The organism is Thermobacillus sp. (assembly GCF_003390775.1).
In the GTDB taxonomy this organism is placed as follows: Bacteria; Bacillota; Bacilli; order Paenibacillales; family Paenibacillaceae; genus Thermobacillus; species Thermobacillus xylanilyticus.
Window position 1 is genome coordinate 1 of record NZ_QEWA01000022.1, and the last position, 55,870, is coordinate 55,870.

At 61.3% G+C, this 55,870-nt stretch carries 65 protein-coding genes, 1 tRNA gene and 1 riboswitch (1 of these 67 cut by a window edge); of the genes, 62 read left to right on the forward strand and 4 right to left on the reverse strand.

The window, feature by feature from the left end; all coding sequences use genetic code 11:
- On the forward strand, positions 1–693 hold a 693-nt coding region (gene istB, locus C6W55_RS01660), incomplete at its 5' end, for an IS21-like element helper ATPase IstB (protein WP_286891121.1).
- Positions 694–889: 196 nt separating this feature from the next.
- On the opposite strand, the gene C6W55_RS01665 is transcribed toward istB, so the two are convergent.
- On the reverse strand, positions 890–1,645 hold the full coding sequence (locus C6W55_RS01665) for a transposase (RefSeq protein ID WP_052835873.1): 756 nt from the start codon (positions 1,643–1,645) through the stop codon (positions 890–892).
- A gap of 590 nt (positions 1,646–2,235) precedes the next feature.
- Between C6W55_RS01665 and C6W55_RS01670 the strand changes: the two genes are divergently transcribed.
- The 26 genes from C6W55_RS01670 to C6W55_RS01795 all read left to right on the forward strand — a co-directional run bounded on the left by C6W55_RS01670 (position 2,236) and on the right by C6W55_RS01795 (position 27,043).
- A complete protein-coding gene (locus C6W55_RS01670) occupies positions 2,236–3,429 on the forward strand; it encodes a D-alanyl-D-alanine carboxypeptidase family protein (protein ID WP_015254796.1) in 1,194 nt (397 codons plus the stop codon).
- 137 nt (positions 3,430–3,566) lie between these two features.
- Complete coding sequence (spoIIAA, locus tag C6W55_RS01675) at positions 3,567–3,920, forward strand: anti-sigma F factor antagonist (protein WP_015254795.1); 354 nt, start codon at positions 3,567–3,569, stop codon at positions 3,918–3,920.
- A complete protein-coding gene (gene spoIIAB / locus C6W55_RS01680) occupies positions 3,917–4,363 on the forward strand; it encodes an anti-sigma F factor (protein WP_015254794.1) in 447 nt (148 codons plus the stop codon). The genes spoIIAA and spoIIAB overlap by 4 nt, the downstream gene beginning before the upstream one ends.
- A 22-nt stretch (positions 4,364–4,385) precedes the next feature.
- Positions 4,386–5,141: an RNA polymerase sporulation sigma factor SigF gene (sigF, locus tag C6W55_RS01685; RefSeq protein WP_015254793.1), complete on the forward strand. Its 756-nt coding sequence runs from the start codon at positions 4,386–4,388 to the stop codon at positions 5,139–5,141.
- Positions 5,142–5,269: 128 nt separating this feature from the next.
- On the forward strand, positions 5,270–5,926 hold the full coding sequence (locus tag C6W55_RS01690; RefSeq protein ID WP_286891127.1) for a stage V sporulation protein AA: 657 nt from the start codon (positions 5,270–5,272) through the stop codon (positions 5,924–5,926).
- On the forward strand, positions 5,919–6,353 hold the full coding sequence (locus C6W55_RS01695; RefSeq protein WP_015254790.1) for a stage V sporulation protein AB: 435 nt from the start codon (positions 5,919–5,921) through the stop codon (positions 6,351–6,353). Before C6W55_RS01690 ends, C6W55_RS01695 begins: the two co-directional genes overlap by 8 nt.
- Before the next feature lie 45 nt (positions 6,354–6,398).
- Positions 6,399–8,279 carry a spore germination protein gene (locus C6W55_RS01700; RefSeq protein WP_015254789.1) on the forward strand — a complete coding sequence of 627 codons (1,881 nt, stop codon included), beginning with the start codon at positions 6,399–6,401 and terminating at the stop codon, positions 8,277–8,279.
- 129 nt (positions 8,280–8,408) lie between these two features.
- Positions 8,409–9,740 carry a diaminopimelate decarboxylase gene (gene lysA / locus C6W55_RS01705; protein WP_015254788.1) on the forward strand — a complete coding sequence of 444 codons (1,332 nt, stop codon included), beginning with the start codon at positions 8,409–8,411 and terminating at the stop codon, positions 9,738–9,740.
- Positions 9,741–9,908: 168 nt separating this feature from the next.
- Positions 9,909–10,340: a peptidylprolyl isomerase gene (locus C6W55_RS01710; protein ID WP_015254787.1), complete on the forward strand. Its 432-nt coding sequence runs from the start codon at positions 9,909–9,911 to the stop codon at positions 10,338–10,340.
- Between the two features lie 500 nt (positions 10,341–10,840).
- Positions 10,841–11,031, forward strand: a riboswitch (FMN riboswitch).
- 436 nt (positions 11,032–11,467) lie between these two features.
- On the forward strand, positions 11,468–12,586 hold the full coding sequence (gene ribD / locus C6W55_RS01715) for a bifunctional diaminohydroxyphosphoribosylaminopyrimidine deaminase/5-amino-6-(5-phosphoribosylamino)uracil reductase RibD (protein ID WP_286891129.1): 1,119 nt from the start codon (positions 11,468–11,470) through the stop codon (positions 12,584–12,586).
- 2 nt (positions 12,587–12,588) lie between these two features.
- Positions 12,589–13,257, forward strand: coding sequence for a riboflavin synthase (gene ribE, locus C6W55_RS01720; protein WP_015254784.1), 669 nt, complete (start codon positions 12,589–12,591; stop codon positions 13,255–13,257).
- Positions 13,258–13,294: 37 nt separating this feature from the next.
- Positions 13,295–14,521, forward strand: coding sequence for a bifunctional 3,4-dihydroxy-2-butanone-4-phosphate synthase/GTP cyclohydrolase II (locus C6W55_RS01725; protein WP_213485083.1), 1,227 nt, complete (start codon positions 13,295–13,297; stop codon positions 14,519–14,521).
- A gap of 8 nt (positions 14,522–14,529) precedes the next feature.
- Positions 14,530–15,000, forward strand: coding sequence for a 6,7-dimethyl-8-ribityllumazine synthase (ribH, locus tag C6W55_RS01730; protein ID WP_041854346.1), 471 nt, complete (start codon positions 14,530–14,532; stop codon positions 14,998–15,000).
- A gap of 35 nt (positions 15,001–15,035) precedes the next feature.
- Entirely contained in the window at positions 15,036–15,818 is a 783-nt protein-coding gene (locus tag C6W55_RS01735; RefSeq protein WP_286891131.1) for a segregation and condensation protein A, read from the forward strand.
- Positions 15,787–16,392, forward strand: coding sequence for an SMC-Scp complex subunit ScpB (gene scpB, locus C6W55_RS01740; RefSeq protein ID WP_286891132.1), 606 nt, complete (start codon positions 15,787–15,789; stop codon positions 16,390–16,392). The genes C6W55_RS01735 and scpB overlap by 32 nt, the downstream gene beginning before the upstream one ends.
- A 238-nt stretch (positions 16,393–16,630) precedes the next feature.
- Positions 16,631–17,230, forward strand: a complete 600-nt coding sequence (locus tag C6W55_RS01745) for a DUF2953 domain-containing protein (protein ID WP_286891133.1) — start codon at positions 16,631–16,633, stop codon at positions 17,228–17,230.
- Between the two features lie 136 nt (positions 17,231–17,366).
- Entirely contained in the window at positions 17,367–17,843 is a 477-nt protein-coding gene (ytfJ, locus tag C6W55_RS01750; protein WP_015254778.1) for a GerW family sporulation protein, read from the forward strand.
- Between the two features lie 153 nt (positions 17,844–17,996).
- Positions 17,997–19,175 (forward strand): D-alanyl-D-alanine carboxypeptidase family protein, encoded by a 1,179-nt coding sequence (locus tag C6W55_RS01755; RefSeq protein ID WP_286891135.1) that lies wholly within the window; start codon positions 17,997–17,999, stop codon positions 19,173–19,175.
- A gap of 3 nt (positions 19,176–19,178) precedes the next feature.
- Positions 19,179–19,892 (forward strand): nucleoside recognition domain-containing protein, encoded by a 714-nt coding sequence (locus C6W55_RS01760; RefSeq protein WP_286891136.1) that lies wholly within the window; start codon positions 19,179–19,181, stop codon positions 19,890–19,892.
- Between the two features lie 39 nt (positions 19,893–19,931).
- Positions 19,932–20,432 carry a spore maturation protein gene (locus C6W55_RS01765; protein WP_483316341.1) on the forward strand — a complete coding sequence of 167 codons (501 nt, stop codon included), beginning with the start codon at positions 19,932–19,934 and terminating at the stop codon, positions 20,430–20,432.
- Positions 20,433–20,560: 128 nt separating this feature from the next.
- Entirely contained in the window at positions 20,561–21,301 is a 741-nt protein-coding gene (locus C6W55_RS01770; RefSeq protein WP_286891139.1) for a pseudouridine synthase, read from the forward strand.
- Between the two features lie 84 nt (positions 21,302–21,385).
- Positions 21,386–21,919 carry a redoxin family protein gene (locus C6W55_RS01775; protein WP_213485092.1) on the forward strand — a complete coding sequence of 178 codons (534 nt, stop codon included), beginning with the start codon at positions 21,386–21,388 and terminating at the stop codon, positions 21,917–21,919.
- Positions 21,920–21,951: 32 nt separating this feature from the next.
- Positions 21,952–23,604, forward strand: coding sequence for a cytochrome c biogenesis protein ResB (gene resB / locus C6W55_RS01780; protein WP_286891202.1), 1,653 nt, complete (start codon positions 21,952–21,954; stop codon positions 23,602–23,604).
- Positions 23,601–24,860 (forward strand): cytochrome c biogenesis protein CcsA, encoded by a 1,260-nt coding sequence (gene ccsA, locus C6W55_RS01785; protein ID WP_286891141.1) that lies wholly within the window; start codon positions 23,601–23,603, stop codon positions 24,858–24,860. Before resB ends, ccsA begins: the two co-directional genes overlap by 4 nt.
- A 25-nt stretch (positions 24,861–24,885) precedes the next feature.
- Entirely contained in the window at positions 24,886–25,602 is a 717-nt protein-coding gene (locus tag C6W55_RS01790) for a response regulator transcription factor (RefSeq protein ID WP_015254770.1), read from the forward strand.
- 1 nt (position 25,603) lies between these two features.
- Positions 25,604–27,043, forward strand: a complete 1,440-nt coding sequence (locus C6W55_RS01795) for a HAMP domain-containing sensor histidine kinase (protein ID WP_015254769.1) — start codon at positions 25,604–25,606, stop codon at positions 27,041–27,043.
- Positions 27,044–27,179: 136 nt separating this feature from the next.
- Here the strand turns inward: C6W55_RS01795 and serA are convergent, their stop codons facing one another.
- Together serA and C6W55_RS01805 are read right to left on the reverse strand one after the other, a co-directional pair.
- The gene (gene serA / locus C6W55_RS01800; RefSeq protein WP_286891142.1) at positions 27,180–28,769 is read right to left on the reverse strand and encodes a phosphoglycerate dehydrogenase; all 1,590 of its coding nucleotides are present in this window, start codon (positions 28,767–28,769) and stop codon (positions 27,180–27,182) included.
- A gap of 211 nt (positions 28,770–28,980) precedes the next feature.
- Complete coding sequence (locus tag C6W55_RS01805; RefSeq protein WP_286891143.1) at positions 28,981–29,886, reverse strand: hypothetical protein; 906 nt, start codon at positions 29,884–29,886, stop codon at positions 28,981–28,983.
- 87 nt (positions 29,887–29,973) lie between these two features.
- On the opposite strand from C6W55_RS01805, the gene C6W55_RS01810 reads away from it, so the two are divergent.
- From C6W55_RS01810 to C6W55_RS01820, 3 genes are read left to right on the forward strand one after another with little or no spacing between them, the layout of a single operon-like run.
- Entirely contained in the window at positions 29,974–30,567 is a 594-nt protein-coding gene (locus tag C6W55_RS01810; protein WP_015254766.1) for a CPBP family intramembrane glutamic endopeptidase, read from the forward strand.
- Positions 30,564–30,815 (forward strand): hypothetical protein, encoded by a 252-nt coding sequence (locus C6W55_RS01815; protein WP_015254765.1) that lies wholly within the window; start codon positions 30,564–30,566, stop codon positions 30,813–30,815. The genes C6W55_RS01810 and C6W55_RS01815 overlap by 4 nt, the downstream gene beginning before the upstream one ends.
- Before the next feature lie 44 nt (positions 30,816–30,859).
- Complete coding sequence (locus tag C6W55_RS01820; protein WP_015254764.1) at positions 30,860–31,729, forward strand: metallophosphoesterase; 870 nt, start codon at positions 30,860–30,862, stop codon at positions 31,727–31,729.
- On the opposite strand, the gene C6W55_RS01825 is transcribed toward C6W55_RS01820, so the two are convergent.
- Positions 31,677–32,609 (reverse strand): polysaccharide deacetylase family protein, encoded by a 933-nt coding sequence (locus tag C6W55_RS01825; protein ID WP_286891145.1) that lies wholly within the window; start codon positions 32,607–32,609, stop codon positions 31,677–31,679. The two genes, C6W55_RS01820 and C6W55_RS01825, sit on opposite strands and share 53 nt — an antisense overlap.
- 154 nt (positions 32,610–32,763) lie before the next feature.
- On the opposite strand from C6W55_RS01825, the gene C6W55_RS01830 reads away from it, so the two are divergent.
- The 32 genes from C6W55_RS01830 to C6W55_RS01985 all read left to right on the forward strand — a co-directional run.
- Entirely contained in the window at positions 32,764–33,093 is a 330-nt protein-coding gene (locus C6W55_RS01830; RefSeq protein ID WP_286891146.1) for a hypothetical protein, read from the forward strand.
- 359 nt (positions 33,094–33,452) lie between these two features.
- Positions 33,453–34,064, forward strand: a complete 612-nt coding sequence (locus tag C6W55_RS01835) for a genetic competence negative regulator (protein WP_015254761.1) — start codon at positions 33,453–33,455, stop codon at positions 34,062–34,064.
- A 125-nt stretch (positions 34,065–34,189) separates the two neighbouring features.
- Complete coding sequence (prsW, locus tag C6W55_RS01840) at positions 34,190–34,897, forward strand: glutamic-type intramembrane protease PrsW (protein ID WP_015254760.1); 708 nt, start codon at positions 34,190–34,192, stop codon at positions 34,895–34,897.
- Positions 34,898–34,911: 14 nt separating this feature from the next.
- On the forward strand, positions 34,912–35,100 hold the full coding sequence (locus tag C6W55_RS01845; RefSeq protein ID WP_353682005.1) for a hypothetical protein: 189 nt from the start codon (positions 34,912–34,914) through the stop codon (positions 35,098–35,100).
- A gap of 75 nt (positions 35,101–35,175) precedes the next feature.
- Positions 35,176–36,552 (forward strand): germination protein YpeB, encoded by a 1,377-nt coding sequence (gene ypeB, locus C6W55_RS01850; protein WP_286891150.1) that lies wholly within the window; start codon positions 35,176–35,178, stop codon positions 36,550–36,552.
- An 81-nt stretch (positions 36,553–36,633) separates the two neighbouring features.
- On the forward strand, positions 36,634–37,287 hold the full coding sequence (locus C6W55_RS01855) for a flagellar brake protein (RefSeq protein ID WP_286891152.1): 654 nt from the start codon (positions 36,634–36,636) through the stop codon (positions 37,285–37,287).
- 75 nt (positions 37,288–37,362) lie between these two features.
- Positions 37,363–37,563, forward strand: a complete 201-nt coding sequence (locus C6W55_RS01860; RefSeq protein ID WP_015254756.1) for a hypothetical protein — start codon at positions 37,363–37,365, stop codon at positions 37,561–37,563.
- Between the two features lie 89 nt (positions 37,564–37,652).
- The gene (gene cmk, locus C6W55_RS01865; protein WP_015254755.1) at positions 37,653–38,363 is read left to right on the forward strand and encodes a (d)CMP kinase; all 711 of its coding nucleotides are present in this window, start codon (positions 37,653–37,655) and stop codon (positions 38,361–38,363) included.
- A complete protein-coding gene (locus C6W55_RS01870; RefSeq protein WP_286891155.1) occupies positions 38,360–38,935 on the forward strand; it encodes a lysophospholipid acyltransferase family protein in 576 nt (191 codons plus the stop codon). Before cmk ends, C6W55_RS01870 begins: the two co-directional genes overlap by 4 nt.
- Before the next feature lie 98 nt (positions 38,936–39,033).
- The gene (rpsA, locus tag C6W55_RS01875; RefSeq protein WP_286891157.1) at positions 39,034–40,269 is read left to right on the forward strand and encodes a 30S ribosomal protein S1; all 1,236 of its coding nucleotides are present in this window, start codon (positions 39,034–39,036) and stop codon (positions 40,267–40,269) included.
- A 131-nt stretch (positions 40,270–40,400) separates the two neighbouring features.
- Positions 40,401–40,991 (forward strand): hypothetical protein, encoded by a 591-nt coding sequence (locus C6W55_RS01880; protein ID WP_286891159.1) that lies wholly within the window; start codon positions 40,401–40,403, stop codon positions 40,989–40,991.
- Positions 40,992–41,088: 97 nt separating this feature from the next.
- The gene (gene der, locus C6W55_RS01885) at positions 41,089–42,411 is read left to right on the forward strand and encodes a ribosome biogenesis GTPase Der (RefSeq protein ID WP_286891160.1); all 1,323 of its coding nucleotides are present in this window, start codon (positions 41,089–41,091) and stop codon (positions 42,409–42,411) included.
- 12 nt (positions 42,412–42,423) lie between these two features.
- Complete coding sequence (plsY, locus tag C6W55_RS01890; protein WP_286891161.1) at positions 42,424–43,038, forward strand: glycerol-3-phosphate 1-O-acyltransferase PlsY; 615 nt, start codon at positions 42,424–42,426, stop codon at positions 43,036–43,038.
- On the forward strand, positions 43,028–44,065 hold the full coding sequence (locus tag C6W55_RS01895; RefSeq protein ID WP_286891162.1) for an NAD(P)H-dependent glycerol-3-phosphate dehydrogenase: 1,038 nt from the start codon (positions 43,028–43,030) through the stop codon (positions 44,063–44,065). The genes plsY and C6W55_RS01895 overlap by 11 nt, the downstream gene beginning before the upstream one ends.
- A 110-nt stretch (positions 44,066–44,175) precedes the next feature.
- Complete coding sequence (locus C6W55_RS01900) at positions 44,176–44,454, forward strand: stage VI sporulation protein F (protein ID WP_015254748.1); 279 nt, start codon at positions 44,176–44,178, stop codon at positions 44,452–44,454.
- Positions 44,455–44,574: 120 nt separating this feature from the next.
- Complete coding sequence (locus tag C6W55_RS01905; protein ID WP_015254747.1) at positions 44,575–44,754, forward strand: DUF2768 family protein; 180 nt, start codon at positions 44,575–44,577, stop codon at positions 44,752–44,754.
- A gap of 22 nt (positions 44,755–44,776) precedes the next feature.
- Entirely contained in the window at positions 44,777–45,073 is a 297-nt protein-coding gene (locus tag C6W55_RS01910; RefSeq protein ID WP_015254746.1) for a 2Fe-2S iron-sulfur cluster-binding protein, read from the forward strand.
- Positions 45,074–45,089: 16 nt separating this feature from the next.
- Entirely contained in the window at positions 45,090–45,713 is a 624-nt protein-coding gene (locus C6W55_RS01915; protein ID WP_286891164.1) for a nucleotidyltransferase domain-containing protein, read from the forward strand.
- Positions 45,710–46,456 (forward strand): hypothetical protein, encoded by a 747-nt coding sequence (locus C6W55_RS01920; protein ID WP_286891166.1) that lies wholly within the window; start codon positions 45,710–45,712, stop codon positions 46,454–46,456. Before C6W55_RS01915 ends, C6W55_RS01920 begins: the two co-directional genes overlap by 4 nt.
- A gap of 386 nt (positions 46,457–46,842) precedes the next feature.
- The gene (gene spoIVA, locus C6W55_RS01925; protein WP_286891167.1) at positions 46,843–48,321 is read left to right on the forward strand and encodes a stage IV sporulation protein A; all 1,479 of its coding nucleotides are present in this window, start codon (positions 46,843–46,845) and stop codon (positions 48,319–48,321) included.
- Between the two features lie 237 nt (positions 48,322–48,558).
- Positions 48,559–48,834 carry an HU family DNA-binding protein gene (locus tag C6W55_RS01930; protein ID WP_286891168.1) on the forward strand — a complete coding sequence of 92 codons (276 nt, stop codon included), beginning with the start codon at positions 48,559–48,561 and terminating at the stop codon, positions 48,832–48,834.
- A 117-nt stretch (positions 48,835–48,951) separates the two neighbouring features.
- A tRNA-Pro gene (locus C6W55_RS01935) sits at positions 48,952–49,028 on the forward strand.
- 170 nt (positions 49,029–49,198) lie between these two features.
- The gene (gene mtrB / locus C6W55_RS01940) at positions 49,199–49,420 is read left to right on the forward strand and encodes a trp RNA-binding attenuation protein MtrB (protein ID WP_015254741.1); all 222 of its coding nucleotides are present in this window, start codon (positions 49,199–49,201) and stop codon (positions 49,418–49,420) included.
- Positions 49,421–49,541: 121 nt separating this feature from the next.
- Positions 49,542–50,102, forward strand: coding sequence for a hypothetical protein (locus tag C6W55_RS01945; RefSeq protein ID WP_286891171.1), 561 nt, complete (start codon positions 49,542–49,544; stop codon positions 50,100–50,102).
- 112 nt (positions 50,103–50,214) lie between these two features.
- On the forward strand, positions 50,215–51,084 hold the full coding sequence (locus C6W55_RS01950; protein WP_286891172.1) for a heptaprenyl diphosphate synthase component 1: 870 nt from the start codon (positions 50,215–50,217) through the stop codon (positions 51,082–51,084).
- Positions 51,085–51,089: 5 nt separating this feature from the next.
- Positions 51,090–51,806 (forward strand): demethylmenaquinone methyltransferase, encoded by a 717-nt coding sequence (locus tag C6W55_RS01955; RefSeq protein WP_286891174.1) that lies wholly within the window; start codon positions 51,090–51,092, stop codon positions 51,804–51,806.
- Positions 51,803–52,678, forward strand: a complete 876-nt coding sequence (locus C6W55_RS01960; RefSeq protein WP_286891175.1) for a UbiA-like polyprenyltransferase — start codon at positions 51,803–51,805, stop codon at positions 52,676–52,678. Before C6W55_RS01955 ends, C6W55_RS01960 begins: the two co-directional genes overlap by 4 nt.
- 44 nt (positions 52,679–52,722) lie before the next feature.
- The gene (locus tag C6W55_RS01965; RefSeq protein ID WP_483316342.1) at positions 52,723–53,337 is read left to right on the forward strand and encodes a UbiX family flavin prenyltransferase; all 615 of its coding nucleotides are present in this window, start codon (positions 52,723–52,725) and stop codon (positions 53,335–53,337) included.
- Entirely contained in the window at positions 53,300–54,172 is an 873-nt protein-coding gene (locus C6W55_RS01970; RefSeq protein WP_286891178.1) for a menaquinone biosynthetic enzyme MqnA/MqnD family protein, read from the forward strand. The genes C6W55_RS01965 and C6W55_RS01970 overlap by 38 nt, the downstream gene beginning before the upstream one ends.
- Entirely contained in the window at positions 54,169–55,143 is a 975-nt protein-coding gene (locus C6W55_RS01975; RefSeq protein ID WP_286891179.1) for a polyprenyl synthetase family protein, read from the forward strand. Before C6W55_RS01970 ends, C6W55_RS01975 begins: the two co-directional genes overlap by 4 nt.
- Positions 55,144–55,183: 40 nt before the next feature.
- A complete protein-coding gene (gene ndk / locus C6W55_RS01980) occupies positions 55,184–55,627 on the forward strand; it encodes a nucleoside-diphosphate kinase (protein ID WP_015254733.1) in 444 nt (147 codons plus the stop codon).
- Between the two features lie 25 nt (positions 55,628–55,652).
- On the forward strand, positions 55,653–55,870 hold the beginning of the coding sequence (locus tag C6W55_RS01985) for a CheR family methyltransferase (RefSeq protein WP_286891181.1). The gene runs 571 nt beyond the window's last position; 218 of the gene's 789 nt are visible here — the first part of the coding sequence; its start codon is at positions 55,653–55,655; the stop codon falls past the right edge of the window.

Sequence of the window (55,870 nt, forward strand, 5' to 3'; positions counted from 1 at the left end):
GGGGCGCTGGACGAACTCCTGATGGAAGCCGAAACCAGGCAGTGGAGTTACCGCCAGTGTTTGCAGCGCGTGCTTTCGTACGAGTTGAAAAAACGGGAAGAAAAGCAGTTTGCCCGTCGGTACAAACGCGCCGCGTTCCCGGAACTGAAAACGTTGGACGAATTTCGGGTCGACGAACAACCGTCCCTGGGACAACGTCAGTTGCAGCAACTTCGGGAACTGATGTGGCTGGAGCAGCATTATAACTTGCTCTTTCTGGGCCCGCCAGGCGTCGGGAAGACGCATCTGGCGATTGGACTGGGCGTCGAGGCATTGAATCAAGGATATAGCGTCAGTTTCGTCACGATGGATCAGTTGTTGCATCTCTTGAAGACGCAAGAGATTTCCCGAAACGCCCAGCTGCGGGTGAATCGGATCATCCGTTCCGATCTGGTGATTCTGGACGATCTGATGTTCATGGCGCTGGATCGGCAGGAGGCTCACTTGTTCTTTCAGTTGATCAACAAACTGTATGGGCAGGCCTCCATCATCCTGACGTCCAACAAAGGACCGGAAGATTGGGGAGAACTGCTCGGGGATCCGGCCGTCACAACCGCCATTCTGGACCGGATCCTGCATCGAAGCGAGGTGATTCACCTGACAGGAGACAGCTACCGGCTCAAGCACCGCCAAACCATATTTGGAAATTTCTAGTTGTTGAAAATAAATTCGCAAAATTTGTTCAAAGGTACTTGACGGTTACAGTACTGGAGAAGCATGATCTCCATACGCTGGTCGTTGACATGGGCGGAGCAGGTCTCACTGGCGATAATATACTGGCTCTTGCAGTTTCACCAGGAGGTTCAACGTGTAGCCGTACCAAAACCTCACCTGCCCCGTTCCGCGCGGATCACCCTTGACCCCCATACTTGCATGTTGCGACAGGTCCGCTCGAAGCTCCTTGTACGTGGCGGGGAGCATGAAGCATGTCGGCAACCTCTCGTTCAAACAGGCTGAGGGAAGCCTTGTACGCTTCAAGCCGGGCTTCCCATTCCGCTTTTTCCGCTTTCGGAATGCGGCCGCGTTTATTCCGTTTCGGTTTTTCCGGCTTGCGTTCTTCCGGTTTCATCACGACGGATTCGTCAAACAAGACGGGGGTATCGGTTTCTTGTGCAGGCTTTGGTGTCGATTTGCCCTTCTTGTCCAATCGAGGATTGCGGTCAAAGGCCTCAATATGGGAAGAATCGACGGCCAGTACATCCCCCGCAACAAACCCTTCCTCCATCGCCTGGTTCACCAGGTCCTCCTGAATCTTTTGCAAAATATCCGCTTGCTGAAGCTTGGTGATCAATCGGGAATAGGAGGCCTCGCTCGGAATCCGGTCGGATCCAGTAAAGCGGCACCGGGTGCGAAACTCAAGGCTTTCTTTCAATCGGCGAACCAAATCCTTGATGAAACGGATATGTTCCAGCTTGGCGATGATCAAAGAGTAGATCATCGCTCTTGTGTTCAAGGTTTCGGGACGACCGCGGGTCTTGTGGCTACCAATGGCATGAAGGATTTTTCCAATCGGCAACTGTTCCAACACCGTATCCGCTTTGGGGGTAATCTCCATTTCCATCAGTTGCTCGAAGGAAAACAGTTCTTCTTGTCGAATATGATACATGGAGGAGTACTCCTTTCTCGGTTTTGGTTTGGTCACCTAAAACTTCGAGAATTTGGGGAGGTACTCCTCTTTTTTATGTCCCAATATCCAATTGCCACAAGGGGTTTCAATTATGAAATTGACTTAATCGTCAGTCATTTTCCAGTTATTCAGCACTCGCTGGAAAAACGACAACAGGCTTGACAGGGAGCCTCTGCAGGCGTGATTCTCGCGAAGGGGCGGTGGGAGAGGAATCATCGCGGGCTTGCAAGCCTATCACGCCTGCCTCTCCCTGTAAAGCCTGTCTTCAAATCTGGAAATTCCCAATTACCAGTAGCACGATTTTTTGGGGTAATCCGTCACGATTTTTTACATCGATTATCTGGAAGAACAGATTCGACGATTCTGAAGTGAATGCGATTCTGGTACAATCAACGTCCGTTCGGACTGCATTTTGAAACCAGAGTGTTTATAAATGCTGACCTTCGTGGATTGTGGCGTGAGAGCGGAGAGTTGCTTGAAAAGGAATAATCCACCTTATCCTAGGTAATAACTAACAAGAAGAAGCCTGCCCCTTTTTCGGGCGGCGGAGAGACTTAGGAGGGACCATGATGGTGAGGAGATTACGCCCCGTACTGCTGCTGGTTTTATCCATGATCATGGCGCTGCCCGCAGCGGCGGCCGCGGAGGAGAAGACGAAAGGCGCGCCCGCGTCATCGCAGGACGGAGCGGTCAAGCTGGCGCCTTCCGCGCGCTCGGCCATTCTGATGGATGCCGACAGCGGCACGATCATTTTCGAGAAGAACAGCCATGATCGGCTGCCGCCGGCCAGCATCACGAAGATCATGACGATGCTGCTCGTCATGGAGGCGCTGGATGAAGGCCGGATCAAGCTGACGGACAAGGTGACGACGAGCGAATATGCGGCTTCGATGGGCGGGTCGCAAATTTTCCTCGAAGCAGGCGAAGAAATGACGGTCGAGGATCTGCTGAAAGGCGTAGCCATCGCGTCCGGCAACGACGCGTCCGTCGCGCTCGCCGAGAAGATCGCGGGAACCGAGCAGGAATTTGTGCGCCTCATGAACGAGAAGGCGCAGCAGCTCGGCCTGAAGAACACCCATTTCGTCAACGTGAACGGGCTGCCCGCCGAGAACCACTACACCTCGGCTTACGACATCGCCGTCATGTCGCGGGAACTGCTGAAGCATACCGAGATTACGAAATATACCGGACTGTACCAGGACTATCTGCGGAAGGACACCGATCGTCCGTTCTGGCTCGTCAACACGAACAAGCTCGTCCGGTTCTACGCCGGCGCGGACGGACTGAAGACGGGGTACACGAGCGAGGCGAAGTTCTGTCTGAGCGCGACCGCAAAGCGCGACAACTTCCGCGTCATCGCCGTCGTCATGGGCGAGCCGGACACGAAAACGCGCAACGCCGAAGTGGCCCAGATGTTCGATTACGCGTTCGCCATGTACACGAACGTTCCGATCTACAAGGAAGGCGACACGATCGGCACGGTGCGGATCGCCAAAGGGGAAGTGCCGCGGCTTGAGCTGAAGGCAAGGCATCCGTACAGCGTGCTGATGAAGAAGGGCGCGAACATGAAGGACATCCGCCATGAGCTGCGTCTCGACGAACCGGTCAAGGCGCCGGTGAAAGCCGGCCAGAAGATCGGCAAGGTCATCGTCTATCAGGGCGCGAACGTGCTCGCCGAATTCGACGTCGAAGCGCCGGAGAACGTGGGACGGGCGAACTGGTGGACGCTCTTCAAGCGGACATGCGCGGAATTGATCGCATAACCGCGAATCCGGACGCGTCCGGCGGCGGAATTTGTCCGGCAGGTTCTAGTTTTGTCGCAGGGCAGGAACGTCGGCCGGACGCGTAGAAATGACTGCGTAGAAATGACTGTCTGAAGCAGGGAGAGGAGTGAACGGCAATGCGGCTTCGTGAGGAAATGGAGCATTACCGCAATGTGCTGATCGTCAGGCTGAAAGGCGAACTGGATCATCATACGGCTGACGGATTGAAGCAGCGGCTCGAGGATGCGCTGCTCAGGGGCAGGGCAACGCACGTCGTGCTCAACCTGAGTGAGCTCGCGTTCATGGACAGCTCGGGCCTCGGCGTCATCCTCGGGCGCTACAAGACGGTGACCGCCCGCGGCGGAAAACTGATCATCTGCGGCGTCAATCCGGCCGTCCGGCGGCTGTTCGAATTGTCTGGTCTGCTCAAGATTGTCGCGCTGTACGAGAATGAGCGCGAAGCGCTCGGCAGTCTGGAGGTAGTATCATGAACGGATCGAACCGCATGACCCTGACGTTTTCCAGCCGTTCGGAGAACGAAGCGTTCGCGCGCATCGCCGTCGCCGCTTTCGTCTCGCAGCTCGACCCGACGGTCGATGAACTGAACGATCTGAAGACGGCCGTGTCCGAAGCGGTGACGAACGCCATCATCCACGGATACGACGGCAATCCCGACGGCATGGTGACGATCGAGGCGCACATCGAGGGCGACACCGTCTCGATCATTGTCCGCGACGAAGGGAAGGGCATCGAAGATCTGGAACTGGCGCGGCAGCCGCTGTTCACCTCCAGACCGGAGCTGGAACGTTCCGGCATGGGCTTCACGATCATGGAAAACTTCATGGACGAATTCGAAGCGGCGAGCGAACCTGGCAAAGGAACGGAGATCCGGATGATGAAGCGGATCGAATCGAAAAAGGCGCTGTACAACTAAGCGCGCACAGGGGTTGGACCGCATGGAAGTCGATTGGAGACAGCAGTCGCAGCCGTACCTGGAGGACGCCGAGGTAAAACGGCTCATCGCACTTAGCCAATCCGGGGACGCGGATGCCCGCGACAAGCTGGTCCAGGCCAACATCCGGCTCGTATGGTCGGTCGTGCAGCGGTTCCTGAATCGCGGGTATGAACCGGAGGATCTGTTCCAGATCGGATGCATCGGCCTGCTCAAGTCGGTCGACAAATTCGATCTGTCCTACGACGTGAAATTCTCCACCTACGCCGTGCCGATGATCATTGGCGAGATCCAGCGGTTCCTCAGGGACGACGGCACGCTGAAAGTGAGCCGCTCGCTGAAAGAGCTTGCGAACAAGGTGCGGAAGACGAAGGACGAGCTGTCCAAGGGGCTCGGCCGGCAGCCGACCATCGGCGAAGTGGCCGAGAGGCTCGGCATATCGCCCGAAGAAGTCGTATTCGCGCAGGAAGCGAACAAGCCGCCGGCGTCGATCCATGAGACCGTGTTCGAGAACGACGGCGACCCGATCACGCTGATGGACCAGATCGCCGACGAATCAGGAGAACGGTGGTTTGACCGGCTGGCGCTCAGCGAAGCGATCGAGACGTTGTCCGAGCGGGAGCGGCTGATCGTCTATCTCCGCTATTACCGCGACCAGACGCAATCGGAAGTGGCCAGCCGGCTCGGCATCTCGCAGGTGCAAGTGTCCCGGCTCGAGAAGAAAATCTTGCAGACGATCAAGGACCAGATCGCGCTTTAGGCGGTCTGGTCTTTTGGTTTCCGCCGCAGCGTCCTCATTTCCCGCATTTGTCAGGGAGGCTCCCGGTTAGGCCGGCCGTTTCCCACTCATACTAGAACTTGACAGGAACGCCGCGAAAGGGTGAGTCCATGACGACCGTGCGAACGAACACGCTGTACGTCCGGCTGCACAAGCGGCTGGTCATCCGGCCCGGCGATGACGTGCGGCTCGGCGACGCCGCCCGGCTGCTCGCCGACGAAGCGCGGGAGCGGCGGCTGAAGGAGCTGGTCCTATACCGGCACAAGCCGGAAGACGGCGACCGCGTCGTCATCGACATGCTGCACGTCATTCGCGCCGTGTCCGAAGCGGAGCCGGGGCTTGATGTCGAGTTCGTCGGCGAGCCGCAGACGCTCGTCACGGTCGCCGCCCGGCCGCAGAAGCCGCTGCCCGGCATGCTGATTGTGGCGTGGCTCCTCCTGTTCTTCGGCTCGGGGCTCGCCATCATGAACTTCCACGCCGACGTCGGCATGCTGGAAGTGCATCGGCGCATGACGGAGCTGATTACGGGCACGAGGCCGGAACGCCCGCTCTGGTTCCAGATTCCGTATTCGATCGGCGTCGGTCTGGGCATGGTGCTGTTCTTCAACCGCGTGATCCGGCGCAAGCTCAGCGAAGAGCCCAGTCCGCTCGAGGTCGAACTGTATCTGTACCAGGAAAACGTCGACGCCTACGTCGTCGCCGACGAGATGCGGAAACTGCACCGGAATCAGGGAGGCGGCGGACAAGGGAGCGGCGGCCGTGGCTGAATGGCTCGCGAACGGCGCAGCCGCTCTGCTCGGCCTGTCCGGGGGACTCGCGGTCGGAAGCGGCCTGATCGCGCTGCTGGTCATTCTGGATCTGATTCCGCGGCTCGCGCAGCTGTCCCGGGGATACCGGCTGGCGGCATGGTACGAGACGGCCATCATCGCCGGCACGGTGTACTGGATGTCGGCTGATTTCGGCGACTGGCGGAGCCCGCATACGGGCGCAGCCGAGATCCTTGCCGCGCTGGCCGGCCTGTTCACCGGGCTGTTCGTCGGCATGCTGGCGGCCGCGCTGACGGAAGTGGTCAACGTCCTGCCCATCATGGCGAAGCGGCTCAGGCTGGAGTCGAAACTGCCGGCGCTCGTCTGGGCGCTGGTGCTCGGCAAGCTGGCCGGTTCGCTGTTCGATTGGCTCGTCTATCATCGCTGAGGCCGGGCTTCCGGCACATTCCGGCAGGAGGTGCGCAACAGCCCCATGGACGAACGAAACGATATGCAGCAGGATGGCGGATGGCAGCCTCCCGTCGTTCCGCCCGAACCGCCGAAGGAACCGGGAGCGAGCACCGATCGTCCCGTCCGGCGGAAGCTGATTCGTCCGGAGCGGGAAGAACCGGAGGACGATCGTTCCGGCAAGCATGCCGCGGAAGATGAGCGTTCCAGGCGGGGACGCGGGCGGCAATCGGGCCGCAGATCCCGCCTGGCGGCGCGGAGCCTGGATGGTCAAGCCCGCGGGCAGAACGGAGAGCGGCAGGGGCAGACCCGTGCGCAAAGCCTGGGGCAGCCGGGGCAAGGCGGTGCCCGCAACCGGGAGGAGCAAAGTCAAGCCCGGCATGGACAAGCCGGCTCGCAGAACCGGGAACAGCACGGGCAATCGCAGCCGGCGGAAAAGCAGCTGATTCCGGCAAGCATCGATGAGCTGAAGCCGCTGTTGGAACGCGAGGCGGGGCTGAACACCAGTTTCGACGTCGTGCTGCGCGAGATGACGTTCGGCGGCCGGCGGACGGCGCTTTTTTACATGAACGGGCTGGTCAATTCGGCGGCGCTGACGGAAGTGCTCAAACGGCTGTCGTACCTGACGGCGGAAGATCTCGATACGGACGCGCTGAAACTTTTCTTCGAGACGTATGTGCCCGCGGTCCAGGTGACGAAGACGGATGTGTTCGACGACATGCTGGACAGCGTGTTCGCGGGCTGCGCCGCCCTGTTCGTCGACCGCGAGCGCGCGGCGCTGATCATCGACGCGAAGATGTTCCCGGACCGAACGCCGGAAGAACCTTCGCTCGAACGGGTCGTGCGCGGTTCCCGCGACGGTTTTATCGAGACGCTGATGACGAACGTGTCGTTGATCCGCCGCCGGCTGCGCGACAAGGACCTGCGGTATGAACTGATCCGCGTCGGCGCGCGGACGAAGACGGACGTCTGCATCGCCTACATCCGCGACATCGCCGATCCCGAACTGGTCGAAGAAGTGAAGAGGAAAATCGGGCATGTGAACGTGTACGGGCTGCCGCTCGCGGACAAGCAGCTCGAAGAGACGACCGTCAACCGCGGCTGGCATCCGTACCCGCTCGTCCGCTATTCGGAGCGGCCGGACGTCGTCGCGGCGCAGCTGCTCGAAGGCAGCGTCGCGGTGCTGACCGACACGACGCCGAGCGTCATGATGCTGCCGACGACGTTCTTCGACTTGACCCAGCACGCGGAAGAGAACCGGCAGACGCCGTTTATCGGCACGTACCTGCGCTGGGTGCGGTATATCGGCATCTTTTTCTCGCTCTTCCTGCTGCCGCTCTGGTTTCTGCTCGTACTGAAGCCGGAGCTGAAGCCGCCGCAGCTGGACTTCCTCGGCCCGCAGCAGATGGGGCGAATCCCGCTGTTTCTGCAGTTCGTGCTCGCCGAGATCGGGGTCGACCTGATGCGGATGGCCGCCGTTCATACGCCGTCGCCGCTGTCGACCGCCATGTCCCTGATCGCGGCGATTCTGATCGGCGACATCGCCGTGAAGACCGGGCTGTTCAACAACGAGGTCATTCTGTACATGGCAATCGCCGCGATCGGCATGTTCGCCACGCCGAACTATGAGCTTGGGCTGGCGAACCGGATCGTCCGGCTGGCGCTCATCATCGCCGTGGCGATTTTCGGCATTCCGGGATTCGTCGTCGGCACCGCGCTGTTCGTCGTGCTGCTCGCCTGCACCCGGTCGTTCAACCGGCCCTATCTGTGGCCGTTCATCCCGTTCGACGGCAGGTCGCTGGCCGCCCTGCTCATTCGTCCGCCGGAGCTGCAGAACAAGAAGCGCAATCCGCTGCTGAAGCCGCAACAACTGGACCGGCTCCCGGATTCGCAGGAGAATAGGTAAAAAAGTGCAAAGAACCGGCAGAAAAGTGCAAAGGTTGTTGCAAAAAATCCATTTCTCACTGGTTCCGAATGCGATATACTAGTGCATATGCTGCAAATCAGATGAACCAGCGCAAGGGGAGAATCTTTGATGCACTTGCACGGAACCAGCAAGATCAATGCCGAAGGACGGCTTGAAATCGGCGGCTGCGACGTTCAGCTTCTGGCGGCTGAATTCGGCACGCCGCTCTATATTGTCGATGAAGCGCTCGTCCGGCAGCGCATGCGCGAGTACATGGACGCGTTCCGCGCCACCGGCATTCCGTTCCAGGTCGCTTACGCCAGCAAGGCGTTCTGCACGATGGCGATCTGCGCCGTCGCCGAGCAGGAGGGGCTGTCGCTGGACGTCGTCTCCGGCGGCGAACTGCACACGGCGCTCAAGGCCGGCTTCCCGGCGAAGCGGATCCATTTCCACGGCAACAACAAGACGCCGGACGAGATCGCGTTGGCGCTTGACGCGAACATCGGCTGCTTCGTCGTCGACAACTTCGTCGAGCTGGATCTGCTCGACGCGCTGGCCGGCGAACGGGGCAAGCGCGTGAACATTCTGCTGCGCATCACGCCCGGTGTCGAAGCGCATACACATGAATACATTTCGACCGGTCAGCAGGATTCGAAGTTCGGCTTCAACCTGGCCGGCGGCGCCGCGTTCGAAGCGGTGAAGCGCACCGCGGCGAAGCCGCATCTCGAACTGCTCGGCATCCATTCGCATATCGGCTCGCAAATTTTCGAAGTGGAAGGCTTCCGTCTGGCGGCGGCCAAAGCGGCAGAGTTTGCGATCCAGGTGCGGGACGAGCTCGGCATCCTGTTCCGCGTCATCAATCTGGGCGGAGGTTTCGGCATCCGCTACACGGCCGAGGACAAGCCGCTTCCAGCGGCAACGTATGTCCAGGCGATCGCGGATGCGGTCCGGACGAACTTCACCGCGGCACAGTATCCGCTGCCCGAGATCTGGATCGAACCGGGCCGCAGCATCATCGGCGACGCCGGGACGACGCTTTACACTGTCGGCACGACGAAGGACATTCCGGGCGTGCGCAAGTACGTCGCCGTCGACGGCGGCATGACGGACAATCCGCGTCCGGCGCTGTACGGCTCGAAGTACGAAGCGGTGCTGGCGAACCGGATGAACGATCCGGCGACCGAGAAGGTATCCATCGCGGGCAAATGCTGCGAGAGCGGCGACATGCTGATCTGGGACATCGAGCTTCCGGCCGTGAAGCCGGGGGATCTGCTCGCCGTGTTCTGCACCGGCGCCTACAACTACGCGATGTCCAGCAACTACAACCGGATTCCGCGTCCGGCGGTCGTCTTCGTTAAGGACGGCCAGGCGTCGCTCGTCGTACGGCGCGAAACGTACGAAGACATCGTCGGCAACGATCTGCTGCCCGAGCGGCTGAAAGCCGCGCCGGCGGCGAACTGACAGGCCGCACCTGAGCTTCCTCGGCCGCAAGCCGGCTGTCGACCATTCGGCGGTCTGGCGGCGGTTCGGGGAAGTTTTTTTCTGAGCGGCGGGCGGCTTTTTTGCGCCGTTGGGCGGTTTGTAGTATGATGGGTGCATACGTTGGACAGAGGAGTTGAACGCCGGAACATGGCCAAGCAGGCACGGATCAAAATGCAGAACGGCGCGGAGATCATCATCGAACTGTTCGAGAAAGACGCGCCGAACACGGTGAAAAATTTCGAGACGCTCGCGAACAAAGGATTCTACAACGGGCTGACTTTCCACAGAGTCATTCCGGGATTCGTCGCGCAGGGCGGCTGCCCGAACGGCAATGGCACCGGCGGCCCGGGCTATACGATCAATTGCGAGATCAATCCGAACAAACATGAGCGCGGATCGGTCGCCATGGCGCATGCCGGGCGGAACACGGGCGGCAGCCAGTTCTACATCTGCTACCAGCCGCAGCCGCATCTGGACGGCGAGCACACGGTGTTCGGCAAAGTGATCAAAGGAATGGAGCATGTCGACGCGTTCAAAGGGCGCGACGTCATGGAGAAAGTCGAAATTTACGAGGTGTGATTCGATTACCGCGGGCTGCGGGGCCGCTGGTCCGCGGGCGGGACGTGCCGGCTAACGGAACGTGGTAACGTTAGCGTATCCGTCATCTGGTTGCGAGGCGTTCTAACGGAACGTGGTTCCGTTAGAGCCGGCTGTCGGGCGCACTTGGCAGCTTCAGTCGGCCTATAACGGCACGGATTGCCGTTAGCGGGCCTTGCATCATGCCCGAGCGGCGGATTAACGGCACGAAATGCCGTTAGAACCCGCTGTCGGGCGTCCCTGGCAGCTTCAGTCGGCTATTAACGGCACAGATTGCCGTTATTGAGCCCGGAAACATGCCCGGGCGACACATTAACGGCACGAAATGCCGTTAGAGTCGGCCGTTGGGCGAACTTCGCGGCACCTGGCGAACCGACAGCCATCGTGAGACCGCCGAGAGGCAGCCACAGCCGGGCGCTCTTTCGGCGTTTCTTGCAAATCCTCGGCAACGGTGCTACTATTCATCTGTACGCATTTATGAACGTTTCCTTCGGGGCAGGGTGGAAGTCCCTACCGGCGGTGATCGCGGTTCCATGTGCGGCGGAATGCCGCGGAACCGGCGTCAGCCCGTGACCCGGGCCGAAAACGGATGGCACATTGGCCGGACGGCGGCACGGTGGATCCGGTGCAATTCCGGAGCCGACAGTAACAGTCTGGATGGGAGAAGGAAGCGGGCAGAAGCGCAACTGCATTGAGACAGCAAGGATTGTACTTTTTTTCACATGGAGAGTTCGGCGAACGGCGCCGGCCGATGGTCAGGCGGTTCGGGCATGTCCGAATGGCGGGTTTGCACCTGTTCGGCCATGACCGGGCACACACCGTCCTGACCGTGAATGACCGGTATATCCGTGCATGTCTGGGCATATGCGGCCGCGAATCCGGAACCCGCAGCATCCGGTTCGTCATGCGCACCGCCGGACAAGGCATGCGCTGCTTCCGGCAGCCGACGCCTTGGCACGTCCGTGAACAACGTGCCATTCCGTCCTCTCCGTGTCGAAAATAGTATCCGACCGAACCCAAGTCTCGCGGTAACGGACGCTCCTTGCGTGCGCACAATTGTCCGCATTCTCCAAGCCTCCGAAGGAACGAACTTCGGAGGTTTTCTTGTTGTGATTGACCGATTGGATGACGAATACTACATGCGGCTGGCGCTTGAGCTTGCCGCGAAGGCGCGCGGTCAGACCGGCGTCAACCCGGTCGTCGGCTGCGTCATCGTGAAGGACGGCCGGATCGTCGGCCTCGGCAGCCACCTGAGGCGCGGCGAAGCGCACGCCGAGATCCACGCGCTGAAGATGGCCGGAGAAGAGGCGCGCGGCGCGACCGTCTACGTGACGCTCGAACCGTGTTCCCACTACGGCCGCACGCCGCCCTGCGCCGACCGGCTGATCGAAGCGGGAGTCGGCCGCGTGGTCGCCGCGGCGACGGATCCGAACCCGAAGGTGTCGGGGACCGGCCTCGCGAAGCTGCGGGCCGCCGGCATCGAGACCGTCAGCGGCGTCCTCGAAGCCGAGTCGCGGAAGCTGAACGAAGCGTTCGAGAAATATATCCGCACCGGACTGCCGTTCGTGACGCTGAAGGCGGGCGCGACGCTGGACGGAAGGCTGGCCGCGGGTTCGGGTGACAGCAGGTGGGTGACCGGTGAGGAGTCGAGGGCGGCTGTGCATACGCTGCGGCATTGGCATGACGCGATCATGATCGGCGCCGGCACGGCGCTCAAGGACGATCCGTCGCTCACGACGCGGACGCCGGTTCCGGGCCTCCATCCGGTGCGCATTGTCGTCGACTCGCAGCTTCGGCTGCCGCTGCACCTGAAACTGTTCACCGACGGTCAGGCGCCGACGATCGTGCTCGCCGCGGTGGACGCGGACAGCGGCAGGCGGCGCGCACTAGAGGCGGCGGGCGCAGAGGTGATCAGCTGCGCCGCGCAAGGCGGACGCGTCGATCTGCGCGACGCGATGCGAAAGCTGGGTGAGCGCGAAATCGGCTCCGTCCTGCTCGAGGGCGGCGGGAGACTCAACGGCGCGATGCTTCAGGGCGGGCTGGTCGACAAGATCGCCGTCTTCTTCGCGCCGAAAATCGTCGGCAGCGGCGGAATTCCGCTGTTCGACTGGCCGATTGCCGAGCGGATGGCGGAAGCGGTCGAACTGACCCGGATTGTGATCGAACAGTACGGAGACGATTGGTGTGTCACCGGTTATCCGGAGCAGTCCGCGCAGGGAGGGGATTGATCATGTTCACCGGTCTGGTGGAAGAAGTCGGACGGCTCGTGAGGGCTGTGAAGAAGGGCGAGTCGATGGAGCTGACAATCGAGGCGGACCGGGTGCTCGAAGGCACGAAGATCGGCGACAGCATCGCGGTCAGCGGCGTCTGCCTGACCGTGACGTCGATGGGCGGCGGCGTGTTCACCGCGGACGTGACGCCGCAGACTTACCGGCACACAACGCTGGGCAGTCTAAAACCGGGCAGCCCGGTCAATCTGGAGCGGGCGATGCCGGCGGACGGCCGGTTCGGCGGCCATATCGTGCAGGGCCATGCCGACGGCACGGGCGTCATCGTGTCTCGTGAAGACGAAGGCAACGCGGTCTGGTTCGGCTTCCGGCCGGACGATCCCGGATTGATGCGCTACATCGTGCCGCGCGGTTCGGTCGCGGTGGACGGCATCAGCCTGACGGTCGCGAGGGTCGACGGCGGAAGCTTCAACGTCTCCATCATCCCGCACACGCTGGCGATGACGGCGCTCCGGTACAAGCGGCCCGGAGACCGCGTCAATCTGGAGTGCGACATATTGGGCAAATATGTGGAACATCTGCTCGGATTCGCACGCAAGCCGGGAGAGAGACCGGAAGGCGGCGGAAGCGGCCTGACGGAGGCGCTGCTCAGAGAGAACGGTTTTATCTGATAGACAAACGGATACGCGAAGAAACGGAGGGAGTGCGATGAAACCGGAATTCGATGCGATCGAAGATGCGATATACGATCTCATCCTGGGCAAGCCGGTTATCGTCGTGGACGACGAAGACCGGGAAAATGAAGGCGATCTGATCGCGCTGGCGGACAAGGCGACGCCGGAGGTGATCAATTTCATGATCACGGAGGCCCGCGGCCTCGTCTGCGTGCCGCTTACGCCGGAACGCGCGGAGGAGCTTGACCTGCCGCCGATGGTCAGCCACAATACCGATTATCACGGCACGGCGTTCACCGTCTCGGTCGACCACGTTTCGACGACGACGGGCATATCGGCGTTCGAACGCGCCCAAACGGTGAAGGCGCTGATCGATCCGAAGGCTAAGCCAACCGATTTCCGGCGGCCGGGCCACATTTTCCCGTTGATTGGAAAGAAAGGCGGCGTGCTGAGGCGCGCCGGCCATACCGAAGCGGCGATCGACCTGGCGCGGATGTGCGGCGCTTATCCCGCGGCGGTCATCTGCGAGATCATCAAAGACGACGGCACGATGGCGAGACTGCCGGATCTTCTCAAGTTCCGCGAGAAGCACGGGTTGAAGCTGATCACGATCCGGGACCTGATCCGCTACCGGAACGAGAAGGAAAATCTGGTCCAGCGCGTCGTCGAGGTGCGGATGCCGACCGATTTCGGCGTGTTCCGCGCGATCGCCTATACGAACGATGTCGACTCGAAAGAGCACGTCGCGCTGGTGAAAGGGCAGATCGATCCTTCCCAGCCGGTGCTCGTGCGCGTCCATTCCGAATGTCTGACCGGCGACGTGTTCCATTCCCACCGATGCGACTGCGGTCCGCAGCTCGAGGCGGCGCTGCGCCAGATCGACGCGGCCGGCTGCGGCGTCCTGCTCTATATGCGCCAGGAAGGCCGGGGCATCGGGCTGATCAACAAATTGAAGGCGTACAAGCTGCAGGAGCAGGGATTCGACACGGTCGACGCGAATATTAAACTGGGCTTCAAGCCCGACCTGCGCGATTACGGCATCGGCGCGCAGATTCTGAAAGATCTGGGCGTGCGCAAAATGCGGCTGCTCACGAACAATCCGCGCAAGATCAAGGGTCTCGAAGGCTACGGCCTCGAGGTGGTCGAGCGGGTGCCGCTGCAGATGGAAGCGAACGAAGACAATGTCCGCTATCTGCGGACGAAGCAGACGAAACTCGGGCATATGCTCGATCTGAATTCCCTGGGTGGAGAGAAAGGATGACGGATGCAATGGTGAAAGTGTACGAAGGACAGCTGGTCTCACAAGGGCTCAAATACGGCATTGTCGCCGGACGGTTCAACGAGTTTATCGTATCCAAGCTGGTGTCGGGCGCCCTTGACGCGCTCAAGCGGCACGGAGCGGACGATTCGGAGATCGAGATCGCCTGGGTGCCCGGCGCGTTCGAGATTCCGCTCATCGCGCAGAAGATGGCGGAAAGCGGCAAGTACGACGCCGTCATTACGCTCGGCGCGGTCATCCGCGGCTCGACGCCGCATTTCGATTACGTCTGCAATGAGGTGTCCAAGGGCGTCGCGGCGATCTCGCTGAAGACGGGCGTGCCGGTCATTTTCGGCGTCCTGACGACCGACACGATCGAACAGGCGGTGGAGCGGGCCGGCACGAAAGCGGGCAACAAAGGCTGGGACGCCGCCGTCACGGCCATTGAAATGGCGAACCTGACCCGGGCTATCCAGGCCTGAAAATTGATACAGCCGAAGCGAAGGGAACTCTAAGCGTGACGATCCATTACAAACTCGAGACATTCGAAGGGCCGCTCGACCTCTTGCTCCATCTGGTCGATCAGGCGGAAATCGACATCCACGAGATTTCGATCAGCGAGATCACGGACCAATATCTGGCGTATCTGAACGCCATGCAGGAACTCGAACTCGAGATCACGAGCGAATTTCTCGTCATGGCCGCCACGCTGCTGGCCATCAAGAGCCGGCAGCTGCTGCCGAAACCGCCGGTCGTGGAGGAAGAATGGCCCGAAGGTTTCGAGGATGACGAAATCGATACGCGCGAAGAGCTGATCCGGCGGCTGGTCGAATACCGCAAATACAAGGAAATCGCCGGGAAGCTGCGCGAGCTGGAGACCGACCGCGGGCTTGTCTACACGAAGGAGCCCGAAGATCTGACGCCCTACATGCCGTCCAAGCCGGAAAATCCGGTTCAGGGACTGGTGCCGGCCGACCTGGCCGCGGCCTATATGCGCGCGCTGCGCCGGCAGGCGCGCCGCAACATCGTCTCCACGGTGAGGCGCGACGAAATTTCGGTCAAGGACCGGATCCGCGATATTGCCGAACTGCTGCGGGAGCATTCGACCGTCAAGTTCTCGAAGCTCATCCGGCGGGAAATGGACCGCCAGGAGATCGTCGTGACGTTTCTCGCCATCCTGGAACTGATGAAGCGGCGGGCGGTGTACTGTTTCCAGCATCGGTTGTTCGACGATATCGTCATTCAATGGAGAGGGGATGCGGCGGCGAGTGGATTACAAGACCTTGAAATCGATTATTGAGGGGCTGCTGTTCATGGCCGGCGACGAAGGGATCAGCGCGAAGCAGCTCGGCGAGATCCTCGGCTGCGACCCCGCCCTGGCGCGGGACGCCGCCGAAGAACTGAAGGCGGACATGGTCCGCGAGGGCCGGGGCTTGCGCGTCGCCGAAGTGGCCGGAGGCTATCGCCTGACCACCGTGCCGGAGCATGCGCCTTATTTCGAGAAGCTGGCCTATACGCCCGGCCGGCAGAGTCTGTCGCAGGCCGCGCTGGAGACGCTGGCGATCATCGCCTACCGCCAGCCGGTCACGCGCGTCGAGATCGAGGAAATCCGCGGCGTCAAGAGCGATCGCGCGCTGCAGTCGCTGGTGAACAAGGAACTGATCCAGGAAGTCGGCCGCGCGGACGCGATCGGACGGCCGATCCTGTACGGCACGACGAAAGCTTTCCTCGACTATTTCGGTTTGCCGGATCTGAGCGCCCTGCCCGAGCCGGAAGAAGCCGAGCAGGATCTGCTGGCCGAGCAGACGCAGATGCTGTTCGAGAAGCTTGACAGCATGCAGATGACGCTGGACGAATTCAGGGACGAAAACTGATCAAGGCCTGATCACCATCATATCAATCCTGACGACGGCAGACCGAGCGCGCCCAGGCGGCGCTTTCGGTCTGCCGTTTTTTCAGCCGTCCGGTCTGCGGCATAATCCGGCAGCGGAAGAGCATACTATCCATGGCAACGCGTCGGAAAGCGGGGGATCGACGATGCTGTTTGCCTGGTTTTGGTTTTCCGTCGCCGCAATCATTATGCTCACAGCCGTCTGCAGTTCGGATGTCGTAGTGCGCGGGCGTTACCGCCGCGTCGGCGCGGATGATGAAGCCGAGTTGGAAATCCGCGCGCTGTACGGATTGATCCGTCGGCGCTCGGTGGTGAAGGCGTTCGACTGGTCCTGGTCCGGCACGGAATTTCTCGTGAAGCGCGGACAGCAGGGCGTCGCGCATATCGACCGGGACGATGTGGAGCGGTTTTTCCGGAATACCAGGCTGGCCCTCCGGCTGACCTTTCATTTGACCCATGTCGTCAAGCGGCTGGCAGCCAGAATGAGATTGACCGAGTGGGAATGGCATACGGTCATCGGCTTGCGCGACGCGTTCTGGACGGCGATGATGACCGGGGCCGCCTGGTCGCTCCAGGCGGGATTGACGGGCTTCCTGTCGCACCGTCTGCGCCTTTGCGCGAAGCCGGTGCTGCGCGTGGAGCCGCTGTTCGGTTCATCCGTGTTCAAGACAAATCTGACCTTCACCGCCCGGATCCGCGCGGGCCTGCTGCTGCTTGCCGGCCTGAGCATGTTTGGCCGGATCTTGCGCGTGCGCGGCGGAATCGAAGGCTGGGTAAAGCTGCTGACGAAGCCGGACAAGGCCGAGCCTCAGCGTACATAGCGCTGCGGGAACAGCGTTCACAGAACGCTTTGCCATGCGGGCCGCACGCCCGCTGAATCGCGCGGCATAAAGAATCCGGCCCGGGGCAACCTAACCATGCGTGAGCAGCAGCATTAACCGACGAAGGAGGATGAACATGCTCGAGCACCCGATCCAAGGGCTGATGGAGACCGCCATGGAGAGCATCCGGGAGATGGTGGACGTCAACACGATCGTCGGCGATCCGGTGCAGACGCCGGACGGCAGCGTTATCCTGCCGATTTCGAAAGTCGGTTTCGGCTTTGTCGCCGGCGGCTCCGACATCAAACTGGACGGCAATTCCGAACCGACGCACGCTTCGGTCGATCAGCATAACGCGACAGTCTCGCTTCCTTTCGGCGGCGGCAGCGGCGCCGGCGTTTCGATTACACCGATCGCGTTCCTGGTCGTCGGCTCGCAGGGCGTCAAGATCGTTTCGCTGGACAACCAGACCCACCTGTGGGAGCGCGTCATCGACTCGGCTCCGAAGATGCTCGACAAGCTTTCGGCCATGATGAAATCCGGCTCGCACAAGCACGTTTCGGACGCGCAGATCGAGACGGAAGCAACAACGGCGAACACCCCGGTCGTCTGATGGCAACTGCCCGCTCAAGGGCAGTTTTTTTCGGCTTTTGCAGGACCGAAGCATTCGGGCGGAGGCTCGGACATACGATGGTACAAGACCCGGGGGTCGGGCGCGGCCTGACTCGCGCCCGATCCGCCAGTCCGCGAAGGAGGAAGCCGCAGGATGAAGCCGCGCATGCTATGGATTCTGGCCGTCGCCGCTCTGCTGGCATCGGCCGTCTCGCCGGGAGCCGCCGCCGCGCCCCGCCCGATCGAGACTAACGCGGAAGCCGCCGCGCTGATCGACGTCGAATCGGGAAGGCTGCTTTACAGCCACAACGGCGACAAAAGGATGCGCATCGCCAGTCTGACGAAGATCATGACCGCGATCGTCGCCATCGAGAACGGCGACTTGTCCGATATCGTCAAGACGAGCAGCCGCGCGGCGGGCAAAGAAGGATCATCGATCTACCTCAAGGTCGGCGAGGAGATGAGCCTTCACTACCTGCTGTATGGCCTCATGCTTCGCTCCGGCAACGACGCCGCCGTCGCGATCGCCGAGCATGTCGGCGGCTCGGAGGAAGGGTTCGTCTGGATGATGAACGAGAAAGCCCGCGAGCTCGGACTTGCGAACACGCATTTCATGAACCCGCACGGACTTGACCACGACGATCATTATTCGTCCGCGAACGATCTGGCGAGGCTTACCGCATACGCCTTGCGCAATCCGGTATTCCGCGAAATCGTGAAGACCCGCGTCAAGAAGGTGCCGAATCCGAACGCGGAATGGGATTACATATGGACGAACAAGAACAAAATGCTCACCATGTACGAAGGGGCGGACGGCGTCAAGACCGGCTATACGAAACTGGCACACCGCTGCCTCGTCAGTTCGGCCACGCGGGGCGGACAGCAGCTCGCGGCCGTCACGCTCAATGACGGAGACGATTGGGCCGATCATCAGCGGCTGCTCGACTGGGGGTTCCGGCATTATCCGCTGCGAACCATTGTGGAAGAAGGCCGCAAGATCGCGGGCTACAGTCTGGCGGCCGGACGCACGTTCCGTTACCCGCTGGCGGAAGGCGAGCGGGAGCGGATCACGACGCGGCTCGTCGTCCGCCCGCAGGACGATGTCCGGACGCTGCTCGGCGATGCCGGGCGGCTGGAATTGGAGCTCGGCGGCGTGCCGATCGGTTCGGTGCCGCTGAAGCTGCTGGAGCAGCCCGGCTTGTCGCGCGGCCAGGCTGACCGGAAGGCCGTTTCGTCCGGCGCCGGGCCGCAGCCGGAAGCCCGGCCGGCGGCGCGCACGCTGCTCTCCGCCCTGCGGACGGTCGGTCTGACGCTGCTGATGCGGGAGGTGTGAGCCGTGGTCAACCTGATCTGGCTCGGCATGATCGTGCTCAGTTTCATCGCCGCCGCCGCGACCGGCCGGATGGACGAACTGACCAAGGCGGCGTTCGACGGCGCGCAGACCGGCGTTACTGTATGCTTCGGGCTCATCAGCGTGCTCGTGTTCTGGATGGGCCTGATGCGGATCGCCGAGGACGCGGGATTGCTGGGGAAGCTGGCGGCCTTGCTCGGTCCGGCCGTCCGTCGCCTGTTCCCCGACGTGCCGAAGGATCACCCGGCGATCGGATACATCATGTCGAACATGAGCGCGAATCTGCTCGGGCTCGGCAACGCCGCGACGCCGATGGGCATCAAGGCGATGCAGGAGCTGCAGAAGCTGAATCCCGATCCGAGGACGGCCACGCCCGCCATGTGCACGCTGCTTGCGATCAATACGTCGAGCATTACGCTCGTGCCGACGACGCTCATCGCGATCCGGATGAACTTCGGCTCCGCGAATCCGGCGGAAATCGTCGGCACGACCATCGCCGCCACGGCGATCGCGACGGGCGCGGCGCTGCTGGCCGACCGCTGGTATCGCAGCCGCGCCTTGCGGCCGCCGCACCGGTCGGATCCGCCGGCCGGGCTGCCCCGGACGACACGCGCGGGGAGATCCCGGCGTCCGGCGGAAGAACCGCTGCCGCCGGCAGCCGGCGGTTCTGGCCGTCCGCCGCATGCGGAAGGCGGGTGAGCGCCGGTGTACGCGCTCGTCACGACGCTCTCCGCCTGGATGATCCCCGCCATGATCGCCTTCATCCCGCTGTACGCGGCTTACCGCAAGGTGCCGGTGTACGAATCGTTCGTCGAAGGCGCGAAGGACGGCTTCGGGACGGCCGTCGGGCTCATTCCGCATCTGGTCGGCATGATCACGGCCATCAGCATGTTCCGCGCTTCGGGTGCGATGGATCTGATGCTCGCTGCGGTAAAGCCGCTGTTCGAGCGGCTGGGCGTGCCGAGCGAAGTCGTGCCGCTCGGCCTGCTTCGGCCGATCACCGGCGCGGGATCGCTGGCGTATACGACTGATCTCATCAAGACGTACGGGCCGGATTCGATGATCGGCCGCATCGCGTCGACCATCCAGGGCAGCACGGACACGACGCTCTATGTGCTCACCGTCTATTTCGGCGCGGTCGGCATCCGCCGTACGCGCTACGCGCTCAAGGTCGGGCTGTTCTCGGATCTGGTCGGATTCGTCGCCGCCATCGCCGTCTGCATGATTGTTTTCGGGTGAAGCGCCCGGTGACAAGCGGGAACTTCCGGCAACACGCCGCCGGAGGTTCCCGTTTTCGCTTGCCAATGGGCGGTCCGCTTGTGATTTTGCCCGCGGACGGGTATGATGTTGACAAGAGGTGACAACGATTGGAACGACTGCAGAAGATCATGGCCCGCGCAGGGATTGCATCGCGGCGGAAATGCGAAGAACTGATCCTGTCCGGCCAGGTGGAAGTGAACGGCGAGGTCGTCCGCACGCTCGGGGCAAAAGCTGATCCGGCCGTCGACGAGATCAAGGTCTCCGGACGCCCCATCCGCCTGGAAAAAAAGCTGTACTTCGCGTTCAACAAGCCGAAGGGCGTCATCACGAGCGCCCGCGATCCGGAAGGGCGCAGGGTGGTGGCTGATTATTTCCGCGACGTCAAGGAACGGGTGTACCCGGTCGGACGTCTCGATTACGATACGGAAGGTCTGCTCATCGTCACGAACGACGGCGATTTCGCCAACAAGCTGACGCATCCTTCCGGCCATATCCCGCGGACGTACCATGCCGTCGTGAAGGGGATCCCGCACGGCACGCTCCTTGAGAAGCTGGCGGCAGGCATCAGGCTGGACGACGGCATGACGGCTCCCGCGGAAGTCGAGTATCGGGACGTGGATATGGACAAGAGCGAGGCGACCATCGAGATTACGCTGTACGAAGGACGCAACCGGCAGGTGCGGCGGATGTTCGAAGCGATCGGCCATCCGGTGAAGCGGCTGAGGCGCGTGCGCTTCGGCAGTCTTACCCTGCAGGGCATTCCCCGCGGCAAGTACCGCGAACTCAAGCCCGAAGAGGTGAAGGCGCTGCTAATGGAAGCCGAAAGGTCACATAAAGTTCATAAATAACGATTCAGCCCCGGAGCCCCAAGGCGCCGGGATTCGTTATAATGATGGAGAATAACGGTTAACTCACGGAAAGGTGGACAGCGGATGAAAGGCCGGGAGCGCAAGATTATCCAATACGTCATCCTGATCGGCATTCTGCTGCTCGGCGGTTACGCGGTCGGCAAGACGCTGTTCGTGTCGGACGATGACAAGCCCAAGATCGGCGGACGTCCGCCGTCGTTCGAGAATGTGGCCGATATCGAAGGCAATCTGCACAGCCTTGACGATTACAAGGGGAAACCCGTGGTCATTAATTTCTGGGGCAGCTTCTGCCCGCCGTGCGTGGCGGAGATGCCGGCGATCGACAGGCAATATTTGAAATACCGGGATCAAGGGCTCGTCGTGCTTGCGATCAATCTGAGCGAGGACGACATCACCGTGCGGGATTTTCTGAAACGGTTCGATCTGCACTATACGATCCTGCGCGACAAGAATCGGATGATCGAGAAGAAATATGCGCTGCGTTCCTATCCGACAACGTTCTTCATCAGCCGCGACGGACGAATTCAGGACATCAAAGTCGGCGGAATGACCGAAGAGGACATTGAACAGCGCATTCTGAAACTGATGGAGGCGTGACATCCGGAAAGGAGCAGGCAGCATTGGCGGCATTGTTTGAAAACACGAAATGCGAATGCGGGCACCAGAATCCGCCGGATACGACGCTGTGCGAATCTTGCGGGAAGCCGCTCGGCGAGGAGGCCTTGTCGAACCGCCCGCTCGAGATGCGGTATGACGGCGTGGCGCGCCGGTCGCAGAAGGCGAATCCGAATCTGATCGACCGCATCTGGAATTTCTTCTCCTCGGTCAAGGTGGCCGTCGTCCTGATCGTCATCACGCTGATCGGGGCGATGCTCGGCACGATCTATCCGCAGGAGAACACGTTCATCAATTTCGATCCCGCATATTACGAAGAGAACTACGGGCTGGCCGGCAAAATCTACTATGCGCTCGGCTTGTCCCATACGTACGAGTCGTGGTGGTTCATCACGCTGCTCGTCATGATCGGCGCTTCGCTCGTCATCTGCAGCCTGGACCGGGTGCTGCCGCTGTACCGGGCGCTGAACAAGCAGCAGATCCGGAAGCATCTCCAGTTCCTGACGCGCCAGCGGGTGACCTATGCCGCGGATCTGGAAGGCGGCGACGAGGAATGGACGCGGAAGCTGGCGGAGCAGCTCAGGAAGAAGCGGTTCCGCGTCGCGGCGGAACAGACGGCGCTGCTCGCCGAGAAGAACCGGTTCAGCCGGTGGGGGCCGTACATCAACCATATCGGGCTGATTATTTTCCTGCTGGCCGTCCTCGCCCGCGCCATCCCCGGCTGGCAGCTGGATGAATATGTGGCCGTGCGGGAAGGCGAGGCCGTGCCGATTCCCGAAACGAACTATTATGTGAAAAACATCGATTTCGAGGTTGAGTACTACTCGGATGACGAAATGCCGGATCGGCTGAAGGGGACGATGCGCCCGAAGCGGTTCGAGACGAAGGCCGAGCTGTACGTATGCGAAGCGAACTGCGGCAGCACGGCGCTGGAACCCGTCCTGCGCAAGGTGAAAACGCACGACATTCTCGTCAACGACCCGCTCGAATACAAGGGGCTCAAGCTGTACCAGTTCGACTACGACACGACGCCGAGGCTCAAGGCGGTCCGTCCGGTGCTGATGGATCTGAAGAGCGGCGAATCGTACGGACCTTTCGAGCTGTCGATCCTCGAGCCGGAATCGGAATATGAACTCGGACCGTACCGGCTGAAGCTGATCACCCGGTTCCTCGATTTCACGGTGAACGCAAACGGCGAGCCGGCGAACCTGTCGTCCCAGCCGAACGCGCCGGCGTTCCTGTTCCTGATCCAGGGGCCGGATCTGCCGGCGGAAGGGGAGACGTTCTTCTACTTCCCGATCCGGACCGACCGCGAGCGGTTCGGCCAGGACCTGATCAACGGCGAAATGGCCGAACGGTTCGACATTCGCGTGACGGACATGGCGAACGTGGAATTCGCAGGCGACGTCAGCTATCTCAATGTCCGCGTCGACCGGGCGCTGCCGTTCATCTTCGTCGGCGCCTTCATCTCGCTGATCGGGCTGGTCATGGGATTCTACTGGCAGCATCGCCGGGTATGGCTGCGCATCGACGACGGCCGGCTGACGCTCGGCGCGCATACGAACAAGAACTGGTACGGCCTCAGGGCGGAAGTCGCCGCCGCCTTGCGCGGGGCGGGGCTCGACGTCGACCCGAAGTCGCTGGATAACGGAGGTAAAAGAGAGTGAACTGGCTATCCATCAGCAGCGGAGCGTTCATCACCGCGTTCGCGCTCTACTGCGTCGCGTTCCTGCTATATGTAATTGCCGTCATAGGGAGAAAATGGAAGAATCGCGAACCGGAAGGCCATTTGCGCAAGTGGGGCCGAATCGCGTTCGTCTTCTCGTCGCTCGGCCTCGCCGCCCACCTGGTGTTCTTCTTCACCCGCTGGGCGGGGGCGGGCCATATTCCGACGAGCAACATGTACGAGTTCCTGACCTTGCTCGGGATGTCGATCATGATCGCGTTCACCATCCTGTTCGCGATCTACCGATCCCCGTTGCTCGGTATGTTCGCGCTGCCGCTGACGATTCTGATCATCGCGTATGCTGCGGTCTTCCCGCAGGAGGTGCAGCCGCTCGTGCCGTCGCTCCAGTCCAACTGGCTGAGGCTGCACGTGACGGGCGCTGCGCTCGGCGAGGCGTTTTTCGCCGTCGGCTTTGCCGCCGGCCTCATGTATTTGCTGCGCGTAACCGATTATAACGACAAGAGCGCTTCCGCACGCAGATCGCAGCGCTGGCTGGAGTTTTCGCTGTATGTGCTGATCGTCGTCGCCGGCTTTATCATCACGGTCTTCGCGTTCCGCGGAGCCGGCTACGAAGCCGTTTTTCTGCAGGAAAAGCTGTCGATCGACGCGCGCGGCAACGAACAGCTGACGACGCAGACCGTTGAATACCAGCTGCCGCCGATCGTGAAACCGCACGCCAGCGAGACCGTATCGATCCAGCCGTTCCTGGGGCTCGACAGGCCGCTGTTCGAAGCGCCGGGCTGGATGAACGGCGTGAACGCGGGACGGAAGCTGAACACGGTGATCTGGTCTGTCTTGAGCGGGACGATCCTGTACGGCTTGCTCCGCCTCCTGGCGCGCAAGCCGCTCGGCGCCGTCATCCATCCGCTGCTGGACGGCATCGATCCGGACGATCTGGATGAGATCAGCTACCGGGCGATCGCGATCGGATTCCCGATCTTCACGCTGGGCGCCCTCATCTTCGCCATGATCTGGGCGGAGCAGGCGTGGGGGCGGTTCTGGGGCTGGGATCCGAAGGAAGTCTGGGCGCTCATCACGTGGCTGTTTTACAGCGCGTATCTTCACTTGCGGCTGTCGCGCGGGTGGCATGGCCTCAAGTCGTCATGGCTGTCGGTCATCGGATTTCTCATCGTGATGTTCACCCTGATCGGCGTCAATCTGATCATCGCCGGCCTTCATTCGTACGCCGGCGTCTGATTCACCATGAAGGAGTGTGGGAACGGTGTCGGAACAGACGGAACGGATTCTGGTCGTGGATGACGAGGAGCGCATCCGGCGGCTCCTGCGCATGTATCTCGAGAAGGAGAACTATCAGATCGAGGAAGCGGAGGACGGGGAGCAGGCGCTCCGGATGGCACTCGAGCGGGACTACGATCTCGTCATTCTCGATCTGATGCTGCCCGGCATGGACGGCATCGAGGTCTGCTCGAAGCTGCGGCAGTCGAAGGCGACGCCGGTGCTCATGCTGACCGCCAAGGGCGAAGAGATGAACCGGGTGCAGGGATTCGAAGCCGGCGCGGACGACTACGTCGTGAAACCGTTCAGCCCGCGCGAAGTCATCTACCGCGTGAAGGCGATCCTTCGCCGCTCTTCGGCGACCGCCTACCTGACGCGGGAGACGCACGCAAGCAACAACATCGTGTTCCCGCACCTGATGATCGAACATGATGCGCATCGCGTCACGGCAAACGGGCAGGAAGTCCAGCTGACGCCGAAGGAATACGAGCTGCTCCACTACCTGGCCCTGTCGCCGGACAAAGTCTTCACCCGGGAAGATCTGCTGAAAGATGTATGGAACTACGAGTTCTTCGGCGACCTGCGCACGGTGGACACCCACGTGAAGCGGCTGCGCGAGAAGCTGAACCGGGTGTCGCCGGAAGCGGCGGCGATGATTACGACGGTTTGGGGCGTCGGATACAAACTCGAGGTGCCGAAGTGACATGATCCTGCGCTTCGTGCGGAGCGTCGTCTTCAAGCTGTGGGCGACAATCATCGGACTGGTCGCGGTGGTCCTCGTCATTCTCGGCATGTTCCTGCTGCAATACATCGATCTGGCGTTTTCGAACAACGCCTACAACATCAAACTGCTGTTTGTCATCACGGGCGTCATCGGCTTTCTGCTGACGACGTTCTTTGCGTTCTTCCTGTCGTTCAAGATCACCCAGCCGCTGCTGGAAATGAAACGGGCGGCGGATCTGATCGCGCAGGGCGATTACCGGATGCGCCTGCCGATCCGCTCCACCGACGAGATCGGGGAGCTCGCGGGCACGTTCAACCATATGGCCGCCGAAGTCGACAAGCTGATCCGCGATCTGCAGCATGAGAAGGACCATCTTGCCGGCATTCTGCGCAGCATGACGGACGCCGTCATCACCTTCGACGCCCGGGGGCAGACGATCCAGTCCAACCCGCAGGGAGAAGACTTGCTGAAGCAATGGGCGGGCATCGTGTGGGAAGGCGAACCGGATGCGGACGAGCGGCACGGCGGCGTGCCGGGGCCGCTGCGCGAGCTGTACGACGCCGTGCTGCGGGAAGGACGCGATCTGAGCGGCAAAGTTCACGTTCACAACGAGGTCTGGTCGGTCGTCATGGCGCCGCTCAAATCCGAGCAGGGCGTGCGCGGGGCCGTCGCCGTGCTGCGCGACGTGACGGAAGAATACCGGCTGGAGAAGCTCAGGGCCGATTTCATCGCGAACGTCTCGCACGAGATCCGCACGCCGCTGTCGATGCTGCAGGGATACAGCGAGGCGCTGCTGGACGACATCGCGGCGTCGCCCGAGGAACGGCGCGACATCGCCCGCATCATCCATGACGAGTCGGTGCGGATGGGCCGGCTGGTGAACGACCTGCTCGACCTCGCACGGATGGAGAACGGCCATTTCGAGATCAAGCAGCAAGTGGTGAACATCAGCGACCTTATCCAGCGCGTGCACCGCAAATTCCTCGTCTACGCCAAGGAACGGGACATCCGGCTGAGCAGCGCGCTTCCGGATCATCCGCTGATCCTGAAGGCCGCCGACGAAGACCGGCTGGAACAGGTGCTCACGAACCTGCTCGACAACGCGATGCGCCACACGCCGGCCGGTGCGGCGATCGAACTGAAGGCGGATCCGGCGGCCATAGACGGCCGCCGCCATATCCGCGTTGTTGTGCGGGACGAAGGACAGGGCATTCCGGCAGAAGACTTGCCGTACATCTTCGAGCGGTTCTACAAAGCCGACAAGGCGCGCAAGCGCGGGGCAAGCTCCGGCACGGGCCTCGGCCTCGCCATCGTGAAGAACATCGTCGAGGCGCACCGCGGCCGGATCAGCGTGGAGAGCGAGGTCGGGCGGGGCACGGCGTTCACGCTGCTGCTTCCTGTCGAACCGGCGCAGCCGTAGCCGTCCGCGCCCGTCGAATCGCTGCGGGTTTTCTTGTTCGTCGTGGAACAGGCGTTGCGTGGTTGAATCGTAAAAGGGCTTGATCCGAAAGCCGTTCATCGAACGGCGGGGATCAAGCCCTCGTTGCATTTATGGCTTACACGTGGATCTCTTTTGCATTCTTCAGATCCGGCAGTCTGGAGATTTCCGCCAGCACGTCCTTCGGCACGGGCTTGTCGACGGACAGCACCATGATCGCTTCGCCGCCGACCAGTTTGCGGCCGACCTGCATCGTCGCGATGTTGACGTCGTTCGAGCCGAGCAGCGTGCCGACGCGGCCGATGATGCCCGGTTTGTCATGGTGGCTGACGAGTACGAGATTGCCTTCCGGCGCGATGTCCACCGGGAACTGGTCGATCTGGACGATGCGGGCGCCGAGACCGTTCAGCAGGGTGCCGGAGACGAGCCGTTCCTCGCCCTTCGTGCGCAGTTTCACGGTAATCAGGTTGGTGAAGCCTTTGTGCGTGTACGACTTGTTCGACACGATGTTGACGCCGCGCGTCTTCGCGAGATGAAGGCTGTTCACCAGGTTCACCTGATCATCGCCGAGATGGTGCGAGAGCACGCCCTTGACGACGGAGCGGGTGAGGGAGGAGGTGTCGATGTCGGCAACTTCGCCCGAATAGCTGACGCTGATCTCTTCCACCGCGCCTTCCGCGAGCTGGGCGGCGACTTTGCCGAGCTTCTCGGTGAGCGGATAGTACGGTTGCAGCTTGTTCAGAACCTCCGACGGAATCGACGGCATGTTCACCGCGTTCTTGAACGGTTCTCCGCGCAGAATGTGGAGCACCTGTTCCGACACGTCGATCGCCACGTTTTCCTGCGCCTCGACCGTCGATGCGCCGAGATGCGGCGTCACGATGATCTTCGGATGGCGGAGGAACGGATGATCCGGCGCCGGCGGCTCGGACTCGAACACGTCGAAGGCGGCGCCGGCAACGATGCCGCTGTCTATCGCTTCGACCAGCGCCTGCTCGTCAATGATGCCGCCGCGCGCGCAGTTGATGATGCGCATGCCCGGCTTCATGATCTCAAACTGCGGACGCGAAATCATGTGGCGGGTTTCCGGCGTGAGCGGGGTATGGACCGTGATGAAGTCCGCCGTACGCACAATGTCTTCCACGGTGGACAGCTTGACGCCCAGCTTGTCCGCCCGCTCTTCCGTCAGGAACGGGTCGTAGCCCAGCACTTCCATGCCAAAAGCCTTCGCGCGGATGGCCACCTCGCTGCCGATCCGGCCCATGCCGAGAATGCCGAGCTTCTTGTTGCGCAGCTCGACGCCGACGAACGATTTGCGGTCCCATGCGCCGGAGATCGTCTTGGCGTAAGCCTGCGGGATATGGCGGGCGAGCGCCATCATCATGGCGAAGGTATGCTCGCACGTCGTGATCGTGTTGCCGTCCGGCGCGTTGATGACGACGATGCCGCGCTCGGTTGCGGCCGCCAGATCGATGTTGTCGACGCCGACGCCCGCGCGTCCGACGACTTTCAGCTTTTTGCCGGCGTCCATGATGCGGGCGGTGACCTTCGTCTGGCTGCGCACGAGCAACGCGTCGTAATCGCCGATGATGGCGGCGAGCTCGTCTTCACTCAGGCCCGTCTTCTTGTCGACGGTCACGTCTTCCGCATCGATCAGCTGCTGGATGCCGTGGTCGCTGATCGAATCCATTACGAGAATTCTGAACATGCCCCCATGAACCTCCCGTGCCAAAATGCAAAATAAGGAAACCCCCGCCCGATGCCGTCTGCCGTCTCGGACGAGAGTTTCATATCACGCACTGCACCGATATGGCTTGCAGACTTTAACTATTTTATAGCAAACATCGTTTTCGTGCAATTGTCATTGTTGCTTAAATATGAAAATTTCAGCAACAATCAGGGTGAATCCGGGAGGTGTCTCAACTTCCGCTGAACATCGGAAGCTGCGGAAGCAGTTCACCGCCGTAGACGGCCCGTTTCTCCAGGAAGTCGCCGCTGCGGACGGCTTCCGTCCGCAGGAGGATCTCCACGGCCCGATCCACGGACAAGATTCCGAAGCCCGCCGCCTGGCCGGAATCGAAGAAGTGATCGACCCGCGCGGCCAGATCCTGCGGATAATAGTCCGGCAGCACCCGGCGTTCCTTGAGCAGACCGGCCGCGATCGCGTTCTTCATCAGAAGCGGCTGGCTGTTCCACGTTTCGAGCGTCATGCCGGGACTATCCGGCACCTGGTCCGGAAGGTCGGGTTCGAGGGATGCTCCCCACTTCACCATGGCGTCAAAATATTGCTTTTCCGCCAGCAGCGCATAATCGAGGGCCTGCCGGTAGATCGCGTCTTCACCGATCCGGCGGATGACGGTCCGGGCATCCGCGGCCTCACCGTTCGCATGGCGGCTGAATGTCTCCGAGAAAAGCTTCAGGCTCTTCAACACATTCGTCTGGGCATCGACGAGCAGCGGGGAGGACGACGGAATGTCCGCGCGCTCCGCTTCCTTGTAGCGGTCGTTCGCGACAGCGGCCAGCGATTTGAGCCGCTTGGCCGGATCCGGCGCCTGTCCGGCTTTCATGTTCGACGCTTCCCGGATCCATTCGCCGGTGAAGGAACGGAACGGCTGATAGACCGTATAGTAATATGACAAAAGATCTTGCTGCTGGTAGGCCGCAACGGCGGGCGGCGACGTCTCCGAATGCTTCGGCGCATACCGCGCTTCGGTTCGCTCCGTCCCGATCTTCATGCCCAGAAAGAAGGTGGCGACGGCTACAGCAAGCATGAAAAGAAATCCGAGGCTGAACAGCAATTCCGTCCGTGGCAATCGCTTCTCCATGACAGTCTCCTTCATACGATGTATGATAGAGTCAAACGCTCTCCAGTATAGGGGAAATTTTCGAAAAAGGAAACATGCGGTCGAACGATGAAAAAATTCAACCTGCGCAACTTCAAGTTGCGGCGCGTCACCGTCCATGATCTGGATGATCGTCTGCTGCTGCTCAATCTGTACGCGACGCAAGCCCTTATGCTTATTATCGGAACGGCCTGGCTGATTTTTCAGGGGCAGAATCCGATTGCGCTTCTGGCTTGGCCGGACGGGCTGCAATTTCTCTGTTGGGGCGCCGGACTTGCGGCCATGGCGCTCCTGGTCAATCTTGCCGCGGAACGCTGGATGCCCGAAGAAGCGGCGGACGACGGCGGCGTCAACGACAGGCTGTTCCGCAGCCGGCCGGTCTGGCATATCCTGCTGATCTCGGCGACGGCCGCGTTGTGCGAAGAACTGCTGTTCCGCGGGGCGGTGCAGCATCATCTGGGTCCGTACTGGACCAGCATCGTGTTCGCGGCGATCCATGTCCGCTATCTGAAGCACTGGATTCCGACGGGCCTCGTCTTCCTGACCAGCTACGGGCTCGGATGGATCTATATCGAGACCGGAACGCTATGGGCGCCGATCGCCGCGCATTTTCTGATCGACGCCGCGGGCGGTCTGATAATTCGGTTTCGGAGGGAATCATGAAGGATCAACGAGACGAATTTCCGTTGTCCAGGCGGCGCTCCAAATCTTACTCCGTTTCGCATTCGTCGCCTGATGGCCGCCGTGTGAACGAGCAACAGGCGGAAGAGACGCCGCTGCCGCCGCGCCGGGTGAAATTTCCGTCGAACAAATATCAGACGGCGCGTTGGTTCTACAATGTGCTCATCGCACTGTTCCTGGCTTTGATGACGGCGCTGTTCCTGTACGGGCGTGAATTGTCCGGAGGATGAAGCAGGCCTGCCGGGAGACCTTCGGCGGGGAAGGAGGACGTTGCGTGATCGTGTGGTGCGCCGCGGCGGCTGCCGCGGCATGCACAGTGCTCGGGGCCGTCATGGTGCGGGAAGCGTTCCGCGTGCGGCTGCGCCGGGAAGAGGTCGTACTGCCGAGGCTTCCCGCCGCGTTTGACGGTTTCCGAATCTTCTTCATCAGCGACATTCACCGGCGAACCGTCCATCCGTCGCTGATCCGGCTTGCCGCGGAAGCGGGAGGCGCGGATCTTGTGCTGATCGGCGGCGATCTGACGGAGGGCGGCGTGCCGGCTGAACGGGTCCGAGCGAATGTCAGGCTTCTGTCCGGCATCGGGCCGGTGTTCATGGTATTCGGCAACCACGATTATGACGAGGACGCCGAATCGCTTGCCGAACTGCTTCGGGAAGAACGGGTCGCCCTGCTTCGAAACGAATCGCGCATCATCGAACGGGATGGTCAGGCGATCCGTCTGGCCGGCGTGGATGATCTGAGCGCGGGGCGGGACGATGTCCGCGCCGCGCTGCGCGGCCGGACTCGCCCCGGCCGCCGGCCGGCCTTCACCATTCTGCTGGCGCATGACCCGCTGATCGTCGAACGGATGACGGCCGAGGACGCGCGCCGGACGGATCTCATCCTCGCCGGGCATACGCACGGCGGCCAAATCGTCCTTCCGCTCATCGGACCGCTTGCCCGCGGCCATCTTCGCTATCTGCGCGGCTGGCGGACGCCGCCGCGGCGCAAAACAACCGGAGGCGCCGGACGCCCCCGGTTGTTCGTCAGCTGCGGCTATGGCACGTCGCATCTTCCGCTGCGCCTGTCGGCGCCGGCGGAAGCCCATCTGTTCACGCTCCGTTGCCTTCACCGTTCGTCAGGTCAGGGTCCGGAATCTCGATGAGCGCCGGATCGAGGAAGCCGTATCCCGCCTCCTCGATTTTTCCGAGCAGCTCATCGAGCGCTTCCGCGGTCCAGGGCAGCTCGTGCATCAGAATGTTGGCTCCGGGATGGAGCTGGTCGAGCACGTTTTGGATCACGGCATCCGGCTTGTTCTTCGTGCTGGAATCCCAGTCGAGCGATCCGTTCGACCACGTCGTGAAGAGCAGGCCGAATTCCAGCGCGATGCCCCTGACATACTCGCCGCCCGATCCGAAAGGCGGCCGGAACATCTTCGGCGCTTCGCCGATCGTCTCCTCAACCAGCTGTTGGACGCGGCCGATCTGGTCGCGCACGGTCTCTTCATTTTCCTTCTTCAGGTCGATGTGGTCCCAGGAATGATTGCCGATCATATGGCCCCGTTCGTGGATCAGCTCGAGCAGTTCGGGTTGCTTCACCGCGCGGTAGCCGTTCACGAAGAAGACCGCTTTCGCCTGGTGGTTGTCCAGCGCATCCAGCATCTGTTCCAGAATCGCCCGATCCTTGGGCCCGTCGTCGAACGTCAGCAGCACAACCTTCGAAGCTGCCGTTTCATCGATCGGTTCGAAACGGTACGCGCCGTTCATCCGGTATTGCGGAGCGGCGGGAGCACTCGCGGTGTCTTCATCGCCATCGGCTCCGGTCTCTCCTTCGGATGAACCGGGATCTTCGCTTTCATCGGATTCGCCGGCCCCGCTGTCCGCAGCGTTTTCCGCTCCCGGCTGCACCGTTTCATCCGCCGCGCCGGCATTGCCCAAGCCTGCATCGTCCATTTGGATCTCCGCGCCGTTACTGTCCGCGGTTCCCTGTCCGCAGGATGTCATCAGCAGCATTGCGGCCGCAAGCGCAAGCGCCGGTTTTCGCATCGTCATCGCCTCCCTTGGGTGTCCCCAACATTGTAACACGGGGCATCCCGCCCATCCATCGACCCGGGCTTCCTGATTTTGATCCGGATTGGCGCCATTGGCTCGGGCAACACTAGGTACGCAATCCATTTGACACACGAGGAGGGACCCGCGAATGCGCATGCGCGGATTTGTGGCGGGCGGCCTGATCGGCATCGCGGCCGGCATCATTCTGTCCCGCAGAAAACCGGGTTCGGTCGAATGGTTCGTCCGCAGGGCGGATCAACTGATGACCAGCGCGAAGCACAGGATGATCGAGCAGGTGCTGAACCGCCGGTTCGGCGCCGAGGAGCGCAGCGGCGAGCATGCCTGCAAATCCGAATCCGGTTCGTCCTGGAACACGATCCGTTCGTTGATCAACGCGGATGCCCGCGTGAAACATGAAGCGGAGCGGATTCTGACCGAAGCCGGCGATGCGGCGTCCGAACAGGACAAACAGCACTGACGGCGCGCAGCCGCCCGCGAATATGGCCGGTCGGGATTGGCCTGGAAGTCATCGCGGGGGATGGCTTTCGGACAATCCCGACGCGGTGATTGCAGCGCGAATGCCGCACCGCCGAGGCGCGCGCAGCCCGCGGAAGCGGCTGGTACATAGCTTCTGTTCCGGCTTTTTTCGCCGTCCGGGCTCGTCCGCAGCCCGTTGTTTGCTTTCCCGGGGAATTGGGTTTGCTTTCTTCCTCGTTTCCTAGTGCATTTCGCCGGCATCCATGATAACATAGAAGCAAGATCTTGCCTGTGGACATGGGTTCGTCCGGCAGGGTCGCAGGGCAGAAATGTACGATGCTGCAGAGGGGGAGAGCCATCATGAAGATTGAGCGGCTCAGTCAGGACAAGATCCGCATCTTCCTGACGTTGGACGACCTCCTTGAACGGGGGATTCAGAAGGAGGACTTGTGGCGCGAAATTCCCAAGGTGCATGAACTGTTCAGCGAAATGATGGACCAGGCTTACAGCGAACTGGGATTTGAAGCGAGCGGTCCCCTGGCGGTCGAAGTGATCGGACTTCCGGCGCAAGGGATGGTTGTCATCGTCACCCGAGGCAGCGGAGACGTCGATCATCACGGTTATGCGGATGATGACGAGCGTGAACACGACGACGAGTTGTACGAGATGGAACTGACGCTGGAGATCAGCGATACGATCCTCTATGCGTTCCGGGATTTCGAAGACGTCGTCGCCGCGGCGCGCAGGCTTGCCGCAGCCGGTCCGGAAATCGGCGGCAAGCTCTATGCCTACAAGGGGTTGTACCTGCTTGCTTTCGACTCGTCGGGAGTCGAGCAGTCCCGTTATCAGGCGATAACCGCGGTGCTCGCCGAATACGGCGAAGCGGCGTCCGTGACGGAAGCCGTGCTTGAGGAATACGGCAAAGTCATCTTCGCATCCGATGCCGTGAAAGAGATCAACGCACGGTTCTGATCTTGTCGATCGGCTGTCCGATATTGAAGCGCATCCGAAGGCGAAGGTCCGCTTTCGGGCGCGCTTCTGTCATTCATGCGGGCTGTGCGGGGCGGCAGCGCCCCGGTGAAGGGAGGGATGGCCGCATGTGGATGTTGTCGATGCTCACGGCGGCCGTCGCGCCGGGCATCGCGCTGCTCGCCTATTTCTATCTGAAAGACCGATATGATGCAGAACCGATTCACATGGTAGCGCGCATGTTCATCGTCGGAGCGCTCATCGTGCTTCCCATCGCCGTCATCCAGCGCGGCCTCACGCTCGAACTCGGCGAGTCCCCGTTCGTGCAGGCTTTCCTCATTTCCGCGGGCATCGAGGAAACGATGAAATGGTTCGTGCTCTATCATATGATATACAACCACACCGAATTCGACGAGCCCTATGACGGCATCGTCTACGCCGTCGCAGTCTCGCTCGGGTTCGCCACGCTCGAAAACGCGCTGTACGCGCTGCTCCTGCCCGCTTCGTTCGGATCGCTCCTCCTGCGGGCGCTGCTGCCCGTGTCCGGCCATGCGCTGTTCGGGGTGCTGATGGGCTACTATATCGGCAAGGCAAAGTTCGCAAGCGCGAAATCCGGCAGGTATCTCGCCGCATCATTCCTGATACCGTTATTCTGGCATGGCGCGTTCGATTATATTCTGCTCGTGTTCAAGCAATACTGGATGATGCTGATGGCTCCGCTCATGGCCTACCTGTGGTTCCGGGGCGGGCTGAAAATAAGGCGCGCCAACGACCGGTCGCCCTTCCGCTCCATTCCGCGCGAAGACGAGATTAAAATGCAGCGGATCCGTCCATAATGGGCCAAGAAGACATGAAAGGACGGGTAGCGCAAGTGACTACGGCGGCATCGAACCGGGTGAAAGTGCGCATCCGCTGCAGGCGGTGCGGCGAGAAATTCATCCTTCGCGGCAGGCGGGACAAAGGCCGGATCGACACCGGCTTCCGCCAATGCCTGTGCGACAATACCGAGGATTTCGAGATCGACGAGCACTGGGAGTGATCGTCAGCGGTGCATAAAGCTCCTTCCGCCCAAGCAAACTAAAGCCAAGTTTGCCAGCGAAAGGAGCTTTGCCTTATGTATACGCGTCTCAGCGCGGTGCTGTTCCCTGTCTTCGCCGTTCTGCTTGCGGGCACAGCCTTCTGGGGATACAGGGAACACCAGGAGAAGAACAGTCTGCTCATCAAGGCGGAGAACCAGTATCAACGCGCTTTCCACGAGCTCAACGCGCATATCGACCAACTGCACGAGCAGCTGGGCAATACGCTCGCGGTGAATGCGTCTTCGCATTCGTACCAGCGCAAGGGCTTGATCAACATCTGGCGCATCACGAGCCAGGCGCAGAGCGAGGTCAACCAGCTGCCGCTTACGCTGCTGCCGTTCAACCAGACCGAGGAATTTCTGTCGAGGATCGCCAATTTTTCGTACAAGACGGCGATCCGCGATCTGACGAAGCAGCCGCTGACCGAACAGGAGTTGGCCACGCTGAAAACGTTGTATCAGTCGGCTGAAGATATCGCCAAGGATTTGCACGTGGTGCAGCAGAAGGTGCTGGCCGATAACCTGCGCTGGATGGATGTCGAGCTGGCGCTCGCTTCCGAAGATTCGCCGCGGGACAATGCGATCATCGACGGTTTCAAGACGGTGGACAACAAGATTGCCAAATACGCGGAGCTGGATTGGGGACGTCCGGTGGCCGCCATGTATCGCAAACGGACGGTCGACATTCTGTCGGGCAATCCCGTCTCCGTCGACGACGTGCGGAAGAAAGCAGCCAGGCTGCTCGGTCTTGACAGTCCGTCCGCCGTGCAGGTGACGGAAAACGCGCGTGGCACGGAATATGCCGTCTATTCCGCCACCGTGAACACGGGGGACGGCGTGACGATTCAGATGGACTTTACGAAGCGGGGTGGAGAGCTGATCTGGTACATGAATCCGCGCGAGATCGGCAATCAGCGGACCGTCAGCCTGGACGACGCCGAGCGGGCGGCGCGCGAGTTTCTTAAGGAGCGCGGCTATCCGGAAATGAAGGCGATCGCGGTCGACCCGTATGACAACGCGGTGAATCTGACCTATGCGCCGGTTCAGGATGGTGCGGTCATCTACCCCGAGAAGCTGACGGTCAAGGTGGCGCTCGACCGCGGCGAAGTGATCGGACTTCAGGCGGCAGATTATGTCTACGAGCACAAAGAGCGGAACCTGCCGAAACCGGCGATCGACGAAGCGGAGGCACGGGCAAGGCTGAATCCGGAATTCCGGATGGAACGGTCGCAGCTTGCTGTCATCAAGAACGATCTGGACGAAGAAGTGCTCTGCCACGAGTTCGCCGGGCGGATCAACGGTGGGCGGTACAAAATCTATATCAACGCGGAGAACGGGGTGGAGGAGAAAATCGAACGATATCAGACGGCAGAAGACGCCGGAGCGGGGCGTGAGCGGGCGCTAGCCGGATAAAAAGCTTTTCGCGCCGCAATTCCTGCTGGTTGTGTCTTTCTTCCCATGATATAATTTCATGTAATGGGGGGGAAGACCGAATTGGAGCCGAAAGTCAATACGTTCCTGTATCTGCAGGTGGCATCATCGGATGAAGAAGATGCGAAGGCCGTGTACAAATCGCGCATCGCTGACGTTCAGGACGATACACTGTACATCGAGGTGCCGCTCGAGGAACAGACGGGCCGGTACAAACGGCTGTTTCCCGGGGACGAACTATCGGCTTACTACCTGACGGAAGGTGGCGTGAAGCATTATTTCAACACGCACGTGCTCGGTTTCCGCGACGATGTCATCCAGCTGGTCGCCGTCCGCAGGCCGGATCCCGATTCGATCCGAAAGGTGCAGCGGCGAAGCTTTCTCCGCGTCCCGGCGGTGCTGGAGCTGGCCGTCAAGCTTGCGAACCAGGTCCGGTTCTTGGCATACACGGACGACATCGGCGGGGGAGGCATCTCTTTCACCACGGACCCCAGATGGGCGTTCAATGCCGGCGATGTGATGGAGTGCTGGCTGCTGTTGCCCTACAAGAACGGAACGATCGAGCACGCTTTCTTCAAACCGGAAGTCGTGCGGGTGAAGAAGCTCGAGTCCGGCCGGAATCAGGTCATGGCCAAGTTCATCGAAATCTCGGACAGCGAACGACAGAAAATTATCCGATACTGTTTCGAGCGCCAGCTCGAATTCCGCAAACATTGACGTGCGTCCGTCCGCCGCGCATCGGATTCCCGATATTCGGGAATACTGCCCATTCCGAGGAAGGGGGAGCGGCGGATGGATCAACGGAATGCGGGTCGGAGCGGTCGCAGGATGTGGACGGCCGCTGCGGACAGGATTTGCATGCGGCTGGCCGTCATCATCGCCGTACTGATCGCGCTCATTGTCGCGGCGCAGACGGCGCTGCATATGGACGGCATACGGCCGTTTCTGTCAAAGACGGAACGCCTCGAAGGCGTGCCGCACGGGGACAGATAATTTTGCATCCTGCTGCGGTATGTGGTATAATTTTCGCGTTTGGCAGGCCGTGCCTGCTTTTTTCATGATGGTCGCTGGAGGGGTTTACGCTGACGAACATTGCGCAGGACAGCAGTCCGCGGCGCATCGCGATCGCCATCGACGGTCCGGCGGGGGCCGGCAAGAGCACGGTTGCCCGTCTGGTAGCCGGCAGGTTCGGCTACGTTTACATCGATACGGGCGCTATGTATCGGGCGGTTGCGCTGGCTGCGCTTCGCGCGGGCGTCGAGCCCGGGATGACAGGCGAGCTTGAAAAACTGGTGTCGGAGCTGGACATCCGGCTGGAACCGGGCGATGTCGTGCAGCGCGTTCGCCTGAACGGCGAGGACGTGACGGATGAGATCCGGTCCCGCGCAGTGACATCGGTTGTCCCGGCCTATGCGGCGGTGCCCGCTGTGCGGGCCAGACTGGTGGAACTGCAGCGCGCCATGGCCCGGGAAGGCGGCGTCGTCATGGACGGCCGGGACATTGGCACCCACGTGCTGCCCGACGCGGAACTCAAGGTTTTTCTTACGGCAAGCGTGCAGGAGCGTGCGCGAAGACGGTACGAGGAAAGCGGGCGGGCGCAGGGGATGACGCTCGAGATGCTTGAAGAGGAGATCGCCGAACGGGACCGGCAGGACGCAAGCCGGGAAATTTCCCCGCTCGTCAAGGCAGAGGACGCGATCGTCCTGGATACGACGACGCTTACGGCCGAAGAGGCGGCGGAACGCATCGCCGCGCTCGCCGGACGATCGATCGCGGAGGCGGGCAGATCATGAACCTCTACGAGATCGCCCGGGTTGTGCTGCGGATCCTCTACACATTGCTGTTCCGGCTCAAAGCCTACGGCGTGGAGAACGTGCCCCGGGAAGGCGGCGTGCTGATATGCTCGAACCATATCAGCGTGCTGGACCCGCCGACGCTCGGCATTTACGTGCCGCGGCGCCTTCACTACATGGCCAAGTCGGAGTTGTTCAAGTTCAAACCGTTCGCCGCGCTCATTACGGCGCTCGGGGCATTTCCCGTCAAGCGGGGCGGCGTCAGCAAAGAAGCGATCAAGACGTCTCTGCAGCTGCTGCGGGATGGTCATGCGATCCTCATGTTTCCTGAAGGAACACGCAATTCGGACGCTTCCTCCGCCAAACGCGGAGCCGCGTTGCTCGCGATCCGGAGCGGAGCGACGGTCGTACCGTGCCGAATCGTCGGAGGCTACCGGCTGTTCCGAAGGACACACGTCATCTACGGGCCGCCGGTCGACCTTTCGCCGTATGCCGACGGTACGGACGGCGAAGCGCTGGATCAGGCGACTGAGCTCATCATGCAACGCATCCGCGAGTTGCAAGTCGGATAGGCAGATGAATCATTCATTCGTTTTAAATGCGCCGACCGTTTCAACAGCGGCCGGCGGGTTTAAATAAAGTTGGGGCAGAATCGAGGAGGTTAGTGTCCATGTCAGAAGAAACGAAAAACCTGGAAACCGCGGCAGCGGAAACTCAAGCCGAAACCGCGGCGGAGACCATTACGGAGCAAAATCTGGATCAGATGGTCACCCTGAAGAAAGGCGATATTGTGAAAGGCACGGTCATCAAGATCGAGGACAACCAGGCTTATGTAAGCCTTGGATATAAATATGACGGTGTCATTCCGCTTCGGGAACTGTCGGCTGTACAACTCGACAACGCGGCGGATGCCGTGCAGGTCGGCCAGGAACTGGAGCTCAAGGTCATCAGCATCGACGATGACAAGGAGCGCCTCGTCCTCTCGAAACGCCAGGTCGATGCCGGGAAAGCATGGGATCGGCTGCAGGAGCAATTCGAGAAAGGCGAAGTGCTCGAGGTGACGGTCGCCGATGTGGTCAAAGGCGGTCTCGTCGTCGACGTGGGCGTCCGCGGCTTCATTCCGGCATCGATGGTCGAGCGCCACTACGTCGAAGATTTCAGCAGCTACAAAGGCCAAACGCTGCGCGTCAAAATCAAGGAGCTTGACCGGGAGACGAACAAGGTCATCCTGTCGGCCAAGGAAGTGCTCGAAGAAGAGTACGAAGCGAACAAGCGTCGCATCATGGACTCGCTTGAGCCGGGTCAGATCATTGAAGGCACCGTGCAGCGCCTGACGCCGTTCGGAGCGTTCGTCGACATCGGCGGCATCGACGGTCTGGTGCACGTTTCGGAGCTGGCCTGGGAACATGTCGCCCATCCGCGCGACGTCGTCTCCGAAGGACAGCAAGTGAAAGTGAAAGTGCTGAAGGTCGATCCCGAAGCAGGCAAGATCAGCCTGAGCATCAAAGCAGCGCAGCCCGGTCCGTGGGAGCTTGCGGCTGACAAGTTCCACAACGGCGACATCGTCACCGGCACCGTGAAGCGCATCGTAAGCTTCGGCGCGTTCGTTGAAGTGGCGCCCGGTGTGGAAGGCCTCGTTCACATCTCGCAGATCGCGCATCGCCATATCGCGACGCCGCATGAAGTGCTGAAGGAAGGCCAGGAAGTGAAAGCGAAGGTGCTCGACTTCAATCCGGCCGAGAAGCGGATCTCGCTCAGCATCAAGGAGACCGAGGAAGCGCCGGAGCAGCCGTCCCGTTCGGAGCGGAACAGAGGCGGCCGCGATCAGGTTGAATCCATCCCGAAAGAGAACCTGAGCTTCACGCTCGGCGAGCGTTTCGGCGACAAACTCAGCAAACTTAAATAAACCCGACGTCGACAGTGGGGCCGTCTTCACCGGATCGCCGATCCGTGCGGGGGCGGCCCTCTTTGCGGCTCTTCCGTCGCCCGCAACGTATGCGGCCTTCCGGCGCATAATAGGGCGAGGAGGGATAGCCGGTGAATGCTGGTTGGACGACGGCCTGGGTGATGGTAACGGCCGGCATATTGCTCGCGACCGGATGGAAGAAGCAGCTCCTCGATGATGTCCCGCCCCTTCGCGCAGCCGTGCTGGCCGCTGCGCTGCTGGCCGCATGCGGGTTTGCCGGCGTATGGACCGGGTTGGCCGGGTCGGCGCTGCCGCAATGGCTGACGGTCTTCGGCGCCTGCGCCTTGCTGCGGAAGGCCGAGCCAGGCAAGCGCCTTCAGGCGTTGGCCGGCGCCGTTCTCGGGAGCATCGCCTGGATCTGGCTGAGGAAGCTGTATGCGGCCGATCCGGTGTTCATTCTCTGGGACGCGCAGCTGGACGGACCGTTGGCGGCAGGCTTTCTCACCGCCGCCGCGGCAGGGCACTTCCGCGCGCAATTCGCAGCCGTCGCCGCCGCGGCGATCGCGGCTGAATGGGCTGCTCCCGCTGTGGACGGAGGATGGGCATGGCTGGACGGATTTCTCGCATCGCTCTCCGCGGCGCGGGCGGTTACGGTGCTTGTGCGCGGTGCCGCGGCGCTGGCCGGCCGTCTGCGGCCGCGTGCGAACCGCGGTGCCGAATGATCCATTTCCGGATGAAGGCGTTTCTATGGTATATTGTATAAGTTAAGCTTTCCGATCGCTGAATGCTGGTCGAATGATGATCAAGGAGTGGGCAAGGATGGCAAGACCCGTTGTCGCGATCGTCGGGCGGCCCAATGTCGGCAAGTCCACCATTTTCAACCGCATCATCGGTGATCGGCTTGCCATCGTGGAAGACAAGCCCGGCGTAACCCGCGACCGAATATACGGATCAGGCGAATGGAACGGAAAGACGTTCAGCATTGTGGACACCGGCGGCATCGAGATCGACGCCGGAGACGAGATCATGCGCTCGGTGCGGGCGCAGGCCGAACTGGCCATCGACGAAGCCGATGTCATCGTGTTCATGGTCGACGGCAAAGCGGGGCTCACCCATGCCGACGAAGAGGTTGCGCGCCTGTTGTTCCGCTCGGGCAAACCGGTCGTCGTCGCGGTGAACAAGGTCGACAACCCCGGGAGAATCGACTCCATTTACGAATTTTACAGCCTTGGTTTCGGGGATCCGATCGCGATTTCCGGATCACACGGCACCGGCATCAGCGATCTGCTCGACCGGGTTGTCGAAGCGCTGCCTGAACCTTCGGAAGAGGAGTACGACGATGATGTGATCCGGGTGGCGCTCATCGGACGCCCGAATGTCGGCAAGTCATCGCTGGTAAACGCCATCCTGGGCGAAGAACGCGTCATCGTCAGCGACGTGGCGGGCACGACGCGCGATGCGATCGACACGCCGTTCGAGAAAGACGGGCGGAAGTTCGTGTTGATCGACACCGCCGGCATGCGCAAGCGGGGCAAAATTTACGAGACGACGGAGAAATACAGTGTGCTTCGGTCGCTTAAAGCGATCGAGCGATCCGACGTCGTGCTGGTGCTGATCAACGCGGAGGAAGGCATCATCGAGCAGGACAAACATATTGCCGGCTATGCCCACGAAGCGGGCAAGGCATCGGTGCTCGTTGTGAACAAATGGGATGCCGTGGAGAAGGACGACAAGACGATGCGGCAGTTCGAACTGCGTATCCGCGACCAGTTCCAATTCATGTCCTACGCGCCGATCGTGTTCCTGTCGGCCAAGACGAAGCAACGGCTGCACAGGCTGCTGCCCGTCGTCGAACATGTAGCCGAACAGCACGCGATGCGGGTGCAGACGCATCTCTTGAACGATATTGTCGCCGACGCCGTCGCGGTCAATCCGCCGCCGACGGACAAGGGCAAACGGCTTCGCATCAACTATGCGACCCAGGTTGCGGTCAAGCCGCCGACGATTGTGCTTTTCGTCAACGATCCCGAACTGATGCATTTCTCCTACTCGCGTTATCTGGAGAACAAGATCCGGGAGGCGTTCGCGTTCGAAGGCACGCCGCTCCGCATCATTGTGCGCAAGAAGTCTGACGAGGATTAGGGGGAAGTCTGGTTGTTGGCATCGATTATTGCAGTCGCGGCGAGTTACTTGCTTGGCTCGGTATCCTTCAGCATCCTGATCGCGCGCTGGGTCAAGGGCATCGACATCCGGCAGCACGGCAGCGGAAACGCGGGCGCGACGAACACGCTGCGCGTGCTCGGAAAAGGCCCGGCGGCCGCCGTCTTCCTGCTCGACGTGGCCAAGGGGATTGCCGCGGTTCTGATCGGGCAATGGCTGGGCGACGGCGAGATCTGGGTGCCGATCCTGTGCGGGGCGGCTGCGATCACCGGCCACAATTGGCCGATCTGGTTCCGCTTCAAGGGCGGCAAAGGCATTGCCACGACGATCGGCGTCATGGCGACGCTTGCGTTCTGGCCCGCGCTCCTTGCCGGCATCATCGCGATCGCCGCAATCGCCATTACGCGGTATGTTTCGCTCGGCTCGCTGATCTTTGCCGCCCTCCTGCCGGTCTTCATTCTTGTTTTGTCCATGCCTTATGAGCTGTTCTGGGTCAGTCTGCTGATTTGCGTCTATGCATTCATCCGGCATCGCACGAATATCGTGAAACTGGTCCGGGGGCAGGAACACAAGCTCGGAGCCGGGAAAGGAGTGCCGAATGGAAAATAAGCGCGCTGCCGTACTCGTCGCCGGGAGCTGGGGAACGGCTCTTGCGACCGTCCTTGCCGACAACGGCTGCGACGTGACAGTATGGACAAGGCGGGCGGAACAGGCGGACGAGATCAACCGGCATCATACGAACAGCACCTATCTGCCGAACGTTGTATTGCATGAACGGATACGGGCCGTGACGGACATGGCCGAGGCGCTGATCGGCGCGGACATCGTCGTGTTCGCCGCGACTTCATCTTCGGTAAGGGAAGTGGCGAGAAAGGCGGCCGGCTGCATCCCGCAGAATGCCTATGTCGTCCATGCCGTCAAAGGGTTCGAGCGCGATACACTCAAACGGATCAGCACCATTCTCGCCGAAGAGCTCGCGCGGCCGGAATCTTCCATCGTCGTGCTGTCGGGACCGAGCCACGCGGAGGAAGTCGTCCGGCGCTGTCCGACGACGGTCGTCGCCGCATCGATGTCGAAGGAAGCGGCGGAAGCGGTGCAGGACTATTTCATGAACGCCTATTTCCGCGTTTATACGAATCCGGATGTCATTGGCGTGGAAGTCGCCGGCGCGATCAAAAATATCATTGCGCTCGGCGCCGGGCTGTCCGACGGCCTCGGATACGGGGACAACGCCAAGGCCGCCCTGATTACGCGCGGTCTTGCGGAGATCGGACGTCTCGGCCAGGCGATGGGCGCCCAGCTCCTGACGTTCGCCGGGCTCGCCGGCGTGGGCGATCTGGTCGTGACGTGCACGAGCCGGCACAGCCGCAATTGGCGCGCCGGTTCGATGCTTGCCGGCGGCATGAGCCTGGACGAAGTGCTTGCATCGATGGGCATGGCCGTCGAGGGCGTCGGCACGACGCGTGCCGCCTATGCGCTCAGCCGCCGGTATGGCGTGCCGATGCCGATCACCGAGCAGCTGCATGCCGTATTGTTCGAAGGAAAGCCGCCGAAGGCGGCGGTGGAAGCGCTGATGGGCCGCGTCCGGACGCACGAAAGCGAAGAAGTGGCGAAAGCCTGGCTGGAAGCCGAGTGAAGGCTCAGATGCGAACGTTTCTCGTCCGCGGATGACGCGAATGGAACAAGGCCGCACCATGTGTCCCGACTCCGCATATGATACATTCAGCACAACGGAGGAGGGGAGCTATGAGCGGCAAGAACTTGTCCAAAGACGTCCTGAACGTCGTAAAGAAAAAGACCGGCAAGCCGATCAGCGAGCAGCAGGTGAAGAAGCTGGCCGGCAGCGTGACGGCGAAGACGTTCCAGAACGAAGCCGAGCTGCGCCGCTTGATCAAACAGGTGTCGGCGGTCGCGAACGTGCCCGTATCGGAGGATACGGTGAACGATATCGTGAACGCGGTCCGCAAAAGCGGCATGAATATGGAGCAGCTGGAGTCGCTCATCCGCACGATGATCCGCAGGTGAGCGCAAGACCGGGGCAGCCGGCATCCCTCCGCGGCGGGGTGCCGGCCGTTTTTGCTTGTATCGCCGCACCGATGGTATAATGTTCAGGAACTTTATGCGAAACTGGAGACGATAACGGACATGGATGCCATGACGAAAATGTGGGTCTCGCTGATCGGAATCGGGTTGATGGCGCTGTCGGCCGTCGCGATTACGTTCGCGCGACTCAAGACGAAGGGATTTGTGCGGGGCGTTCTTTCACTGATCGCTTTCCTTCTGCTGATGATCGGCTTTTTGCTCGGACTGATCTCCATTCTGTAATGTACATAAGGAGCATGAAATCATGATTTATTTGCGCGGAAGAACGAAGGAAGCTTCCGTCCCTGCCGAAGCAGGGCTTTCCCTGTTGGAGCACGCGCTCAAGGCCGGCGTTGACTGGGGATTCTCCTGCACGCGCGGCACCTGCGCCCGCTGCCGGTGCAGGGTCGAGGCGGGAGCGGAATGGCTGGAAGATATTACGGACGCCGAATGGGACAGGCTGGAGCCGGAAGAATTCGACGAAGGCTACCGGCTCGCCTGCCAGGCTGTCGTGCGGGCGGGGGCCGGAGAGATCCGCGTCGTGAACCGCCCGTATTTCTGACCGCGGAGTGAGCGCCATGGATCATGAGTCCCGGATCGAACAGGCGCTGTGCCGGATCGCGGAACGGCTGGACGGAACCGGCGTTGCCTGGGTGGTCGGCGGCAGCGCCGGATTGATGCTGCGCGGGCTGCCGCTGCCGGCGCCGCCGCGCGATCTTGATCTGTACGCGGATCCGACGGATGCGGAGGCGATGCACGAGGCCTTGAGCGTCTGGGCGGTCGATCGACCGGTCCGCAGTGTGACGGAGCGCTATGAGTCCATTTTGAGCCATTATCGCATTGAAGACGTTCACGTGGAGCTTGTCGGCGGATTCGTCGTCGAAGACCGCGGCTGCCGGTACGAGATGCGCGTGCGGGACATTCTGCTGCCGGAAGCGGAGCGCCGCACGCTGGAGCCTTGCGGCACCGGCGCGGCCATCGTCCCGCTCGCGCATGAGCTGTGGTTCAACTGGCTGCGCGGGCGAAGGGACCGTCTGGAGCTGGCTGCGGACGCCATCGCCGCGGATCCGGACCGTCATTTGCGAGCTTTCCGCGCCTTGACGGCTGATAGCCGCTTCACTCCCGAGGCGATTGCAGAGGTGGAATCGCTGCTGTCCGCAGCGGCGAGACATCGGAAGGAAAGGGCGGGCTGCGAATCATGACAAGGTTCGTCGGGCGGCGCCCGGGCGCCTGGTTCCGCGTCCTGGCCGCCGTTCTCTTCGTTTCCGCCGTGCTCACCGGCTGCCTGTATCCGAAAGACCAGCTTGCCCAGAACCGCATGCCGCCGCGCGACGCGGTTAGGCTCGTGCAGGCGGCGGTGGACGACTACCGCAGGGACACGGGGCTCTTGCCGATCAAGAACGCGGGTCCGGAAACGCCCCGATACGAGAAATATGTCGTTGATCTGGCCAAGCTCAAGCGGACCGGCTATTTGTCGGACTTGCCGGCGGCGGCCTACGAGAAAGGCGGAAACTATTATTTTCTCGTGCTGGACGAAGAGACGGAACCGATCGTCAGACTGATGAACATCGCCGTCCTGCAGCAGCTGAACGATCTCCAGAGCCGCGTGGATGAATACAGGTCGTCCAACGGCGGCGCTCTGCCGGCCGGAGAGCCGGTCTATCCGTCGTTCGCCGCGCTCGATTTCGACAAGCTGGGCGGCAGAAAACCGGATATCCGCAGCGTCTTCAGCGGCCATCCGATCACGGTGCTCGTCCATGACAGCGGCGCCGTCTTCGCCGATTACGGCATCGACGTGCGGCGGCTGGTCGAAAGCAGCGGCACCGCGCCGGACCCGGATGCGGACCTGCGCGAGCTGCTGACGCGGGAGACGCTGTTCGTTCCGGTCAAATCTCCCGTCTATCATTGGACCCTTGGCGATCCGACGGCCCGATACCCTGAATAAAGGTTGTTCCTGTGCGAAAGGCGGAGCATGAGGCTCCGCCTTTCTTAATTTTTAACAGTCATAGACGATCATTTCACGTCATATACCAGCAGAGGAAAGCATGCGGCCGCCGTGCTGACAAATTCTCGGACGGGGTCATATTCGGGACGTGTCTGTAATAGGATGATACCAGTCCAATACGGTTCGAACAGCGGACGCCGGACGATGCCGGGCCGGCCATGCTCCCGGTCCGGTGCGGCGCGGAGAGGTGCGATCGGCGGCGACGGGCGGCTCAAGGAGCACGGCGATGGTCCGGCCGGGCGCCGACGAATCCGAGGTCCCGCGCTGCCGGCGGTGCGCCCGGACGCACTCCGTGTTCTCGGAAAATCGAATGGAGGGGATATCGAGTGGAAAAAGTCGACATTTTCAAGGACATCGCCGAACGCACGGGCGGAGACGTCTACCTCGGCGTCGTCGGGGCCGTCCGCACCGGCAAATCGACCTTTATCAAACGGTTCATGGAGACGGTCGTGCTGCCGAACATTATTAGCGAAGCGGACCGGATCCGCGCGATCGACGAGCTGCCCCAGAGCGCCGCCGGGCGGACCATCATGACGACCGAGCCGAAATTCGTCCCGAACCAGGCCGTGCAGATCCGCGTATCCGAAGGGCTGGAAGTGAACGTTCGGCTCGTGGACTGCGTCGGGTATGCGGTGGACGGAGCCAAAGGATACGAGGACGAGAACGGACCGCGGATGATCACGACGCCCTGGTTCGACGACCCGATCCCGTTCCAGGAAGCGGCCGAGATCGGCACGCGGAAAGTGATCCAGGAACATTCCACGATCGGCATCGTCGTGACGACGGACGGCACCATCGCCGAAATCCCGCGCAGCGCCTATCTGGAAGCGGAAGAGCGGATCGTACAGGAACTGAAGGATGTCGGTAAACCGTTCGTCATGATCGTCAACTCGACGCGGCCGAATTCCGTCGAAACGCAAGCTCTTCGCAGCGAACTGCAGGCGAAGTATGATATACCGGTCATGGCGCTCAGCGCGGCCACGATGGGCGAAGAAGACGTCCTGTCCGTGCTGCGCGAAGCGCTCTACGAATTCCCGGTGCACGAGGTCAACGTCAATCTGCCAAGCTGGGTCATGGTGCTGAACGAGAATCACTGGCTCAGATCGAGCTACGAGCAGTCGGTCCGAGACACGGTGCAGGATATCCGGCGGCTGCGCGATGTCGACCGGGTCGTGCAGCAATTCCTCGAGTACGACTTCATTGCGCGCGCCGGTCTCAGCGGCATGAACCTGGGCCAGGGCGTGGCGGAGATCGATCTGTATGCGCCGGATGAGCTGTACGATCAGATCCTGACGGAAGTCGTCGGCATCGAGATCCGCGGGAAAGACCATCTGCTGCAGCTGATGCAGGAATTTGCGCACGCCAAGAAAGAATACGACCGGTTCGCGGAAGCGCTCGAAATGGTGAAGACGACGGGATACGGCATCGCCGCCCCGACATTGTCCGAAATGTCGCTTGACGAGCCGGAACTGATCCGCCAGGGTTCCCGATTCGGCGTCCGGCTCAAAGCCACGGCGCCTTCGATCCATATGATCCGCGTCGATGTCGAGTCGGAATTCGCGCCGATTATCGGCACGGAGAAGCAGAGCGAGGAACTGGTGCGCTATCTGATGCAAGATTTCGAGAACGATCCGATCAAGATTTGGGAATCGGACATTTTCGGCCGGTCGCTGCATTCCATTGTGCGCGAAGGAATCCAGGGCAAAATCGCGATGATGCCGGACAATGCGCGCTACAAACTGCAGGAGACGCTCGGCCGCATCATCAACGAAGGTTCCGGCGGCCTGATTGCCATCATTCTCTGAACCGGGGAAGCGCGCTTGAAACGGCGCGCTTTTTTCACGTTCGGACGAAAGGATGCGATCAGGACGTCAATGTCCGGGGAATGCCTGAACCGCCGCGCCCGGCGCCCGGTTTCTACTTGAAAATCGGAATGCCCTGTATTAGTATAGAAATTGTGCGGTCAAAGGTATAAATTGGCTTGGAACGGTTAAACAGTATGATAGAAAAACGGTCAGCCGCAGCCAGGGGAGGTGAATGCGATGAACAAATCCGAACTCGTCAACAAAGTCGCCGAGATTACCGAACTGTCCAAGAAAGACGCTGCCAAGGCGGTCGATGCCGTATTTGACGCGATTGCCGAAGCTCTGCAGAACGGAGAAAAGGTGCAGCTTGTCGGTTTCGGCAATTTCGAAGTCCGCGAACGTTCTGCACGCAAAGGCCGCAATCCGCAGACGGGCGAACCGATCGAAATCGCCGCCAGCAAGACGCCCGCCTTCAAACCTGGCAAGTCGCTGAAGGAAATGATCGGGGAGTAAGCAAGACCCTGATGCCGTTATCGTCCGGATGGCGCGTCCATTCGGACGATATCATTTTTGTGCACGCCGGCTATTGACAGCGGGCCGGCGATCGATTAGAATCATCTTTGCGTTTGTCGGGTGTTAGCTCAGCTTGGTAGAGCGCTACCTTGGGGTGGTAGAGGTCGCCAGTTCAAATCCGGTACACCCGACCATTTCTTCTCGAAGAGGAACTGCTTCCGCAAGGCAGGAAGCAGTTTTCTTTGTACAACGACAATATCTTCACAGCGCAAGCGGTGCGCCCTCCCGGAAGGACGGCGCAAGCCGCTTGGCTTGCCGGCGCACGGCACCGGCCGACGCGCACGAAGACGCCGGAGGCGATGGAATGGACACGAGCATGGCGGATTACGTGGTCATCAAGGCGAAGGATCAGGGCGTCGTTGTCATCGGACTTACCCGGGGTCAGAACACGAAGTTTCATCACACCGAGAAACTTGACAAGGGCGAAGTGCTGATTGCGCAGTTCACCGAGCATACGTCCGCGATCAAAGTCCGGGGCAAGGCGACGATTCTGACGAAGTACGGCACGATCGAGACGGATCAATAAACCTGAACGGCGCGGTCCCTCGGCGGCTGCGGCGGAGAAAGCAGGCATAGCCTGTTTTTTTTGTTTGTACACTATACAGGCGGGGACATCCCGGCAAGAAGCGAATGGCGGAGGGATCGGGATGAAATCAGCTGCCTGGAGAGCGCTGGCTGCCGCAGCCTGCTGCGCGGCCGCCGCAGCCTTGCTGCTTGCGGTGCTGCAACCGGAAGCCGTGCAGCCCGATGGACGGCATTTGGCGGTATTTCGCCAGGATCGATCCGTCCGGCTGGACAGCAACAATGTGGTCGATCTGCTGGCTTCGGCCGAATTCGGACAGAAGATTAAGCGGGTGCATTGGTCCGGATCCGTGCTGTCCGTCGATTTTGCGGTTCGGGACGATGACGCGGCGGCGGAAGTCGTTTTCTCGGACTTGAAGGAATTGATTCTGCAGGCGTTCGGTCACACGACGAACGTTCAGCGCCTGCTCGTCCGTTTCGAAGAAAATGAAGCCGGGTCAGCCGCCGGCCGGGGCAGGCTGCTGCTTGCAGCCGACGTCCGCCGATCCGACCCCTGGATTGCGGAGCAATGGACCGGGCTCAAAGACGCGGATCTGGGCCGCGACGCGGTCTGGCGCAAACGGCTCAGGCTGACAGCGACAAGCCGCTGGAACGAACGATTCGGCCGCGCGGCGCCGGATTCGTGACAGCTGTGTGTCCTTCGGATGTGTTCGGCTTCACAATGTGCTATAATAGGTTTCGAATTTATACGGCCAAGGCGCGGCATGAAACGCCGGTCGCGGCCCGGAGGCATAATGGATGAACGCTTACCGCATTCCCGAAATCGCGAAGAAATATGTCGAGTACGACATGATCCGCGAGCATACCGAATTGCCCGCATTCCCGGATTCCCGGGCTCGTTTGTTGTATACGCTGCTTGCGAGCGGCAAGCACCCCTCCGAGCGGAGCGAGCTTTACGCCCTCGTCGTCTGGCTCGTTCAGCTCGGCCTGGACACGCATGACCTGGTGGACAATCACTCCGGCAAACGTCCGGAGCGTGAGATGCGCGCCCGCCAGATTCTGGTGCTTGCAGGCAATTACTTCAGCAGCCGGTTTTACCATCTGCTGTCGCAGGCCGGACAGATCGAGATGGTCCGGCGGATCAGCAACGCGGTGTGCGAGGTCAACCGGTTGAAGATGAACCTCTATACGCGCATGAAGCAGCGCAAGGTGACGGCCGATGAATACATCGGCATCCACACCGAGCTCAAGACCGGTCTCTTCGAACTGTTCGGCAGCCTGCTGGACGAGCGCTTGTCGGCGCTCTATCCGGATCTGTTGCGCGGGTTTACCCGCTGCGAGGTCGTACTGAACGAACTCGAACGTGTGGAATCGCCCGGTCAGTTTGAAGGCAGCTGGGGATACTGGCGCATCATGCAGGACGGCACCGAGGACGAGCGCCGGCAGCTTGCGCAGCATCCCCGGGAAGAAGGGCTGATCCGTCAGTTGATCGCCAAATACAATCTGCGCGCCCAGCTGACCGAATTGCTTCGCCAGTCCATTGCGCAGGTGCAGGCTGTTCTCCGGCTCCTGGACTCGGACAAGCTGGCAGCCGAACTGGCGCAGATCGGCAGAAAGCTGCATCCATCCTTTGCCTTGCAGCACGCCGTGACGAACGAGACGAGGTGAAGGACTTGGAAGACAAGACGAAGGAACAGTACGTTCACGAAGTGTTCCAGAGCATCGCGCCGAAGTACGACAGGATGAACGACATCATCAGCTTCCGCCGCCACAAGGCGTGGCGGGCGTTCGCGATGCGGCGCATGAGCGTCAGGCCCGGCACGTCGGCCGTCGATCTGTGCTGCGGCACGTGCGATTGGACGATCGCGCTGGCCCGGGCCGGAGCCGCCCGCGTCGTCGGGCTTGATTTCAGCGAAGCGATGCTGGAGATCGGCCGGCGCAAGGTTGAACAGTCCGGGCTGGCCGGCCGGATCGAACTGCATCACGGGAACGCAATGGCGCTCCCGTTCGAGGACAACGCGTTCGATTACGCGACGATCGGATTCGGGCTCCGGAACGTGCCGGATCTTCGCCAGGTGCTGCGGGAGATGACCCGCGTCGTGAAGCCCGGCGGGCTGGTCGTCAGCCTGGATGCCTCGAAGCCGACCTGGCAGCCGTTCAAGGCGTTGTACGATCTCTATTTTCAGCATTTGATGCCCCTCCTGGGGAAAATATTCGCCAGCCGCTACCAGCAGTACAAATGGCTGCCCGAATCGCTGTCCCAATTCCCCGGAAGGCATGAACTGGCGGAGATTTTCCGCGAGGTCGGGCTTGTGGAGGTGCAGGCTTACCCGCTGTCGGGCGGCGTGGCCGCACTGCATATCGGCGTGAAACGGGGCGGAAAGGCATGATTCGCAAGATGCGCATTTTCCTCGAGATGATCAAGTTTGAACATTCGCTCTTCGCGCTACCCTTCGCGTTCGTCGGCGCCATCCTCGGCGCCGTCATGATGCTGGACCGGCTTCCGACCTGGAGCGAGATCGGCTGGGTCACCGTCGCGATGGTCGGCGCGCGCAGCGCGGCCATGGGGCTCAACCGGCTGATCGACCGGGCGATCGATGCGCGCAATCCGCGTACGGCGGGCCGCGCCATCCCCGCCGGGCTGCTCGGCATCCGCGAAGTGGTCGTCTTCATCATCGTATCGTTCGCGCTGCTGTTCCTCGCGGCGTTCCGGCTGAATCCGCTGGTCGTCAAGCTGCTGCCGATCGCCGTTTTCGCACTGGTATTTTATCATTATACAAAACGATTCACCTGGCTCTGCCATCTGTTCCTCGGGTTCACGATTGCGCTCGGTCCCCTTGGAGGCTGGCTGGCGGTTACGGGAGAAGCGAGCCCGGCGGCCTATCTGTTGTATGTGTCCGTCGCCTTCTGGACCGCGGGTTTCGATATCGTTTACGCCTGCCAGGATGCGGAGTACGACCGGGAGGCGAAGCTGCATTCGATTCCGGCCCGTTTCGGCGTCCGGAACGCGCTGCTCATCGCGCGGCTCTTCCATATCGTCCCGGCCTTCGGGTTTCTCACGCTGTTCTGGATGACGGATCTCAGCTTCGGCTACCTGGCTGGCGCCCTGATCTCGCTCGGCATTCTGGCGTACCAGCATATGCTGGTCAAGCCGGAAGACCTGAGCCGCGTCAACATCGCCTTTTTCTCGATGAACGGCACGCTGAGCGTCGTCCTGTTTGCGTTCACATTGTTTGATCTGGTGGTGCTTCGCAAGTGGTGAGCGGGATAGCGGAAAGCGGACGTCCGCGCAGATGGGTGGTCGGCATGACGGGAGCAAGCGGATGCGCGTACGGCATCCGGCTGATCGAGACGCTGCTCGCCGGCGGCTTCGAAGTGCATCTCGTCATCTCGGATGCGGGCTGGAGAGTGCTGCGCGAGGAGGCCGGATGGGACTCGGCCCGGCGCGCGGAGGAACTGGACCGCCGGTTCGGCGGCGCGCTGACGGACGGCCGCATGCGCTACTATCCTACCGCCGATGTTGGCGCGAACGTTGCCAGCGGATCGTTCCGCACCGAAGGGATGGTGATCGCGCCGTGCTCGATGGGGACGTTGTCGGCCATCGCGAACGGCGCCTCGGACAATCTGGTTGAACGCGCGGCGGATGTCGCCCTGAAGGAAGGGCGCAGGCTGCTGCTCATGCCGCGCGAATCGCCGCTCCATGCGATCCACCTTGAGAACATGCTGAAGCTGGCGAGGCTCGGCGTCCGGATCGTTCCTGCGATGCCGGCTTTTTACTACCATCCGGCTTCGATCCGTGATATGATCGATTTTATGGTCGGCAAACTGCTGGACAACATGGGAATCGACCACGACTTGTACAGACGATGGGGAGATGACGGACATGGCGGCGGAGCGCGAGATCACGGTAGGCCGGATTGATTATGCCAATATCTGGCCGATCTTCGACCGCTTCGAAGACTGCCTGGCCGAGACGGGCGTCCGGAATGTGCGCGTCGCGAAAGGCGTGCCGGCGACGCTGAACCGCGCGCTGTCCGAAGGGACGATCGACATCGCCGCTATCTCGTCGTTCGCCTACGGACAACGGTTTGACGAGTATGAGCTTTTGCCCGAATTGTCCGTCAGCGCGGACGGTGAAGTGATGTCCGTCCTGCTGTTCCTGAAGCGGCCGCTCGAGGAAGCGCTGCGCGGGCGGATCGCGGTGACGACGGCCTCCGCGACTTCGGTCAACCTGCTCCGCATCGTGATGCAGGGCCGGTACGGCCGCTGCCCCGAGCTGATCGCCATGGAACCGGATTTGGAGGCGATGCTGGAGCGTGCGGACGGCGCGCTGCTCATCGGCGATCCGGCGATCCGGGCTTCCTGGCGGCCCGGTCCGGGCATTGAAGTGCTGGATGCGGCGCGCATGTGGAAGGAATGGACCGGGCTCGGCATGACGTTCGCGGTGTTCGCCGTTCGCAGGGAAGCCGCGCGGGAGGCGCCCGAGACGGTCCGCCGCGTCTACGAAGCGCTGGCCGAGAGCAAACGGCGCGCGCTCGCCGACATCGAGGGACTCTCGCGCAAGGCGGCCGGGCGGTTCGGCGGCGGGGAAGACTACTGGGAGCGGTATTTCCGCACGCTGCGATACGGGTTCGGTCCTCAGGAACAGGAAGGACTGAGCTATTATTACGACTGCGCGTTCCGGATGGGGCTGCTTGAGCGGCGGGTCGCTCCGGCGACGTGGCCGGATCACGCAGCGGCACGGGTGAATGAATGAAACTGACCGATCTGTATGCAAGCCTGGAGAACGATCTGAACGTAATCGAACAAGAGCTTGAAAGCAGCGTGACGAGCGACCACGCGCTGCTCAGCGAAGCAGCCGTTCATCTGCTCAAGGCGGGCGGCAAGCGGATCCGTCCCGCCATTGTCCTGCTCGCGGGCAAATTCGGCGATTATCGTCTCGACGTGCTGAAGAAAGTGGCGGTTCCGCTGGAATTGATCCATATGGCGTCGCTCGTCCACGACGACGTGATCGACGACGCGGATACGCGGCGCGGCCAGCTGACCGTCAAGTCCAAGTGGGACAACCGGATCGCGATGTACACCGGCGACTATATTTATGCGAAAGCGCTCACGATCATCGCCGAGCTGAACGATCCGGTGCTCCACCAGGCACTGTCGCGGGCGATCGTGCAGATGTGCATCGGCGAAATGGAGCAGATCCGCGACTTTTTCAACACCAGGCAGACGGTGCGCCAATATTTGCTGCGCATCCGCCGCAAGACCGCGCTGCTCATCGCAATCAGCTGCCAGCTCGGCGCGGCGGCGGCCGGCACGCCGCCGGCGGTGTACAACCGGCTGTACCGCTACGGCTACAACGTCGGCATGGCGTTCCAGATCCGCGATGACCTGCTTGATCTGCTCGGCACGGAGCGGCAGCTCGGCAAACCGCCGGGTTCGGACATCCGGCAGGGCAACATGACGCTGCCGGTCCTGCTCGCGCTTCGGGACACCGCGGTGAAGGACGAATTGCTGCGCGAGATTGAACGGATCCGCGGATCGGACGGCCAGGCGGACTGCACGCGCGCCATCGAGCTGATCCGCGCCAGCCGGGGCATTGAGGAAGCGGACCGGCTTGCCGCACGGTACATCGACAAAGCGGTCGGTTTGCTGGAGGGACTGCCGGATATTCCGGCGCGAAGCACGCTGAATGACATCGCGCGGTTCGTCGGCAAGCGAAATTATTGAAGTCCGGGCATATGGCCCGGCCGGATGGGGGATGGGAAGGATGGAACGGACGTTTCTGATGATCAAGCCGGACGGCGTGCAGCGAGGCCTGATCGGGGAGATCGTGTCGCGGTTCGAACGCAAAGGGCTCAAGCTCGTCGCGGCGAAATTCATGCGCGTATCCGAAGAATTGGCCGAAAAGCATTATGCGGAACACGTCGGCAAAGATTTCTACCCGCCGCTGATCCGCTTCATCACGTCGGGTCCGGTGTTCGCAATGGTATGGGAAGGCGACAACGCCGTTGCCCTGACCCGCGCCATGATCGGCAAGACGAACGCCGTGGAGGCGGCGCCGGGAACGATTCGGTCGGATTATGCGGTACATACGAACTTCAATCTCATCCACGGTTCGGACTCGCCGGAGAACGCCGAGCGCGAAATCGCGAACTTCTTCCGCCCGGAAGAGCTGGTCGATTACGAACTGACAATCCAGCGCTGGATTTGACCGAGGCGCGGCAGGGTGGGACGTCATGGAAGATGCGGATTTCGCGCTGTTCATCCGGCAAGTGAAGCAGAAGACGAACATCGATCTGTCGCAATACAAGGAAACGCAGATGAAGCGGCGGCTGACGACGCTGCGGCTGAAGCACGGCTACGGCACGTTCGCATCTTACTGGGAAGCGCTGCAGCGCGATGAACGGCTTATGAACGAGTTTCTTGACCGGATGACGATCAACGTGTCCGAGTT

Excerpts from the sequence above, each read along its gene's own strand:
- C6W55_RS01665 (WP_052835873.1), bottom strand. The coding sequence starts at position 1,645 with ATGTATCATATTCGACAAGAAGAACTGTTTTCCTTCGAGCAACTGATG.
- C6W55_RS01670 (WP_015254796.1), top strand. The coding sequence starts at position 2,236 with ATGGTGAGGAGATTACGCCCCGTACTGCTGCTGGTTTTATCCATGATC.
- spoIIAA (WP_015254795.1), top strand. The coding sequence starts at position 3,567 with ATGCGGCTTCGTGAGGAAATGGAGCATTACCGCAATGTGCTGATCGTC.
- spoIIAB (WP_015254794.1), top strand. The coding sequence starts at position 3,917 with ATGAACGGATCGAACCGCATGACCCTGACGTTTTCCAGCCGTTCGGAG.
- sigF (WP_015254793.1), top strand. The coding sequence starts at position 4,386 with ATGGAAGTCGATTGGAGACAGCAGTCGCAGCCGTACCTGGAGGACGCC.
- C6W55_RS01690 (WP_286891127.1), top strand. The coding sequence starts at position 5,270 with ATGACGACCGTGCGAACGAACACGCTGTACGTCCGGCTGCACAAGCGG.
- C6W55_RS01700 (WP_015254789.1), top strand. The coding sequence starts at position 6,399 with ATGGACGAACGAAACGATATGCAGCAGGATGGCGGATGGCAGCCTCCC.
- lysA (WP_015254788.1), top strand. The coding sequence starts at position 8,409 with ATGCACTTGCACGGAACCAGCAAGATCAATGCCGAAGGACGGCTTGAA.
- C6W55_RS01710 (WP_015254787.1), top strand. The coding sequence starts at position 9,909 with ATGGCCAAGCAGGCACGGATCAAAATGCAGAACGGCGCGGAGATCATC.
- ribE (WP_015254784.1), top strand. The coding sequence starts at position 12,589 with ATGTTCACCGGTCTGGTGGAAGAAGTCGGACGGCTCGTGAGGGCTGTG.
- C6W55_RS01725 (WP_213485083.1), top strand. The coding sequence starts at position 13,295 with ATGAAACCGGAATTCGATGCGATCGAAGATGCGATATACGATCTCATC.
- ribH (WP_041854346.1), top strand. The coding sequence starts at position 14,530 with ATGGTGAAAGTGTACGAAGGACAGCTGGTCTCACAAGGGCTCAAATAC.
- ytfJ (WP_015254778.1), top strand. The coding sequence starts at position 17,367 with ATGCTCGAGCACCCGATCCAAGGGCTGATGGAGACCGCCATGGAGAGC.
- C6W55_RS01755 (WP_286891135.1), top strand. The coding sequence starts at position 17,997 with ATGAAGCCGCGCATGCTATGGATTCTGGCCGTCGCCGCTCTGCTGGCA.
- C6W55_RS01765 (WP_483316341.1), top strand. The coding sequence starts at position 19,932 with ATGATCCCCGCCATGATCGCCTTCATCCCGCTGTACGCGGCTTACCGC.
- C6W55_RS01775 (WP_213485092.1), top strand. The coding sequence starts at position 21,386 with ATGAAAGGCCGGGAGCGCAAGATTATCCAATACGTCATCCTGATCGGC.
- C6W55_RS01795 (WP_015254769.1), top strand. The coding sequence starts at position 25,604 with ATGATCCTGCGCTTCGTGCGGAGCGTCGTCTTCAAGCTGTGGGCGACA.
- serA (WP_286891142.1), bottom strand. The coding sequence starts at position 28,769 with ATGTTCAGAATTCTCGTAATGGATTCGATCAGCGACCACGGCATCCAG.
- C6W55_RS01805 (WP_286891143.1), bottom strand. The coding sequence starts at position 29,886 with ATGGAGAAGCGATTGCCACGGACGGAATTGCTGTTCAGCCTCGGATTT.
- C6W55_RS01810 (WP_015254766.1), top strand. The coding sequence starts at position 29,974 with ATGAAAAAATTCAACCTGCGCAACTTCAAGTTGCGGCGCGTCACCGTC.
- C6W55_RS01815 (WP_015254765.1), top strand. The coding sequence starts at position 30,564 with ATGAAGGATCAACGAGACGAATTTCCGTTGTCCAGGCGGCGCTCCAAA.
- C6W55_RS01825 (WP_286891145.1), bottom strand. The coding sequence starts at position 32,609 with ATGCGAAAACCGGCGCTTGCGCTTGCGGCCGCAATGCTGCTGATGACA.
- C6W55_RS01830 (WP_286891146.1), top strand. The coding sequence starts at position 32,764 with ATGCGCATGCGCGGATTTGTGGCGGGCGGCCTGATCGGCATCGCGGCC.
- C6W55_RS01835 (WP_015254761.1), top strand. The coding sequence starts at position 33,453 with ATGAAGATTGAGCGGCTCAGTCAGGACAAGATCCGCATCTTCCTGACG.
- prsW (WP_015254760.1), top strand. The coding sequence starts at position 34,190 with ATGTGGATGTTGTCGATGCTCACGGCGGCCGTCGCGCCGGGCATCGCG.
- C6W55_RS01845 (WP_353682005.1), top strand. The coding sequence starts at position 34,912 with ATGAAAGGACGGGTAGCGCAAGTGACTACGGCGGCATCGAACCGGGTG.
- ypeB (WP_286891150.1), top strand. The coding sequence starts at position 35,176 with ATGTATACGCGTCTCAGCGCGGTGCTGTTCCCTGTCTTCGCCGTTCTG.
- C6W55_RS01860 (WP_015254756.1), top strand. The coding sequence starts at position 37,363 with ATGGATCAACGGAATGCGGGTCGGAGCGGTCGCAGGATGTGGACGGCC.
- C6W55_RS01870 (WP_286891155.1), top strand. The coding sequence starts at position 38,360 with ATGAACCTCTACGAGATCGCCCGGGTTGTGCTGCGGATCCTCTACACA.
- rpsA (WP_286891157.1), top strand. The coding sequence starts at position 39,034 with ATGTCAGAAGAAACGAAAAACCTGGAAACCGCGGCAGCGGAAACTCAA.
- der (WP_286891160.1), top strand. The coding sequence starts at position 41,089 with ATGGCAAGACCCGTTGTCGCGATCGTCGGGCGGCCCAATGTCGGCAAG.
- C6W55_RS01895 (WP_286891162.1), top strand. The coding sequence starts at position 43,028 with ATGGAAAATAAGCGCGCTGCCGTACTCGTCGCCGGGAGCTGGGGAACG.
- C6W55_RS01900 (WP_015254748.1), top strand. The coding sequence starts at position 44,176 with ATGAGCGGCAAGAACTTGTCCAAAGACGTCCTGAACGTCGTAAAGAAA.
- C6W55_RS01905 (WP_015254747.1), top strand. The coding sequence starts at position 44,575 with ATGGATGCCATGACGAAAATGTGGGTCTCGCTGATCGGAATCGGGTTG.
- C6W55_RS01910 (WP_015254746.1), top strand. The coding sequence starts at position 44,777 with ATGATTTATTTGCGCGGAAGAACGAAGGAAGCTTCCGTCCCTGCCGAA.
- C6W55_RS01915 (WP_286891164.1), top strand. The coding sequence starts at position 45,090 with ATGGATCATGAGTCCCGGATCGAACAGGCGCTGTGCCGGATCGCGGAA.
- C6W55_RS01920 (WP_286891166.1), top strand. The coding sequence starts at position 45,710 with ATGACAAGGTTCGTCGGGCGGCGCCCGGGCGCCTGGTTCCGCGTCCTG.
- C6W55_RS01930 (WP_286891168.1), top strand. The coding sequence starts at position 48,559 with ATGAACAAATCCGAACTCGTCAACAAAGTCGCCGAGATTACCGAACTG.
- mtrB (WP_015254741.1), top strand. The coding sequence starts at position 49,199 with ATGGACACGAGCATGGCGGATTACGTGGTCATCAAGGCGAAGGATCAG.
- C6W55_RS01945 (WP_286891171.1), top strand. The coding sequence starts at position 49,542 with ATGAAATCAGCTGCCTGGAGAGCGCTGGCTGCCGCAGCCTGCTGCGCG.
- C6W55_RS01950 (WP_286891172.1), top strand. The coding sequence starts at position 50,215 with ATGAACGCTTACCGCATTCCCGAAATCGCGAAGAAATATGTCGAGTAC.
- C6W55_RS01960 (WP_286891175.1), top strand. The coding sequence starts at position 51,803 with ATGATTCGCAAGATGCGCATTTTCCTCGAGATGATCAAGTTTGAACAT.
- C6W55_RS01965 (WP_483316342.1), top strand. The coding sequence starts at position 52,723 with ATGACGGGAGCAAGCGGATGCGCGTACGGCATCCGGCTGATCGAGACG.
- C6W55_RS01970 (WP_286891178.1), top strand. The coding sequence starts at position 53,300 with ATGGCGGCGGAGCGCGAGATCACGGTAGGCCGGATTGATTATGCCAAT.
- C6W55_RS01975 (WP_286891179.1), top strand. The coding sequence starts at position 54,169 with ATGAAACTGACCGATCTGTATGCAAGCCTGGAGAACGATCTGAACGTA.
- ndk (WP_015254733.1), top strand. The coding sequence starts at position 55,184 with ATGGAACGGACGTTTCTGATGATCAAGCCGGACGGCGTGCAGCGAGGC.